This is a genomic window from Streptomyces sp. NPDC029138, from assembly GCF_055564375.1.
This window is the reverse complement of sequence record NZ_JBVHWM010000082.1, coordinates 1-40,458: the sequence shown is the minus strand read 5'-3', so window position 1 is coordinate 40,458 and position 40,458 is coordinate 1. Positions and strand designations below refer to the sequence as shown.

General features: G+C 72.8%; 24 protein-coding genes and 1 pseudogene. 16 read left to right on the top strand and 9 right to left on the bottom strand.

What is annotated here, in order from left to right:
• Positions 1-215, bottom strand: a pseudogene (locus tag ACZ4WH_RS38820) (chitinase); the annotation flags it as partial.
• Between the two features lie 219 nt (positions 216-434).
• On the opposite strand from ACZ4WH_RS38820, the gene ACZ4WH_RS38815 reads away from it, so the two are divergent.
• Entirely contained in the window at positions 435-1,271 is an 837-nt protein-coding gene (locus tag ACZ4WH_RS38815; protein ID WP_468189863.1) for an SDR family NAD(P)-dependent oxidoreductase, read from the top strand.
• Between the two features lie 49 nt (positions 1,272-1,320).
• Here the strand turns inward: ACZ4WH_RS38815 and ACZ4WH_RS38810 are convergent, their stop codons facing one another.
• The 3 genes from ACZ4WH_RS38810 to ACZ4WH_RS38800 all read right to left on the bottom strand — a co-directional run bounded on the left by ACZ4WH_RS38810 (position 1,321) and on the right by ACZ4WH_RS38800 (position 4,103).
• Entirely contained in the window at positions 1,321-2,484 is a 1,164-nt protein-coding gene (locus tag ACZ4WH_RS38810; protein ID WP_468189861.1) for an MAB_1171c family putative transporter, read from the bottom strand.
• Positions 2,471-2,992: a regulator component gene (locus ACZ4WH_RS38805; protein WP_468189859.1), complete on the bottom strand. Its 522-nt coding sequence runs from the start codon at positions 2,990-2,992 to the stop codon at positions 2,471-2,473. The genes ACZ4WH_RS38810 and ACZ4WH_RS38805 overlap by 14 nt, the downstream gene beginning before the upstream one ends.
• Positions 2,993-3,236: 244 nt before the next feature.
• Positions 3,237-4,103, bottom strand: a complete 867-nt coding sequence (locus ACZ4WH_RS38800) for an oxidoreductase (RefSeq protein WP_468189857.1) — start codon at positions 4,101-4,103, stop codon at positions 3,237-3,239.
• A 107-nt stretch (positions 4,104-4,210) separates the two neighbouring features.
• Between ACZ4WH_RS38800 and ACZ4WH_RS38795 the strand changes: the two genes are divergently transcribed.
• Positions 4,211-5,122, top strand: coding sequence for a LysR family transcriptional regulator (locus tag ACZ4WH_RS38795; RefSeq protein WP_468189856.1), 912 nt, complete (start codon positions 4,211-4,213; stop codon positions 5,120-5,122).
• Between the two features lie 78 nt (positions 5,123-5,200).
• Here ACZ4WH_RS38795 and ACZ4WH_RS38790 read toward each other — a convergent pair whose 3' ends face one another.
• Entirely contained in the window at positions 5,201-6,172 is a 972-nt protein-coding gene (locus tag ACZ4WH_RS38790; RefSeq protein ID WP_468189854.1) for a hypothetical protein, read from the bottom strand.
• A gap of 7 nt (positions 6,173-6,179) precedes the next feature.
• Positions 6,180-6,551 carry a hypothetical protein gene (locus tag ACZ4WH_RS38785; protein WP_468189852.1) on the bottom strand — a complete coding sequence of 124 codons (372 nt, stop codon included), beginning with the start codon at positions 6,549-6,551 and terminating at the stop codon, positions 6,180-6,182.
• 382 nt (positions 6,552-6,933) lie between these two features.
• Between ACZ4WH_RS38785 and ACZ4WH_RS38780 the strand changes: the two genes are divergently transcribed.
• From ACZ4WH_RS38780 to ACZ4WH_RS38765, 4 genes are all read left to right on the top strand, one after another.
• A complete protein-coding gene (locus ACZ4WH_RS38780; RefSeq protein ID WP_468189851.1) occupies positions 6,934-9,423 on the top strand; it encodes a CHAT domain-containing protein in 2,490 nt (829 codons plus the stop codon).
• A gap of 8 nt (positions 9,424-9,431) precedes the next feature.
• Positions 9,432-18,719 (top strand): hypothetical protein, encoded by a 9,288-nt coding sequence (locus ACZ4WH_RS38775; RefSeq protein WP_468189849.1) that lies wholly within the window; start codon positions 9,432-9,434, stop codon positions 18,717-18,719.
• 134 nt (positions 18,720-18,853) lie between these two features.
• Positions 18,854-20,383, top strand: a complete 1,530-nt coding sequence (miaB, locus tag ACZ4WH_RS38770) for a tRNA (N6-isopentenyl adenosine(37)-C2)-methylthiotransferase MiaB (protein ID WP_468189847.1) — start codon at positions 18,854-18,856, stop codon at positions 20,381-20,383.
• Positions 20,384-20,519: 136 nt separating this feature from the next.
• Positions 20,520-21,233: a class III extradiol dioxygenase subunit B-like domain-containing protein gene (locus tag ACZ4WH_RS38765; protein WP_468189845.1), complete on the top strand. Its 714-nt coding sequence runs from the start codon at positions 20,520-20,522 to the stop codon at positions 21,231-21,233.
• A 180-nt stretch (positions 21,234-21,413) separates the two neighbouring features.
• On the opposite strand, the gene ACZ4WH_RS38760 is transcribed toward ACZ4WH_RS38765, so the two are convergent.
• Together ACZ4WH_RS38760 and ACZ4WH_RS38755 are read right to left on the bottom strand one after the other, a co-directional pair.
• Positions 21,414-21,701 carry an antitoxin gene (locus tag ACZ4WH_RS38760; protein ID WP_468189843.1) on the bottom strand — a complete coding sequence of 96 codons (288 nt, stop codon included), beginning with the start codon at positions 21,699-21,701 and terminating at the stop codon, positions 21,414-21,416.
• A 24-nt stretch (positions 21,702-21,725) separates the two neighbouring features.
• The gene (locus tag ACZ4WH_RS38755; protein WP_468189841.1) at positions 21,726-22,019 is read right to left on the bottom strand and encodes a hypothetical protein; all 294 of its coding nucleotides are present in this window, start codon (positions 22,017-22,019) and stop codon (positions 21,726-21,728) included.
• A 182-nt stretch (positions 22,020-22,201) separates the two neighbouring features.
• Here ACZ4WH_RS38755 and miaA point away from each other — a divergent pair, with 182 nt between their 5' ends.
• From miaA to hflX, 6 genes are all read left to right on the top strand, one after another.
• The gene (gene miaA, locus ACZ4WH_RS38750; RefSeq protein ID WP_468189839.1) at positions 22,202-23,140 is read left to right on the top strand and encodes a tRNA (adenosine(37)-N6)-dimethylallyltransferase MiaA; all 939 of its coding nucleotides are present in this window, start codon (positions 22,202-22,204) and stop codon (positions 23,138-23,140) included.
• 776 nt (positions 23,141-23,916) lie between these two features.
• Positions 23,917-24,381 carry a hypothetical protein gene (locus ACZ4WH_RS38745; protein ID WP_468189865.1) on the top strand — a complete coding sequence of 155 codons (465 nt, stop codon included), beginning with the start codon at positions 23,917-23,919 and terminating at the stop codon, positions 24,379-24,381.
• Positions 24,382-24,428: 47 nt separating this feature from the next.
• Entirely contained in the window at positions 24,429-25,298 is an 870-nt protein-coding gene (gene dapF / locus ACZ4WH_RS38740) for a diaminopimelate epimerase (RefSeq protein WP_468189837.1), read from the top strand.
• Between the two features lie 186 nt (positions 25,299-25,484).
• Entirely contained in the window at positions 25,485-27,980 is a 2,496-nt protein-coding gene (locus ACZ4WH_RS38735) for a RelA/SpoT family protein (RefSeq protein ID WP_468189835.1), read from the top strand.
• 198 nt (positions 27,981-28,178) lie between these two features.
• Complete coding sequence (locus ACZ4WH_RS38730; protein ID WP_468189833.1) at positions 28,179-29,702, top strand: M1 family metallopeptidase; 1,524 nt, start codon at positions 28,179-28,181, stop codon at positions 29,700-29,702.
• Between the two features lie 209 nt (positions 29,703-29,911).
• A complete protein-coding gene (hflX, locus tag ACZ4WH_RS38725) occupies positions 29,912-31,402 on the top strand; it encodes a GTPase HflX (RefSeq protein ID WP_468189831.1) in 1,491 nt (496 codons plus the stop codon).
• Between the two features lie 66 nt (positions 31,403-31,468).
• Here hflX and ACZ4WH_RS38720 read toward each other — a convergent pair whose 3' ends face one another.
• Positions 31,469-32,686 carry a trypsin-like serine peptidase gene (locus ACZ4WH_RS38720; protein WP_468189829.1) on the bottom strand — a complete coding sequence of 406 codons (1,218 nt, stop codon included), beginning with the start codon at positions 32,684-32,686 and terminating at the stop codon, positions 31,469-31,471.
• Between the two features lie 502 nt (positions 32,687-33,188).
• On the opposite strand from ACZ4WH_RS38720, the gene ACZ4WH_RS38715 reads away from it, so the two are divergent.
• The 4 genes from ACZ4WH_RS38715 (at position 33,189) to ACZ4WH_RS38700 (ending at position 40,341) form a co-directional block, all read left to right on the top strand.
• On the top strand, positions 33,189-34,715 hold the full coding sequence (locus tag ACZ4WH_RS38715; RefSeq protein WP_468189827.1) for a diaminobutyrate--2-oxoglutarate transaminase family protein: 1,527 nt from the start codon (positions 33,189-33,191) through the stop codon (positions 34,713-34,715).
• A 221-nt stretch (positions 34,716-34,936) separates the two neighbouring features.
• Positions 34,937-36,988, top strand: coding sequence for an IucA/IucC family protein (locus tag ACZ4WH_RS38710; protein WP_468189825.1), 2,052 nt, complete (start codon positions 34,937-34,939; stop codon positions 36,986-36,988).
• 110 nt (positions 36,989-37,098) lie between these two features.
• The gene (locus tag ACZ4WH_RS38705; RefSeq protein WP_468189823.1) at positions 37,099-37,869 is read left to right on the top strand and encodes a GNAT family N-acetyltransferase; all 771 of its coding nucleotides are present in this window, start codon (positions 37,099-37,101) and stop codon (positions 37,867-37,869) included.
• Between the two features lie 480 nt (positions 37,870-38,349).
• The gene (locus ACZ4WH_RS38700) at positions 38,350-40,341 is read left to right on the top strand and encodes an ATP-dependent DNA helicase (protein WP_468189821.1); all 1,992 of its coding nucleotides are present in this window, start codon (positions 38,350-38,352) and stop codon (positions 40,339-40,341) included.
• Positions 40,342-40,458 lie beyond the last annotated feature (117 nt).

Here is a 40,458-nt window from a genome sequence, read left to right as displayed (position 1 = left end):
TGCTGGGCGCTCGTGCCGTTGCAGTCGTAGAGCTGTACGGCGGTGCCGTCGGCGGAGCTGGCCCCGGCGACGTCGAGGCACTTGCCGGCGAGGCCGGTGATGGCACCCGTGGCGGCCTGCGCGGGAGAGGCGGTGAACAGCCCCGTGGACAGGGTGAGAGCGGCGACCGCCAGCGCGGCGGACGCGGACGGGGGGAACGATCTGGCTCTGGGCATGGTGGAGGCACCCTTTCGTGGGGTGGGGTGGTCGCCCGGCGAAACTAGAGGTACAGACCACTTAGGTCAAGGTGTGAAGTAAGAAGTGAGGTAAGGCGGTTGGCGTGCCGGTACCCGGCGGGAACGCTGGCCGGAAGTCGTCACCCCTGGCAGCGACGGGTTCTAAGCTCGGTCGCGCTCGGCGATCTCGGTGATCTCGGTGAAGGAGCCTGAACTGCGATGGAGGACAAGCGCGTTGTCGTCGTGACCGGCGGGGGCTCGGGCATCGGGCGGGCCACGGCCCGGCTGCTGACGGAGGCGGGTCACCATGTGGTCGTCTCCGGCCGGCGGGCCGAACCCCTGGAGAACCTCGCGCGGGAGACGGGCGCGCTGGCGCATCCGTCCGACGTCGGGGACCCCGACGCGGCCGAGGGGCTGGTCCAGGCGGCCCTGGCCGCGTACGGGCGGCTCGACGGACTGGTGCTGAACGCGGGCATCGGGCGCGGCGGGGCCGTGGGCGACATGTCGCTGCGGGACTGGGACGAGGTGATGCGCACCAACGTGACCGGTCCGCTCCTCCTGCTGCGCGCCGCGATCCCGCACCTGCTGGAGTCCCGGGGAGCGGTGGTCGCCGTCGCTTCGGTGTCCGCACTGCGCAACGGCACGAGCAACGCCCCGTACGCCACCTCCAAGGCGGCCCTGCTCCAGCTGTGCCGTTCCGTCGCCGTCGACTACGGGCGTCAGGGGGTGCAGGCCAACATCGTGTGTCCCGGCTGGGTGCGCACCGAGATGGCCGACCGGCGCATGGCGCGTTTCGCCGCGGAGGCGGAGCTGCCGGGCGGCGGGGTGGAGGCCGCCTACGCTGAGGCGACCAGGCTGCTGCCGCAGGGGCGCCCGGGGGAGCCGCGCGAGGTGGCGGAGGCGATCGGCTGGCTGCTGTCCCCGGCGGCGTCGTACGTCAATGGCGCGGTGCTCACCGTGGACGGCGGCGCGACGGCCCTCGACCCCGGGACACTCGCCTTCGACCACCGGATCGCGCCCCGCGGCGGAGAGGGCCCCTCCACCGCCCCCCGCTGACCAGGCTTCGACGCGGCTGGGCCGGCGTTCCGTGTTGCCGGGCCGGTCCTCAGCGCGGCCGGGCCGGCGAGGTCCGGTCCGGGCAGGTGAGTACGCCGGTCATGGCGGGCCACATCCGGGCGATTCCGAGCAGTGTCTCGGGGCTGCCGTGCGTCACGCCGGGCAGGGGCTGCGGGTCGGACGGTGGCACGCCGCTCAGGACGGCCCGCCGGGCCTGGCCCACGGCACCGGCGAGCGCGGCGGACGCCAGACGGTCCTCGCGCACCCCCGCCCGACGGGCGTACCGGTGCGCCCTCTCGTAGGCGTCCGGCCGCACGTACTGCTGGAGCGTCAGCAGGGCGTCGTACGTCTCGATGGTCTGTCGGTGTGCCTGCAACGCCCATGGATGGCGCGGCCACAGCACCTCCTGGAGCCGGGACCGCCGGGGTCCGGCGAGGGCCACATGGGGCACCGCCGTCACCAGGTCGCGCCACAGCGGCCACAGCCGCCAGATGGTCCGCAGCGCGCCGACCGACCGGGCGAGGGCGCTCGCGCTGGGGACCAGCAGGGACGCCGCCCGCAGAAGGCCGTGCACACCCATGATCATGGTCAGGTAGGGGAGCAGGCGCGGGTCACGGTCGTAGAGGTGCCAGAGGTAACCGGACCAGAAGACGAGGGCGAGAACGCTGCCCGCCGCGAACAGGCGCAGCGACCGTACGAGATCGCGTTCCGTCGTCCGCAGGCTGTACCGCCAGCAGACCACGACGGCGACGGCGTCACCGGCGAGATGGGCGGCGATGAGGATCAGCCAGTAGGCGGACGCGGCGGACGCGGGTCCCTGGGCCGACGCCGTTCCCGCGCCGCCGGGGCCGACGTGCAGCAGATCCAGGACGAACAACGCGACCAGGGCCGCCGTCATCCCCACCGCCACGCAGCGGCGCAGGAGGGGAGAGCCGCTCGAGTCGACCACGAAGAGCAGGACCAGTCCCGCGCTGAGCACGCCGATCAGATTGCGGGCGAGTGACACCGTGTGGAGATCGAGGCCGGCCGAGGTGAGCGGGCCGACGATGCCGGGCTGGAAGAGGGTGATCGCGATGGTCGCCGCCAGCACGGTGAGCCACAGTCCCCGCTGCTGGGACTGGCGCAGAGCCGGCCGGGCCCGCCAGACGAGGGCGAACCACAGGGCGAAGACGCCGGCGAGTCCGACGTGGGCCGCCGGCTCACTCACCGGCATCGGGCGTCACCCCGAGGAACGCGCCGAGCCGTCCCAGGGGTCCGGCCACCCGGCCGGTGGTCCCGGCGCTCTGGATCAGGGTGGCGATCATCTCGGCTTCTTGTTCCTCGGTGTTCGTGTAGCTGGTCCTGGCCATCAGCCGTGCGACGAGATGGGGCTGGAGGCCGACCAGGAGGTCACCGGCGGGCTGCTCGCCGTCGTCCGTGAGGCTGCGGTGGTGGTCGCACAGCACGTGGCCGATCTCGTGGAGGATGATGTGCTCCCGGTGCAGCGGGGCGGTCCGGGCCTCGTAGAAGATGTAGTCGGCGTTGTCGGTGCCCAGCCAGAGGCCGCAGGCACCGGTGGCCGCCGCCTCCTCGGGCAGCTCCCTCAGCACGAGCGGACGGCCTCTGAGTTCCTCCACCCGCTCCCGGACCGCTTCCAGGGACAGCGACCGGCGCACCCCGAGATCACGCAGGATCGCCGTGCATCGGCGCCGTAGCGCGGCGTACTCGCCCGTTCTCCTCACCTGCCGTGTCACCCCGTTCGGGCGAGAAAGCACTTCTCGTCCCCAGCGGACAAACCGTGGGTCACACCTAAGCAGGTCGCCCGCCCCCTTGCACACGCCTGCCCGGCCTTTCGGTCGCCCTTTGGCGAAAATCCTCTCCTGTACGCGCCCGGCTCACGATCACGTCGTGGGCCGGGCGCCATGAGACCGGGACAGCCCTCCGACACCCCGCCGTCAGTGGGTCGGGGGCGCCGGCCGGGTGGGATCAGGCGTCGAACTCGACGTCACGGCTGACCGGCTCCCACGCCAGCAGCTCGTCCCGGACGCTGTCCAGGTGGCCCTTGAGCGCGTCCACGGAATCGTTGCCCAGCGGCAGGCGCAGCGGCGTCCTGTCGCTGTCGAGGGCGCCGAGAATGGCCGCGGCGGCCTTGGCGGGATCGCCGGGCTGCTTGCCGTCCGCGTCCCCGATGCCCGCGCGGGTGGGGCCGACGGTCGCCTCGTAGGCGGGTAGGGACGCCGACTCGTTCAGGGCGCCGCCGAAGAAGCCGGTGCGGAAGGCCCCGGGCTCGACGATCAGCACCTTGATGCCCAGCGGGGCCACTTCCTGGGCGAGCGCCTCGGACAGTCCCTCAAGAGCGCACTTGGTCGCCGAGTAGGCGCCGAAGCCCGCGACGGACAACTGCCCGCCGAAGCTGCTCATCTGCACGATGGCGCCCGACTTCCGCCTCCGCATGTGCGGCAGCACGGCCCGGACCAGCGCGGTGGGACCGAAGAAGTGCACATCCATCAGGTCCCGCAGCTCGCGGTCGGTGGTTTCCTCGACCGCGCCCACCTGACCGCGGCCCGCGTTGTTGACCAGCACATCGATCCTCCCGTACCAGAGGATGGCCTCGGCGACCACATCGGCGATACGGGTGGTGTCGGTGACGTCCAGCTGGACCGCGACCGCGCGGTCCGGGTGGGCGGTGACCAGGTCGTCCAGCGTCTCCGTCCGGCGGGCCGTGGCGATGACGGTGTCTCCCGCGGCCAGCGCCGCCTCCGCGATGGCCTGTCCGAAGCCGGACGACGCACCGGTGATCAGCCAGACGCGGCCCTGGGCGCTGCGGGTGGGCGAAGGGGTCTCGGTGGTCACTGTGTCCTCCAAGTCGATGTCTACGCCTCCCAGTTGTGTCAGCTGCCGGGGCGCCCTGTCCAAGACATAAGATCACTTGCTCGATAGAGACGCTTTATGATCGCAAGGTGGACCTACGCCAGCTGCGCTATCTCGTGGCGATCGCGGAGGAGGGAAACCTGAGGCGGGCGGCCGAGTCGCTGTACGTGACCCAGCCCTCCCTCTCGTACGCCCTCAGGTCCTTGGAGTCCGAGCTGGGCGTACGGCTCTTCGACCGGCACGCCGGCGGGGTGACGGCGACCGCGGCCGGGCGGGACATCGTGGCGGAGGCCCGCCGTACGCTGCGCCAGGCCGATCGCGTCCGGGTCGTCGCGGAGCGCCACCGGCAGTCGGGCGCCCAGGTGCTACAGGTGGGCTTCGAGGCCAGCGGTGCCGGTGAACTCACCGCCCTCGCCCGCGGCGAGTTCGCGCGTCGTCGGCCCGGCGTCCGGGTCGAACCGAGACGCTTCGACTGGGGCGAGGAGGCGGCGGCGCTGCGCGACGGCCGGGTGGACGTCGCCTTCGTCTGGCTGCCGGCCGACCTCACCGACCTGCACACCGAGGTGATCCGCTCCGAGCCCAGGGTCGTCGGCTTCCCCAGGGGACACCGGCTGGCCGCACGCGACGCGGTGACCCTCGCCGACGTCAAGGACGAACCCCTCACCTGGACGGAACGGGCGCCCCGCCCCTGGGTGGACTGGTGGGCGGTGAACCCGAGACCCGACGGTTCGGCACCGCGCTGGGGACCGACCAACGACAACGTCGAGGAAATGCTGGAGCAGGTCGCGTCCGGGGAGGCCATCTGCTTCGCCCCGGCCGGCATGGCCCGGTACTACGCCCGGCCCGACCTCGCCTGGGTCCCGCTGCTGGGCGTCGAGCCCATGCGCGTCGCGATGGCCTGGGTGCGGGGCACGGAGACCGATCTGATCCGGGGGTTCGCGGACACCGTACGGGGACTCGTCGCGGACACCCCGCCGGAAGGCGCGGGAGGCCGCCCCTGAGGCCGCCGACCGGCAGGACAGCGGTCGCCCCCTTCGGCGGAAGCGGGTCACCCCCGCCGTCGGTCGGTACACGCTGGGTCACACAACTGGTGGCCAGTCGTAGGGCCCGGACGGCGGCGCGGCCTCGCCCCGGAAGGACCGCAAGGTCTGGGTGAGTACCTCGCCCGCCGCCTTCTCGGTGTCCGGACGGCTGGGAAGCGACAGCCCGCACGCCCGGTACAGCTCGGCACGGTGGGCCACCACCGCCGTGTGCACCTGCTCCGCGAACGCCTCGGTCTCCCGTACGAGCCCGTGCCGGAATGCCAGCAGCGCCAGTCCGCAGCCCACGGCCCACCAGATCCCGTACCGGCACGGGAACACCGGGGTCAGCACCAGGCCCACGAGCGCGACCAGGATCTGCTGGCAGCGGTCGAGCACTGCCTGCCCCGCGGCGGCGAGCGACGTCCGGCTGGATTCCGGCAGCGCGGCGACCAGTGGCTGCCACACCACCGTCAGATCGAGCCCCATGTGCGCATACAGCCGCTCCGAGGCCGCGGCGAGGACGTTGCCGCACACTGTGGGCTTCATCCAGTCGTCGGCCATCGGGTAGCGGCGGACCAGCCGTGCGTCGAGTGCCGCGCCGCGCAGCGCGGCGCGCGCCGGCCCGGGGCCGGTGGGCTGGGCCGCCGCGGCGGCGACGCTCAGCTTGTCCCGGCGCCCGATCTGCCACCGTACGGACGCTTCGCCCAGCCGGCGCACCGGGCCGGACCGGGCGAGCCAGTCGTCGGTGGTGAGCGCTGTGTAGAGCCCGGGCGCGACACCCGCGGCGAGGAAGGCCGTCGCCACGACGGCGCCGACGGCCGCGAGCAGGAGCAGCGCCGGGCCGATCGGCCCCGACTCGGCGACGCGGCACACCGGGCTGGACCCGCCCGGGCACCGGCCGACCTTGGGCGAGGCGAATACGCGAAGCAGCACCACGGCGAGCCAGAGCGCCAGGGACGTGCCGAGCGCCGTGGTGCGCCAGCGCGCCGCGAGCGGTTCGATGACGGCCTTCGTCAGTCCCTCGATCACGACGGCGTCAGGGCAACTTGGCCAGCAGCGTGCCGGTGTGCACGGCGCAGTCGGGCCGACCGGTCGGACGCGTCTGGTCGCCCTTCACGAGGGTCTTGCAACCGGCCACGGGGCACCCCCAGTTGGGGCGTGCCTGGGACCTGCCCGCCACACCGGGTACGCCCAGGACCCTGGAGTCCTCCTCGCGGCCCACGGTGTCCAGGAGCATGTCCAGCCGGAAGTCCCGGGTCCGCAGCAGGCGGGCTTCCTCGTCGAAGCGCCGCAGGATCTCGGCGTGGACGGGGTCGGGTGCGGCGAGCAGCGCCGCCGTCTCGCGGTAGAGGGCCGCGACGGCCTGGCGGGTCGGCTCGTCGACGGTCTGCCAGGCCTCGCTCGCCATGGCCTGGCGTAGCCGCCAGTCGGCCCTGCCCAGTTCCGGCAGGGAGTCGATCAGCGCGTACAGGTCGTGTTCCGGTTGAACGTCGATGAGGGGCTCCGGCAGGTGATCAGCTGATGGGGCGGCGAACTGACCAGGACCCCAGGGGAGATGCTCGCTGGTGAACAGTCCTGAGGCGGGGCTACTCTACGCCTCAACAGCCCTCTCACACACAGCAGTTCACCAAAACCACGGAATGCGGTCATCTGCCGCTCACATCCGCTTACGGTACCCCGTTCGGCCGCTAGAGTGACTTCCTCCTCAGGGTTACCGGGCGGCGTCAGGCCGGCCCGACGCCTGCCTTCGGTGAAGCCCCCGTGGGCTGACACGCTGCCTGGAGTGCCCCATGGACGGCCGTCGCTATTCCTTCGTGGATTTCGTCCTGCGCGTGGAACGCGACGACTCCGCCACCGCACAGGAGGGCCACGTCCCGATCCGCGTCCAGGCCGTCGGCCCCGATCGAACGGTGTGGGAGGGCGCGGGAAAACCGGTCTGCGTCGAGGAGAAGTTCCGCGCCACCGGAACGCTGTGGCATGTGCGGGACGGCGAGGCCCTTCTTCCCGAGGGACCGGTACGCCAGGCCTTCCACGCTTCCGTCCACGCGGCCGAGGCATCGGGCCGGCTGCTGCGGGTCTGCCTGGACGTGTCCGACCCCGAACTCGCCGACCTCCCCTGGGAGTGGGCGGAAGTGCCCGCGGGAAAGGACGGCCCTCGTCTCGCCGGTCCCCTCACCCTGGCCCGCTACCGCGGCATCCTGCTGGTCCGCCGCGTGCCCGGGGCGTCGGCCCGGCGCGACGGCGCCCATCCCCAGGATCTCACCGGGACCCTGTTGCTGGGCAGCGCGCTCAAGGTGCGGGGCGAACTGGTCTGCCCGGACGGGCGGACGGAAGTCATCGAGCCCCTCAACGGAGCGGACGCGGACGCGCAAGTCGCCGGGCACTCGATCGCGACCAGGACTTCGCACGTCGTCCACGCGCTCGACCATCCGCTGACCGTTCCGGCGCTGCGCGCGGCGCTGCGGGCGCCCGTCTGGTGCTTCGCCTTCCAGGGGCACGGACTGCGCGACGGCCTGGTGCTGGCCGGACCCGACGGCCTCAGTCCGGACATCATCGGCGCCGATGAACTGGCCGAATCCCTCGCCGGGGCCGGCGCCGCGGTCGTCCTGCTCGTCGCCTGCGAGACCGGGGCCCCCGGGCGCGGCTCCCTGGACCCGAACCTCGCCGAGACCCTGGTGCGGGCCGGAGTTCCGTACGTCATCGGCATGCGGACGCCGATCAAGAACATCGACGCCGACCGCATGGCGAACGCATTCTTCGACGAACTCTCCCTGAGCGGCTCGGTCGACCGGGCCGTGATCAGAATCCGGGAGTACGCGGCCGACGAGGAGCGGCTGCCGGCCGTCTACACGGCCGTGGACGCGCCCCGGCACTTTCCCCTCCAGGCCCCGCCGCTGGACGAACGGGAGTTGCAGGGCCTGGCGGCCTATCACGTCCCCCCGGACTGGCAGTCGGACACACCGCGTCCGCTGGCCGGCGACGCCCACCCCGCACGCATGGACGTGCTGTGGGGCCTGGACCGCGGGCCGTTGCGCGGAGTCCTGGTCGAGCCGCGGCAGGAAGCCGACGTCTCGCTGGTCCGCCTGCTCCGGCATGTCGACGAGTACGTCCTGCGGGACGGGCCGGAGCACGTGCTCGAGGGCGTGCTGCCGACGCGCCGCTGGTTCCGCGTGGCGCCCGGCTGGACGGACCCGCCCGACGACGCACGGGACCTGATGAACCTGCTCAGCGACCCTCGGGAACTCTCGTGGTTCCTGGAGGAGTCACCGGCCGCGCCGGGCGTGGGCAGCCCAGGATTCGGCCGGCGGGTCGGCCTGGTCCTGCCGTATGTGCCGCGGAGCGGGCCGGGACCGAGGGATGTCCTCGCGTTCTCCGAGCGGCTGGCCGTCGCCTTTCCGGGGGCCGCGCTCATCGTGTGGGTCCGTGGCACGCTGGACTCCTGTCCGGACGACATCAGAACGCTGGTCGACGGACTGGCCGGGACCTGGCCGTCGCTCGCCTGTCTCAGCAGGACCGTGCCGGGCCGGCTGCCCGCGGGCGCCCCGGCCCGGTACGGCCACGGGGAGCCGGGCGACTTCGCGCGGGGGGACTGGCGCGAGAGCGCGAAGGACCTCATGCGGCAGGCGGCCGCGCTGTCCCCCGACGACTTCGCGAAGCTACTGGCCGGGGCCGCGCGCGACGAGGACCCCGCGGTCCGCGTCGCCGCACTGGTCGTCGCTTCGTCCCGGTACGCCGACCTGGACGTGCTCCGCCATGCCTGGGCACCCGGCGAATGGCCGCCCGATCCCGCCCGCCTCGGCCTGCGTGAACACGGGGACGCGATCGTGCCCGGACTCCTGCACGGCTGCCACAGGCCCGCGGACGCGGCTGCGGTCCTGCGCACCTGGGAACGCTGGGTGTCCGACGAGGTCGCCAGGGCGGCGGCCCACATCGCGGCGACGGCCCCCCCGGACCGCACTGCCGCGGACCTCGCCTACCTCGCGACCTGCCGCACGGAGGCCGCTGCCACAGCCGCGCTCCGCGCCGGCATCGGTACGAAGCTCTCCCTGCGGAAACTCCTCGACCCGCCGGCGGACCTGCCGCCGCGGGCACCGGTGGTCTGGGCCCTGCTCGCCCGTTCCCGGCTCTCGCGGGAGACGGCAGGGCTGCTCCGCACATGGCCCCCCGCGCTGCGGCGGGTCCTCGGCTTCGCCCCCGACCCGGAGACCGACCCCGAGGTCAGGGAGCGCGTCGAACCCCTCCACCGCATCCTGCATCCCCGCATTCCGTCGACGTACTGAGGAGTTCCGTGCTCGCAGACTGGTACTTCAGCTCCGCCCTCAAACTCACCATCCATCAGGCCAGGGAGCACCTGGACCTCATGGAGATCCTGCGCTCCCCGCACAGCGACAGCGGTCAGCTCGAAGTGGCACTCGACCAGCTGTCCGAACAGGAGACCCCGGTACGGCTGCAAGCCCTGCCGGCGGTCCTCGCCCTGGCGGACCGCACGGCCGGGGACGAGTCGCTGGCGCAGCGCGCGTCCCTGGTCTGGTCCATGCTGCTGTTCGAGGGAGCCGGGCAGAACCCAGAAGCCCCGGACGCGCCCGAGTTCGCACGCGAGCTGCACGAGCTGCTGTACGAGGCCCTGTACGGCAAGACGGACGATTTCGCCGACCGGGTCTGTCGGGCGGTCGAACGGGTGCCGGTCCCGGAGGTGGCCGCCGCGGACGACACCGGGGTGCGGTGGTCCCCGGCGCCGTACCACGATCTGCACGAGTACGCGGTGCCCGCCGTCGCGCTCGCCCTGCTGGAGCACGCCGCGGCCCACCGCCCCTCCGCTGTCGCCGCCGTCTGCCTGGGCGACCGGCGTCCGCCGCTCGTGCAGCGGGCTGTCGACGGCGAACTGGGCAGGCTGCCGCTCCTGCTGGCCGCGGGCATCCTCACCCGTGCGGACCGCCGGCTGTCCGGCGAGGAGGTCCGAGCGCGGCTCGCCGAGGCGGGCCGGGGCGCCGCCGACCTCGAACCGGATCTGCTCGCGGCCGCCGCCCGCTCCTGGTTCGGACACCCCGGCGAGGAGGACGGCCCCGAACTCGACCTGCTCGAGGCCGAGATCGCCCGGGGCACCCGGCACCGCCAGTGGCGGCCCGGACGCCAAGAGGCCAGGGAACAACGGGACGCGGTCAAGGCACGGATCGGCGTTCTCGACAACCGCTTCGACGGCGGCCTCGTCAGCGTCCTGTGGCAGCTCACCCTCTGGGAACTCGCCGCCGCGCACGATCCCTTGGAGACCGCTTCGCGCACCGCCCACTGGTGGGGGCCGCCCGCCGAACTCCGGCTCGCCGAGGCCGACAACCGCGGCATCGACCCGCGCTGGGCCTCTCGCGACGACCCGGACGGGCTGACATGGCTGACGCTCACCGCGAAGATCCACGGAAGCGTGCCCGAGCTCACCGCCGCCGACGCCGGTCCCGGACGGGCACCGCACGAGGCGTGCTCCCCCTGGGCGGAACGCATGAACGACACGTTCCTGCCGGGTGGCGAGCGGCGGTTCTACCGCACCACCGACCGGCCCGCCGTGCTGATCCAGATCGCCGCGGTCTCCTCGCTGGCCATCGGGCTGCTCCGGGACCTCGGCGTGCGGGACGCCACCGGCTCGTGCCGGCTCCCCGATCATCTGCTCGCGCTGCTGTTCCACGCCGAGGACGTGTTGCGGGACGGTCGGCTCGGCCCCTTCCTCGGCGAACTGCGCAACGGCGACCAGCGGCCCTCCAAAGCCCCGGTGACCTCCGCGCTCGCGGCCCTGGTATGGCATGTACAGCAGGCCGTGGAACGCGCGGGCACCGGCCGCCACCCGCAGCTCGGCCCGGCGGCGCTGGCCGACTTCCTGATCGACGGCGCGGGGGCCGTCGAGGCGGGACGGGACCACGCCCACGGACGCCAGTGGTCGTTGCTGTTCCGGCGGCCCGCCCTGCACGGGGCGCGCCGCTGGATCCGGGAGGCGGCGGCCGGCTCCCGGCACGGCGCGGGCGCGGCACGGAACACCCTCGGCTGGTACGGCGGCGACCAGCCGCCCGCACAGCGCGTGCTGAGCGAGGCGGCACGGCGGATGCAGGACCTCGACGCCCTCCGCGGCAGCGGCGCGAGCGACGACATGTTCGTCAGCGCGCTGGTGCAGGAGTTCGACGGCCACTTCACCGAGCGTCCCGACTGGCTCGGACCCCTGAAGGACGTGTTCGCCGCCGGCGGCAAGCCGCGCCCCGTTCCCTACGAGCAGGTGCTGGCCGCCACGCCGTACCCCCTGGAGAGCTGGCGGGACCACAGCGTCGACATCCCGCAGGCCATGAAGGGCGTCGCCGGCCGCGACGCGATGCGGACCGTCCGGCTGCGCGCGCTGATGACCTCGCCGGACCCCGTCGCCGGAGGCGGACTGGAGCAGCTGAGCACGGCAGGGCTGCACTCCTGGGTGCACGAATGGTTCGACACCATGGCGGCCCTGAGCGTGCCACGGGACTGGCCCCGGGCCACCCGGGCCGCCGCGATCAACTTCCTCGCGCCGCTCCCGGACGGCGTGCGCCCGGCCGACCCGGAGCGCCAGGCCCTGCTGCGGCAGATCTACCAGACGGTCATCGACAGCGTCGTCGAGTTCAGCGTCGCCGCACCTCGCTACTACGAGCTGATGTTCGACCGGCTGCGCGGCACGGACGGACCGCTGTCCGACGAGAACATGAACCGGCTGCGCAACCGCGCCATCCGGGCCGTCCGGCAACGCCGCGACGCCGAAAGCAGCCTGACGGCGCTGCGCGGTCCCTGGGACGTGCTGGAGGGCCATGTCGCCCAGGCGGCCGTCCAGGCGGGGCTGCGGGCGTTCGTCAGTGCCGTCTCCACCATCTCCCTCGCCTGGGACGACCGAAGGCTGCTGGGCGAGATCGTCGACGAGGGCTGGCGGGAGCTGACCCACAGCCACAGGACGACGCTCCACCTGGCCCCGGTGGACGCACCACGCCACCAGATCGCCGACCCGCGCCTGCTGACCGCGCGTGTCGTGGACCGCTTCCACGGCCGCCAGCAGTCCCTGCTGCTCCGGCACGACCTCGGTTCCAGGGACGCCAAGGACTTCCCGAAGGCCCCGGCCGACGTACACGGGATGAACGGCGCCCACCGGGCCCAGGTGCTCGACCGATGGCGCCGAGAACACGGGCACCACTGGGTCACGGGCCTGGTCTGCGGCTACGGCCGGGACGAGGCGGCCGACGGTTCCGGACAGGGCGCCGACGGCCCGGCGGCACCGAACACGGTCCTGGTCAACTGGGGCGCGGAAGAACCGCTCGTCGCCCTGAAGGACGAGACGGACTGGCAGATCGGCGACCTCTGTCGAGTGGCGGTGCTGTGGGACCACGCGGAACGGCGCTGGGTGCAAGCGCCCGATTCACGGATGCTGCGCCCGGACCGCCCGGCACCGACGCACGGTGAGGTCCGGCCGGCCACGGTCGTGAGCATCCCCGGATACTCCCCGGAGATCCAGGTCAACGGCGTCGACGTCTCCAAACCGGCCCTGGAGGGGGCATCGGACCGCTGGGCCCCGGACCTGTCGGCACGCGGCACGAAGCGTGCCCCCGACGACTCGCCCCGCCGACCCCTCGCCACCGCCGCCGTCTGGGACGACGAACTCGCCTGCTGGCTGCCCGCCGACCGGGGAGCCATCGAACTCATCGCGGACGACCTGCCCTACGAGGGTCCCGGCGGCTGCCGGGCCACGGTGCTCGTCGCCACCGGGTCCCAGGAACCCGGAAGCGCCCAGCGGCCGGGCGGACACCGCTTCGTCACCGAACCGGGGCGCTCCTACCTGCTGCGGCCGCTGGACTGGGTGGACGCCCCGGAGGCACTGGAGAAGGTGCTCGCCGAGGGCCCCGGCACCCTCGTCTACGCCGGACTGGCCGACGACGGCCGGCTGTTCCTTCTCGACCAGCCCCCGAAGGGCGCCGAGGAACGCTGGGAAGACCTCGGCGCGGGCGGCCACGACACCCGCAATCCCGACTGGCGGGCCCTCTTCGCCCGTGGTGAGGACGAGTACTGGGAGGCCGAGCCGCGGCCTGACGGCAGTTGGTACGTCGCCCTGGGCGAGCGCGCCGTACCGGGGTTCCCGGACGAGGTGACCGTCCACCTCGGCGGAGCCAAGGGGGACAGCTGTGCCTTCCGGCCGGAGCGGTGGTTCCCGGACACCGCCACGGTCAAGGGCTGGCGCGCCGAGTACGAGGTGCCGGACCACGACCGGCCGACGCCGGGCCGCTTCGAGCGAATGGCGAACGTCCGGACGGGCGACATCCTGGACGTCAAGCGCTGCCTGGACCTGAACCCGGCCAGTCTGGTGCGCGCGGTGACCACCGACGGGCTGACGGTGGGTCTCAACGGCAGCACCTTCGCGTGGGACGTGCCGGCGGCCGTCACCGAGGTCGTCGTCACCCACGTGGCGTACCCCCCTGGGGCGGACGCAGGCGCCGAGGCGCCGCTCGACGACGACCGCTTCCTGGAACTGCTCGGCCCCGACTGGCCCGAGCCGCCCCACCCGCTGCTGATCAGCGGTGTCGTCGTGGTCATGCCGCAGAACCGCCGGGCGAAGGACTTCGACTACACGGTGTGGCTGAAGATCGGGGACCGGCTCGTCCGCACGAAGCTGCCCGTCGGCGCGTTCAGCGGACCCGTCCACCACACCGGAGCCGCCTTCACCGCACGGCGCCGACCGGAGGACCACCGCTGGGAGTTCCGGCCCACCCCACGGCGCTTCTACGGCAGCCCGCTCTACCGGTGTACCGAGCAGGACCGGCCGCCGGGCGAGCCGTACCGCCTGCTGGGCCGCACGGACGGACGTGCCTACTACGGCCGGCCCGGCAGCACGGAACTCGTCTCGGCGCCGACGTCCACGGCTGACGGCAACCCGCTCGGCCTGCGCGGGGTCGTCCACACCCAGCTCTCCTCGGCCGCCTGGTACGGGCCGGCCCAGTGGCAGCGGCTGCTGGTGCGGGTCGGCAAGGACGAGCTGATCGTCGGTGACACCTCACCCGACCGTCCCGGCAGCGGAGAGGTGTACGAAGTCCGCCTGCGCGTGCAGCGGTCCGCCCGTGCGGGCCTCGTCTCCCTGTGGCGGGAACTCGCCGTCCGGCCCCTGAAGCGCCGTGCCCGCCCCGGTGCCGCTCCGGCGCAGCGTCCGCCCGTCGAGGAGTGGCGCGAACGGTTGGCCCAGGGGGTGCCCGTACCGGTGACGGGCCGGCTGCGCGGCGACGTCCTGGAGTGCCGGGGCGCCCGCATCCCGCTCGTGGCGGACGACGGCCCGTTCGTGGGCGCCGTCAAGTACTCCGACCAGGCGAGAGCCGTACTCAGCGAAGACGAGGGCGAGTTGCGGGCCTCCACCCGCGCGGCACGCCCCTTCACCGCCGCCGAGTTCGCCGCCGAGGCTGCCGGTGTCGCCGAAGGCATGGCGGCCGACCGCTGCGTTCTCCAGCGTGACGTCTACTACGTCGGCCGTGAGACCGACGAGGCCGGCCGGGACGTCCGGCGCTTCGAGTGGGGTCACGGCTACACCGTCCTGCTCGCGGACAGTGAACTCACCGTCGGCGACGACCCGGTCGGGGACGAGCACGCCTTCCCGCTGCACCACGGCGACCGGCTCACGCGTATGGACGTACGCCTCGACACCGCCGGCCGCACGATGGTCAACATCAACCCCGAGGAGGACATCGAGATCGGGGTCGGCCGCCGCACGTACATCGAGGCGGGGTTGAAGGTGCTCCACCGAGTGACCCTGTCCGTCGAGCCGGCCACCGGACGGATCGCGGTGCGGGCGGTACGGCTGCGGCGCCGCACCCGCAGCCAGGACCTCGACCAGTCGCAGCAGTACCCGATCGCGGCCCGGCTCCACCCGGACAGCCGCGACCGCCTGCTCGCGGCACTCGCCCGCGATCCGCGCCGTACCGAGGGACAGGTGGACGTGGAGATCCTCGCGCGGTTCGACACGGACACCTACGCGGCGGACAACCGGGTCCGTCAGTTCGCCTACGTGGACACGGGAGTCGGTCCCGGTGGCATCGCCGACCGCGAGCACGTGTTCATGGTGGCGGGCGGCATCCGCCGCGAGGGCAACGAGACCACCATCGAGTTCCGGCTCCCGGAAGACGTACTGCGCGAACCCGACACCGCTCCGCTCGTCGTCCAGATCCCGCGGCGCCGGTTCTCCGCCCGTGAGCACCTGCTGCCCCGCCTCCTCGACGAAGGACGTCAGGACCACTACCGGGACAAGGGCGTCATGCTGGTGCGTCTGCACCGGGACGCGGACGACCCCGGGCGCATCATCGGCGACACCCTCGAACCGCCGGCGCGGGACGGGCTGGACAGCGCCGTGGCCCACGCGGGCGGCACCCTGCTGGCCGCCGTCGCCGGACCCCACACCGTGGAACTGCGCCCGGGCGTCGTGCACAGGACCCCGAAGGCGGTGCAGCACACCCGGGGCGCGCTCGTGCGGCTCCAGGTGAGCAAGGGCGAGCTTCAGATCGTCCTGGCACAGGACGCCGACGTGGAGTACATCCCCGGCCACCAGGACCGGCCCGCCGTCGTGCTGCCGAAGAACAGCCTGCTGACCAAGGGATGGAGCCCCGACAGTCCGAGAGGGTTCACCGTCGCGGGCCTGCGCGGTGCCTTCGGTACCGCCGACAAGGCGCTGGGCCGACGGCTGCTCGAGACCCCTCACCCCAAGATCGCGCTGCTGCGCCGCGGCGAGGGCGGGGTACGGCTGCGCCCGGCCGGCGGCCCCGCCGGAGGTGAACCGCGCGCGGCCACCGTCGGCCTGCACGACGCCGAGCCGCGGATCAGGGTCGCCGGGGCGCGGGCCGGTACCGAAGTGCCGGCCGTGCCGTGGGCCAGGCTGTCCTTCCGGGACGCCTCCGCCGAGGAGGTGCGCGGGCTGTGCACGACCTCCTGGAACTACCACGACACCGCCACCTCCTTCCTGGTCAACGGCAGGGCCAGGAAACCGTGGAAGGACATCACCCGGCGGGTGATGTCGGAAGAGCCGGTCTTCTTCGACGAGGAGGACGGTCACTGGACCCTGCGGTATCGGCCGGAGGCCATCCGCTGGTTCGGCGCGCCGGCGACGGCCCTGACCGAGGAGCCGCGAGACGACCGGACGCTGTACAGCTCCATCAGCTACACGGTGGCCGCGCCGGCGCGCCATCCCAAGGACGGCAAGCCGCGCGGCCTGTGGCTGGAACTCAGCCCCGGACGGGTCGTCGAGGTCGGCACCGGGCTGCTGCTCGGCCCGGGCACGTACACCCTCGACCGGATGGACTGGAGCCTGTTCGGCCCCGGCGACCAGGTAGCGCTCGAGGTGGTACGCGGCGATGTGACCGACCCGAGGCGACTGCGGCTCACGGCGTGGAAGCCCGGCCCGCGCAGCGCCCTCCTGCCCGGCACGGCCGGCGCCGTGCGCACCCCGTGCCGCACCGTGCTGCCGGTCACCGCGGTGGACGTCGGGCGCGGCGGGCTGCGGCTCGGTGCCGGGGACTACGCCCTCACCTACCCCGCCGGACCGGCGACGCCGGATCACACGGTCGGCGACACCGTGGTCCTGGACCACACCAACCACCTGCGTCCGCTCGACGAGGCGGGCCCGGTGGCACCGGGCGACACCGCACTGCTCGGCACGCGCGGGCCGGAGGACGGCTCCCTGTGCCTCCTGGGACTCGCCGACACGCCCGTACGCCTGTCCGCCGACACCCAGCACTGGCCCGGCGCCGGCTGGCTGCGCGACCTCCTCGACGGGCCGCGCCGGGGCGAGGTGCTCTCGGCCGTGGGCGGAGCGCTGCCCGTCACGATCCAGGAGGTACGAGCCGACGGCACCCTCGTGGTCGGGCGTGGCAAGCAGCCGAGCGGAGCCCTGAACCGGCCGGGTCTGCTCCTGTGCCAAGCGGTCGCCGCCCTCGGTGACCGGCTCGTGCTGCGCGCGGGCCCCGCGCTGTACGCGCTGCCGCTCTCCGACGTCGTACAGGGTGTTCCGGCGCAGCACGCCGAGGCGGCCGCGCGGGCCCTCGCGGAGGGGCGGGAGCCGGTCTGGCTCAACCTGGTGCACGACCGCAAGTCCAAGACGCTGGTGGCGTACACCCGGCTGCGGCCGGCCGTGCAGACCCTGTCCGACGAGTTCGACACGCGTCCGCGCACCCTGGTCACCGCCTCCGACATCCCCGTCGGCCTGCTGTTGTACGCGCCGCACGACGAGGGCTACCGCTGGCTGCCGGCGGCGAAGCTGTCCTGGGCCGGCCGGCTCACCCCGGACGAGATCACCGAGTACGTGATCCGCCCGGACCGGTCCGGCGCGTCGCCGCTGCGCGTGCGGGACCTCGGCAGCGCGGGTGTGTCGGTCGTCGACGTACGGCAGGTGGGCCAGGCCCTGCGGCGCTTCGCGCTGGGCTCGATCCTGCGCGTCGAGCCGCTGGCCGAGGTGTCCCGCGCCCACACCGTGCTCGCCCGGTCCCAGCCGCACGGCACCCTGGTACGCCTACAGCCGTCCAAGACGCACGACGGCCACAACGCCGGTGAGCCACTGCTGGCCGAGATCTCCGGGCTGGTCGACAAGGGGGACGAACTCCTGGTCGAGGTCGTTCCGCACGGGAGCCGGGCCGTCGAGCTGGATCTGCCGGAGCGCGTCGTCTGGAAGCCGGCCAAAGCAGGCAAGGCGCAGGAGGACCGGCTGCGGCTGTTCCGCGGCTGGGTCGACGCACCGGACACCGAGGCGACCCACCCGGAGATGGCGGTGCTCCAGGCCTACGGCAGGCTGGGCCGGCAGCCGGTGTCCGAGGAGGAGGCGGACCCGCTCCTCGTGGAGCTGGGCGCCGTTGCGGAGCCGGGAGGCGCCGATGACCTCAGGACATGGGAGGCGCTGGAGTTCTGGCTGGCCAAGCGGGGCAGGGCCGGGTTCCATCTGGACGGGGGCTCCGACATGGAACTGTTCCCGCTCCTCGCGGCCTGCCTGACCATGGCCGAACTCGGCCGTGGGGACGAGGAACTGGCGCGGGGCGCGGTCCTGCTCGCCCGTTGCACGGGCATGCGGGCGGTCCGCTCCCTCCACGTGGAGCACATCGTCCGCACGTGGCTGCCGCTCGCGTCCGGCACCGGGCACGCGGCGAGCGGAACGGCCATGACCGCCCGCCTCAAGGCAATCCAGCTCCGGTCGGAGGTACCCACCGAGACGCTGCGCCAACTGCTCTGGTTCGGCAACGGAGTCCTCGGACGCATCGACGATCACGGCGCCCATCCCCGTGGGACGGCCCGGGCGGTGCTCGCGTCGGTGGGCCGGATCGGGCCGGAGATGGACATGGCCGAAGGCGCGGAGATCCTCGCTCCGCTGGCCGCTCTGGGCCGGGCCCTGGCCCCGCCGGCCGACGCGGCCGTGGCCCAGCCCAGGCTGCTGAAGAGCCAGCTCGCGCGCCTCGAATGGGCCGCAGGCCGGTGCTATGAAAAGGGCTCCCTGCCCCTGCTGGCCGACCCGAACGGGCCGACGTACAAGGAGCGGGAGCTGGCGGAACAGATCCTGCGGAGGGCGGACCCGGCGTAGGGCGGAGGGCGGACCCGGCGTAGGTACGCCGTATGGCTTCGGCCGCCGAGGGGCGGCCGAGGCCGTGGCCGGGGCTCCGGGGGGGGCAGGAAATCCCGGGATGAGCTGCTCCTCGGACCGCCTACCCTTGAGCCATGACCAGCAGCAGCGACCGGAGCCCGGCAGTGGACGTTCAGACACCCAAGAGCTACGAGATCCGCACCTACGGGTGCCAGATGAACGTCCACGATTCCGAGCGATTGGCCGGGCTGCTCGAAGAGGCCGGGTACGTGCGGGCCCCCGAGGGGGCGGACGGCGACGCCGACGTCGTCGTCTTCAACACCTGCGCGGTCCGGGAGAACGCCGACAACCGGCTGTACGGCAACCTCGGCCGGCTCGCGCCGAGGAAGGCCTCGCGCCCCGGGATGCAGATCGCGGTCGGCGGCTGCCTCGCGCAGAAGGACCGGGACACCATCGTGAAGAAGGCGCCCTGGGTGGACGTCGTCTTCGGCACGCACAACATCGGCAAGCTGCCCGTCCTGCTGGAGCGCGCCCGCGTCCAGGAGGAGGCGCAGGTCGAGATCGCCGAGTCCCTGGAGGCCTTCCCCTCCACGCTGCCGACCCGCCGCGAGAGCGCCTACGCGGCCTGGGTGTCGATCTCCGTCGGCTGCAACAACACCTGCACCTTCTGCATCGTCCCGGCCCTGCGCGGCAAGGAGAAGGACCGCCGCCCCGGCGACATCCTCGCCGAGATCGAGGCCCTGGTCGGCGAGGGCGTCTCCGAGATCACCCTGCTCGGCCAGAACGTCAACGCCTACGGTTCCGACATCGGCGACCGCGAGGCCTTCAGCAAGCTGCTGCGCGCCTGCGGCACCGTCGAGGGCCTGGAGCGGGTCCGCTTCACCTCCCCGCACCCGCGCGACTTCACCGACGACGTCATCGCCGCCATGGCCGAGACGCCGAACGTGATGCCGCAGCTGCACATGCCGCTCCAGTCCGGCTCGGACACGGTCCTGAAGGCGATGCGCCGCTCGTACCGCCAGGAGCGCTACCTGGGGATCATCGAGAAGGTGCGGGCCGCCATCCCGCACGCCGCGATCACCACCGACATCATCGTGGGCTTCCCCGGCGAGACCGAGGAGGACTTCGAGCAGACGCTGCACGTCGTCCGCGAGGCCCGCTTCGCGCAGGCCTTCACCTTCCAGTACTCCAAGCGTCCCGGCACCCCCGCCGCGACCATGGAGAACCAGATCCCCAAGGAGGTCGTCCAGGAGCGCTACGAGCGGCTGGTCGCCCTCCAGGAGGAGATCTCCTGGGAGGAGAACAAGAAGCAGGTCGGCCGCACGCTGGAGCTGATGGTCGCCGAGGGCGAGGGCCGCAAGGACGGCGCCACCCACCGTCTCTCCGGCCGCGCCCCCGACAACCGCCTCGTCCACTTCACCAAGCCGGACCAGGAGGTGCGCCCCGGCGATGTCGTCACCGTCGAGGTCACGTACGCCGCCCCGCACCACCTCCTCGCCGAGGGCCCCGTCCTCGGCGTGCGCCGCACGCGCGCGGGGGACGCCTGGGAGAAGCGCACCGCCGCGGCGGCCGCCAAGCCGGCGGGCGTCATGCTCGGCCTGCCGAAGATCGGCGTCCCGGCGCCGGTGCCGGCGGCGACGGGAAGCGCCTGCGGCTGCGACTGAGGTCCAGGCACACCGCGGGACGGGAGGGAGCACCACGTGTTGCCGTACGGCGTCGACAAGCTCGTGGTGCTCGTCCTGACGGACGTGCTGATCGAGGAGTGACACGTGCCCCGCTCGCGGGGTTACCCTGCCGATCATGCTTGTCGCCGCCGCAGTCTGCCCCTGCCCACCGCTGCTCGTGCCCGAGGTCGCCGCGGGTGCCGCACCAGAACTGGACGCCGCCCGCGCCGCCTGCACGGACGCGCTCGGCGTGCTCGCCGCCGCCCGCCCCGACCTGCTGGTGGTCGTCGGCACCGCCGAGGAGAGCGGGCGCGGCGCGTTCCCGCAGGGCGCCCCGGGCACCTTCCGTGGATTCGGGGTCGACCTGGACGTACGTCTGGGGCCGGCCGGTCACCCCGCCCCGGAGCGTCAGCTGCCGACCTCGCTGGCCGTCGGCGCCTGGCTGCTGGAGCGGACCGGCTGGTCCGATGCCCCGATCGAGGGACTCGGCGTCGCGGACACGCTGGAGTCGGAGCGGTGCGCCGAGACCGGACGGGAGCTGGCCGGCCGGGCCGAGCGGGCGGCGCTGCTGGTGATGGGAGACGGCAGCGCCTGCCGCACCCTCAAGGCTCCGGGCTACCTGGACGAACGGGCGGCACCCTTCGACGCGGAGGCCGCCCGGGCACTCGGCGCGGCGGACCTGGCCGCCCTGCGGGCACTGGACCCCGCACTGGCCCACGAACTGAAGGCCGCCGGCCGCGCGCCCTGGCAGATCCTGGCCGGCGCGGCTGAGCACGCGAACCTCGGCGGGGGACTGCTGTATGAGGACGCGCCGTACGGCGTCGGGTACATGGTCGCGACCTGGTCCTGAGCTGGGGCCGAGCGGGCTGGGCGGCCGTACGCCGTACGCACGCGCGCGTGCGTACGGCCCCGCCGCCGTGCGTGCGGGTACAGGCACCCCGGCTCTCGACAGACACCGCGCGCCGCCGGGGCGCCCCGCAGGCTGCGGGGCGCCCCGCGCGCGTGGTCACCAGGAACGACCGTCGGCTCCTCACGAAGCCGGTGGCGGGCCTTCCGGGTGGGTCGGAGGGGTCGGGGTCATCGGGTCGTGGGGCGCCGCCTCCGGGCCGCTCTTGTGCGCGAGGCGGTCCATCGCCTCCTTGGCCTTGCCCGTGCCCGCCTGGATCTTGTCGCTGTACTTTCCCTTGGTCCGCTCGTCGACGGCCTTCGCGGCCTTGTCGATCCCGTGCTGGACCTTGTCCCCGTGCTGCCGCGCGAGGTCCGACACCTTGTCCTTGGCCGGGCCCAGCTTGGCCTTCATGTTGTCCATCAGACCCATGGTCCACCTTCCCTCGCGGGACAGTTATCTGCGGGCGCCCTCGCCGGCCTCGCTGTCGGTGGCCTCGCCTGCGGACTGCTGCCGGGGGATTCCGGCACCCTCGGACGCGTCGTCCGTACCGGAGTCCGACCGCACGGGCACGTCCTCGTGCCCGTCCCCGGACGCATCCTTCGCCTCCGCCGACCCGGCTGCCCTCGCCTCCGCCGACTCCGTCCGCTCCGCCTCGGCTCCGTCCGGCTCCGTGCCGGCGCTCACCGCCGTGGCCGATGTCTCCGAAGTCGCCTTCGACCGGCCGAGAAGCCGTGCAAACACGCCCATATCCACTCCATACGGTACTCGTGCGGGCGAATTCCCGCGTCACCCGGTGCGTAAGGTTGCACCGCCCGGGTCACCGCCCCCGGCAGCCCGGCGGGCGGTACCTCGCACGGGCAACGACCCCGAACGCGCACCGTCACGTAACTCGTTCGAGACCTCGCCAGGAGGTTTGCGAGACTGGTGCGGTGAGCAGCGCACCCCCCGCCCCCCGCGTCATCGCCGTCGTCGGACCCACCGCGGCCGGAAAGTCCGATCTCGGCGTCTTCCTGGCCCAGCAGCTCGGCGGCGAGGTCGTCAACGCCGACTCCATGCAGTTGTACCGAGGGATGGACATCGGTACCGCCAAGCTGACGCCCGAGGAGCGCGGCGGCGTCCCGCACCACCTGCTGGACATCTGGGACGTGACGGTCACCGCGTCGGTCGCCGAGTACCAGAGGCTTGCCCGCGCGCGGATCGACGCACTGCTCGCCGAGGGCCGCTGGCCGGTCCTGGTCGGCGGCTCCGGCCTGTACGTGCGCGGCGCCGTCGACAACCTGGAGTTCCCCGGCACCGACCCGGAGGTCCGGGCCCGCCTGGAGGAGGAGCTGGCGCTGCGCGGCTCGGGCGCGCTGCACGCCCGGCTGGCCGCCGCCGACCCCGACGCGGCCCGCGCGATCCTGCCGGGCAACGGCCGCCGTATCGTCCGGGCCCTGGAAGTGATCGAGATCACCGGCCAGCCCTTCACGGCCAACCTGCCCGGTCACGACTCCGTCTACGACACGGTCCAGATCGGCGTCGACGTGGCTCGTCCGGAATTGGACGACCGCATCGCGCGGCGGGTCGACCGCATGTGGGAGGCGGGCCTCGTTGAGGAGGTGCGCGCACTGGAGGCGCAAGGCCTGCGCGAGGGGCGCACGGCGTCGCGCGCGCTCGGCTACCAGCAGGTGCTCGCCGCACTCGCCGGGGAGTGCACGGAAGCGGAAGCGCGGGCCGAGACCGTCCGTGCCACCAAGCGCTTCGCGCGCCGCCAGGATTCATGGTTCAGGCGCGATCCCCGCGTGCACTGGTTGAGTGGGGCCGCGGTGGATCGCCGGGAACTTCCGCAGCAGGCCCTGGCGTTGGTCGAACGACCGGTTACAGCCTGATCACGTCATGGCATCGGGATGCGCCGCCGGTCATCGCGGCCTCGGGCGCCGTGCCATCATCGAGCTTCGATCGACCAAGTGGAGCCTAGTTGGGAGGGCGCGTGGCGATGGAGGCCGGCCCTCGCGACACCGCACGAAGTGCCGAGCACGTCACCACAGAGGGTGACGATCCGGGCCCAAGCGGCCCGCGTCCCGGCGGGGAGCGCCCCCGGGTGAACGGACGCGCCGACAGCCGTTCGCACGAGAACGGCCTGATCGACGCGGCGGTGACCGACGATCGCCTCTGCGCCGACCGTCGGCCCGAGACCGACTTGCCCGACGACGGCCTCTCCGGCGACCGGCTCGCCGACGACGGCCTCTCCGCCGACCGGCTCTCCGACGACGGCCTCTCCGGCGACCGGCTCGCCGGGGACCGTGGCGTCGAGGACCGCCTGTCCGAGACGGGCCACTATGACGACCGTCGGTCCAAGACCGGCCTGCCCGGCGACCACTTGTCCGGCGACCGCCTCTCTGGCGACCGCCTTTCCGGGGACCGTCGTACCGAGGAGCGCCCGCCCGAGACCAGCCTCTCCGAGGACCGTCTGTCCGAGACCGGCCTCTCCGAGGACCGTCTGTCCGAGACCGGCCTCTCCGAGGGCCGTCTGTCCGAGGCAGGCCTGTCTGACGACCGTCTGTCCGAGACCGGCCTCTCCGAGGACCGTCTGTCCGAGACCGGCCTCTCCGAGGACCATCTGTCCGAAGCGGACTTGTCCGAGGACCGTCTGTCCGAGGCGGACTTGTCCGAGGCAGGCCTGTCCGGCGACCGTCTCCCCGAGGACCCCCTGGCCGACGACGGCCCCGACGACACCGCCGGTGGTGTGACCGCCGACGGACCGGCGCCCGAGGAGATGTACCCGGGCGGGCCGGAGGTCGAGGTCGAGCTGCGCCCGCAGCGGCGGCTGCGCATCTGGCAGCTCGCTCCCATCGTGGGCCTCGCCGCCGTCGGCTCCCTGATGTTCGCCTTCCCGCTCGCCTTCGACTTCGGCGACAGCGGCGCGGTGATCGCCATGCTCGGCCTGCTGATCTGCTCCTGCGCGGCGGGCTGGGGCATGATGGCCGCCCGCCGGGTGGGCTACACCTGGCCCGGCCTGCCCCCGCGCGGCTCCGGCCGCCGCCCCGACTGGCGGGTCGTGCTCGGGTACGTGCTCCTGGTGGTCGTGGTGGTCGTGCTCGCGGTGTGGCGCGTCGCGCGCCTGCGCTAGACACCACGGGGACGGGCATTGTCGTACCCACCCCTTACGATCGAGGAATGAGCACACGGATCGCCTTCCTCAAGGGTCACGGCACCGAGAACGATTTCGTGATCGTCCCGGACCCCGAGAACGCCCTCGACCTGTCCCCGGCCGCCGTCGCCGCCCTGTGCGACCGCCGGGCGGGCATCGGAGGCGACGGCGTGCTGCACGTCGTGCGGTCCGCGGCACACCCGGAAGCGCAGGAGATGGCCGCCGAGGCCGAGTGGTTCATGGACTACCGCAACGGCGACGGCTCGGTCGCCGAGATGTGCGGCAACGGCGTCCGTGTGTTCGCGCGCTACCTCCAGCACGCCGGACATGTGGCCGAAGGCGACCTGACGATCGCCACGCGCGCGGGCGTGAAGACCGTCCACATCGCGAAGGACGGTGACATCACCGTCGGCATGGGCCGCGCCCGCCTCCCCGAGGGAGACGTCACGGTCACCGTCGGTGAGCGCAGCTGGCCCGCGCGCAATGTGAACATGGGCAACCCGCACGCGGTGGCCTTCGTGGCCGACCTGGCGCACGCCGGCGACCTGTACACCGCGCCGCCGGTCAGCCCGTCGGCCACCTACCCGGACGGCGTGAACGTCGAGTTCGTGGCCGACCGCGGCCCCCGCCACGTCGCCATGCGCGTGCACGAGCGCGGCTCCGGCGAGACCCGCTCGTGCGGCACGGGCGCGTGCGCCGTCGCCGTGGCCACCGCCCGGCGGGACGGCACCGACCCGGCCGTCACCGGCACCCCGGCGACGTACGCCGTAGATGTGCCCGGCGGCCGTCTGGTCATCACCGAGCGGCCCGACGGCGAGATCGAGATGACCGGTCCCGCCGTGATCGTCGCCGAGGGTGAGATCGACGCCGAGTGGCTGGCTCACGCGTTCGGCTGACCCACGACCCTAAACCTCTTTTCCGTCGCTCGAATGGGTGATCCGTTTCACGCTCGGCGAGAGGCGGTCTGTCGCACGTGGTGGGCTCGGTAGCATCAAGCACCGGCACGGACGGGGGAACGTCGCCTTCCCTGAGCCGCGTATGCCATGGGGCCCCGTCCGCCGGTCCACGAGCCGGAGGTGCCCATGAGTGCGGAGGCCACGAATCCTGCGACCGCTGGCCCGGTAGCGCCCACAGCGCCACAAGCGCTCACAGCGTCCGTGGCGCCCGTGGCGGCGCGCAGAAAGTCCCGGCCCCGGATCGATCTGCGCCGACTGGGCCGGGCCGCGCTGCTCGGCTCCGCCGTCCGCGGCAAGCTGCCCGACGCGATCAGCCATGTCGTGGAGGCGCACCGGGCCCATCATCCCGACGCCGACCTCGAACCCCTGCGCCGCGCCTATGTGCTGGCGGAGTCCTCGCACCGCGGCCAGATGCGCAAGAGCGGTGAGCCGTACATCACGCACCCGCTCGCCGTGACCCTGATCCTCGCCGAACTCGGCGCGGAGACCACGACGTTGACGGCCTCTCTGCTGCACGACACCGTCGAGGACACCGAGGTGACGTTGGATCAGGTGCGGGAACAGTTCGGCGAGGAGGTTCGTTATCTGGTCGACGGCGTCACGAAACTGGAGAAGGTCGACTACGGAGCCGCCGCCGAGCCGGAGACCTTCCGCAAAATGCTCGTCGCCACCGGCAACGACGTGCGGGTGATGTCGATCAAACTCGCCGACCGCCTGCACAACATGCGCACCCTCGGCGTGATGCGCCCCGAGAAACAGGAGCGGATCGCCAAGGTCACCCGCGACGTCCTCATCCCGCTCGCCGAACGCCTCGGCGTGCAGGCCCTGAAGACCGAGCTGGAGGACCTGGTCTTCGCCATCCTCCACCCCGAGGAGTACGAGCACACCAGAGAACTCATCGCGGAGAACGCCGCCCGCCCCGGGGACCCCCTCGCCGAGGTCGCCGACGAGGTGCGCGGGGTGCTGCGCGAGTCCGGCATCCCGGCGGAAGTCCTCATCCGCCCCCGGCACTTCGTCTCCGTCCACCGCGTGGCCCGCAAACGCGGACAGCTGCGCGGCGCCGACTTCGGCCGCCTGCTGGTGCTGGTGAACGAGGACGCGGACTGTTACGGCGTCCTCGGCGAACTGCACACGTGCATGACACCGGTGGTCTCGGAGTTCAAGGACTTCATCGCCGTACCGAAGTTCAACCTCTACCAGTCCCTGCACACAGCCGTCGCCCGCCCCGACGGCCAGGTGGTCGAAGTCCTCATCCGCACCCACCAGATGCACAAGGTCGCCGAGGCAGGTGTCGTGGCCCTCGGCAACCCGTACGCACCCGCCGCCGACACGCCCGCGTCCGACACCGCCACGGCCGGCGTGACCGGCGCGTCGACGGGCAACGCTTCCACGGCCGACACCGCCGCCTCCGCCGCCCCGGCCGACGGTGAGCGCGTCGACCCCACCCGCCCCGGCTGGCTCTCCCGCCTCCTCGAATGGCAGCAGGCCGCCCCCGACCCCGACACCTTCTGGTCCACCCTGCGCGAGGACCTCGCCCAGGACCGCGAGATCACCGTCTTCCGCCCCGACGGCGGCGCGCTCGGCCTGCCCGAGGGCGCCACCTGTGTGGACGCCGCCTACGCGCAGTACGGCGAGGACGCGCACGCCTGCATCGGCGCCCGCGTCAACGGCCGGCTGGCCACCCTCAGCACGGTCCTGCGCGACGGCGACACGGTCCAGCTCCTGATGGGCCAGGACCCGGCCTCCGAGCCCTCCCGCGAGTGGCTGGAGCACGCGCACACCCCGGCCGCCCGCATCGCCATCCAGCGCTGGCTGGCGACCCACCCCGCCGGCGGCACCGACCCGGCCGAGCCGGGCGACACCCGAGCCGAGGCCGTCCGGGCCGCCGCCGGGCCGACCGAGGCGACCGCCGATCCCCGCACGGCTTCGGCACGGGAGGGGAGGGCTCTCTCGGCCGGCCCGCCCGTAGCAACCGGCACCGGCCCCGCGGCCACCACCGCCGGTTCCGCAGAACCATCCGCCGCCCGTCCCGCAGGCCCGTCCGCCACCCTCCCCGCAGACCCCTCCGCCCCTCGCCAACCAGGCTCATTCGCGCTCCGCCCCCCAGCCGCCCCGGACGCTTCACCGACGCGGCGCCCTGCCGACGGCGCCCCCGCCCTCCGCCCCCGGCGCGCCGACGTCCTCGTGGACCGGCCCGGTGCCGCAGTGCGGCTCGCCGGGTGCTGCACTCCCGTGCCGCCGGACGAGATCACCGGGTTCTCGGTGCGCGGGGGAGTGGTGACCGTGCACCGCGTGGAGTGCGCCACGGTGGCGCACATGAAGAGCAGGGGGCGCGCGGAGATCGGCGTGTGCTGGGGGGACACCGCCGAGTGCCGGGTCACCCTGGTCGCTGAATCGTTCGGCCGCCCGCATCTCCTCGCCGACCTCACCGAGGCGATCGCCGCGCAGGGCGCCGAGATCGTCTCCGCCACCGTCGAACCGCCCAGCCAGCAGCGGGTGCGCCACACCTACACCCTCCAGCTGCCCGACGCGGCCCACCTCCCGGCGCTGATGCGCGCCATGCGGGACGTACCGGGGGTGTACGACGTGAGCAGGGCGCAGCACCAGCCACGGGCGTCCTGACGACGGCGTCCGAGGCGACCTGACGACGGCCCGAGGCGTCCTGGCCACGGCGCCCGAGGCGACCTGACGACGGCTCCCCAGGGGCACCCTGACTACGGCGTCCACGGGCGTCCTGACGACGGCGTCCGGCTTACCCGTTCGGGTGGGCCGGTCGCGCGTCGCCGTCGTGGAGCGGGCAGCCACTGGTAGCGGTGGTCCATGCTGCTCACCCCCCGCTCCCGGCCCCGGACCGCCGGCCCCCGGACCACGCCCAAGGTGTCCCGGCACCGGAAGGCGGCCCTGCTCGCCTCCGCCGTCTCCGTCTGCCTCGTCGCCGCGGCGGCGCCGCCCGAACCGCTCGGCGTCGGCGACCGGCTCTTCCCGTACCTGGGCAACCCGGGCTACGACGTCGCCTCGTACGACCTGTCCCTCACCTACCCCGGCACCAACGACAAGCCGCTCCAGGCCGTCACCACCATCGACGCCTGGACCACCGCCGACCTGGAGCGCCTCAACCTCGACTTCGCCCACGGCACCGTGCGGTCGGTCGAGATCGACGGACGTCCGGCGGACTTCACCAGCGCAGGCGAGGACCTGGTCGTCACCCCGGAGCAGCCCCTGGACGAGGGCAGCTGGACCCGGATCACCGTGCGCCACACCAGCGACCCCGTGTACGGCAAGGACCAGCAGGGCGGCTGGGTGCGTACCACCGACGGCCTCGCCATGGCGAACCAGGCCGACGCCGCCCACCTGGCGTTCCCGTGCAACGACCACCCGTCCGACAAGGCGATGTTCACCTTCCGGATCACCGCGCCGAACGACTACACGGCTGTCGCCAACGGCCTGCCCGCCGGCACCGACCGGGTCGGCTCCACCACCACCTGGACCTACCGCACCCAGCACCCCATGGCCACCGAACTCGCCCAGGTGTCCATCGGCCGCTCGGCCGTGCTGCGCCGCGAGGGACCGCACGGACTGCCCCTGCGTGACGTCGTACCCGCGGACGACCGCAAGGCCCTCGAACCGTGGCTCGCGAAGACGCCCGACCAGATCGCCTGGATGGAGAGCAAGGTCGGCCGGTACCCGTTCGAGACCTACGGCCTGCTCATGGCACAGGCCTCCACGGGCTTCGAACTGGAGACACAGACCCTCTCGCTCTTCGAGAAGGACCTGTTCACCGAGCCCGCCTACCCCCAGTGGTACATCGAGTCGATCATGGTGCACGAGCTGTCCCACCAGTGGTTCGGGGACAGCGTCACCCCCCGCAGCTGGTCCGACGTCTGGCTGAACGAGGGCCACGCCACCTGGTACGAGGCGCTGTACGCCGAGGAGACGGCGCAGCGGCCGATGGAGGAGCGGATGAAGGCCGCCTACGGCGCCTCCGACCGCTGGCGCGAGGCCGGCGGCCCGCCCGCCCGGCCCGAGCCGCCCGTCCCCGGCCAGAAGATCAGCATTTTCCGGCCCGGCATCTACGACGGCGCCGCCCTCGTGCTCTACGCCCTGCGGCAGGAGATCGGCCGGCCGGCCTTCGAGCGGCTGGAGCGGATCTGGGTCCGGGAACACCAGGACGCCACCGCCACCACCGCCGACTTCGTCCGGCTGGCCTCGGCCATCGCCGGCCGCGACCTGAGCGGCTTCTTCAAGGCCTGGCTGTACGGCGAGAAGACCCCGCCGATGCCCGGCCACCCGGACTGGAAGCCGGCGGCATCGGCCCAGCCCGCCCCACCCCGCGCCCGGCGATGACCCGGTGACACCTGGCGATAACCCGGTGACGAGACGTGCCGTACCGTGCGACCATCTAGGGGTGGACGCGCACGGGACACGGGAATCTCCCGGGGTACTCGTGCGTTGGACATCATGAGCGGTGCGGGCGACCGCCCGCCGTGCCGAGGCCGTGACGCCGACGGCGTGACGGCACTCGCATCGACGAATCTCATCGACGTAAGGATCCAATGACCTCCTCTTCTTCCCCTTCCCAGGACACCAAGCGCCTCGCGCACGCCTATCCCGAGGGTCTTCGGGCCGATGCCCTGATGGAAGAGGACGTCGCCTGGAGCTACGAGATCGACGGCGAGCGGGACGGCGACCAGTTCGACCGCTCCGAGCGCGCGGCCCTGCGCCGCGTGGTGGGCCTGTCCACCGAGCTGGAGGACGTCACCGAGGTCGAGTACCGCCAGCTCCGCCTGGAGCGGGTCGTGCTCGTCGGCGTGTGGACCACCGGCACCGCGCAGGACGCCGACAACTCCCTCGCGGAGCTGGCCGCCCTCGCGGAGACCGCGGGCGCGGTCGTGCTCGACGGCGTGATCCAGCGCCGCGACAAGCCCGACGCGGCCACCTACATCGGCTCCGGCAAGGCCGTCGAGCTGCGCGACATCGTCATCGAGACGGGCGCGGACACCGTCATCTGCGACGGTGAGCTGAGCCCGGGCCAGCTGATCCAGCTGGAGGACGTCGTCAAGGTCAAGGTCATCGACCGTACGGCCCTGATCCTGGACATCTTCGCCCAGCACGCCAAGTCCCGAGAGGGCAAGGCGCAGGTCGCGCTCGCGCAGATGCAGTACATGCTGCCGCGGCTGCGCGGCTGGGGTCAGTCGCTGTCCCGGCAGATGGGTGGCGGTCGCGGCGGCCTCGCCACGCGTGGCCCCGGTGAGACCAAGATCGAGACGGACCGGCGCCGGATCCGCGAGAAGATGGCCAAGATGCGCCGGGAGATCGCGGAGATGAAGACCGGCCGCGAGATCAAGCGCCAGGAGCGCCGGCGCAACAAGGTGCCGTCCGTCGCCATCGCCGGCTACACCAACGCCGGCAAGTCCTCCCTGCTCAACCGCCTCACGGGCGCCGGCGTCCTGGTCGAGAACGCGCTGTTCGCGACCCTGGACCCGACCGTCCGCCGGGCGGAGACCCCGAGCGGCCGGCTGTACACGCTGACGGACACCGTCGGCTTCGTCCGGCACCTGCCGCACCACCTGGTCGAGGCGTTCCGCTCCACCATGGAGGAGGTCGGCGACTCCGACCTGATCCTGCACGTGGTGGACGGCTCCCACCCGAACCCGGAGGAGCAGCTCGCCGCCGTACGCGAGGTGATCCGGGACGTCGGCGCCACCGACGTGCCCGAGATCGTCGTGATCAACAAGGCGGACGCGGCCGACCCGCTGGTCCTCCAGCGGTTGCTGCGGGTCGAGAAGCGCTCGATCGCCGTGTCGGCACGCACCGGGCGGGGCATCGAGGAGCTGCTCGGCCTGATCGACAACGAGCTGCCCCGTCCCTCGGTCGAGATCGAGGCGCTCGTGCCGTACACCCACGGCAAGCTGGTCGCCCGCGCCCACACCGAGGGCGAGGTGATCTCCGAGGAGCACACCGCGGAGGGCACCCTGCTCAAGGTCCGGGTGCACGAGGAGCTGGCGGCGGACCTCGCGCCGTACGTACCGGTTTCCGCGGCCTGAGCCACTCCGTCACGAGGGCCCGCCACCCCGCTCGGGTGACGGGCCCTCGTCATGCCCACCGCCAGGTCACCGCCCGGCGAACTGCTTGCTCACCGACTCGTAGAGGCTCTTGGCCACCTCACCCAGCCGGGGACCGGCCAGCCAGCCGGAACGCACCGGGCCGATGGACGTGTTCGACACCAGCGCGGGCTTGCCGTCCGCGCCCGTCTCCACCCAGCCGCCGCCGGAGGAACCACCGGTCATCGTGCAGCCGATCCGGTACATCGTCGGGTCGGACTGCTCGATGGAGAGCCGGCCCGGTTTGTCCTGGCACTGGTACAGCAGCTGACCGTCGTACGGCGCCGCTGCCGGGTAGCCGGACGCCGTGATGCTCTTCACCTGCGGCACGGCCGGCGCGTCGAAGTTCACCGGCAGCGCCCCGCCGACGGTCTCCTCCAGCGACTTGCCGCCGCTGCCCTGCTCCGGCGTCACATGGATGACGGCGAAGTCGTACGACGCGCCGTCGCCGCCCGTCTCGCCCCCCTTGCTGATCCACTGCTGCGAGGTCTTCGCCGCGTCGGCCCACCACACCCCGTACGGCGCGATCTCGGACCGGCTGGCGTTCTCCAGCTCGGCCGCCGACTTGCCCTGGTCGTTGTACGACGGCACGAAGGCGATGTTGCGGTACCAGCCGCCCTTCTTGCCGGCGTGCACACAGTGACCCGCCGTCCAGACGAGGTTGGACTTGCCCGGGTGCGCCGGGTCCGTCACCACCGTCGCCGAGCAGACCATGGTGCCCTCGGGAGCGTCGAAGAGCAGCTTGCCCGAGGTGGCCGCAGCGGCGTGGTACGGCGGTGTGACCGCCCGCGCCTGCACCGGCTGCGGCGTCGGGTCCGTCACGCCCTGGTCACCGGAGATGTCGTTGTCGTCGACACCCTGGTCCGGGTCGTCGGCGTCCCGCATCCGGTCCGGGTCCCACAGGCCCTTGATGACCGGGTTGATGAAGTCGTTGGCCTCGCGCAGCCAGTCGTCCCGGTTCCAGTTCTTCCAGGCGCCGTTCTTCCACTTGTCGATGTCGATCCCGTGCTCCTTGAGCCTCTGCTTCAGGTCACCCGGGATCGTGATCTTTCCGTCGCCGGTGCTCACCGCGGACGGCTTGCCGTCGGCATTGTCGTCACCGTCGCCGTTGCAGGCGGTGGCGGTCAGCGCCAGCACCGACACGAGGGCGACCGCCGTCAGCGAGGTGGGGGTGCGGCGACCACCCCTTGCTCGCCGAGCGGTGAACGACGGCCGTATGGATCGCATGTTCTTGACTCCCCCTGCTGTGAAAGGAACTCGGCGCTTCGGCCCCGACACCGGCGGCGAACTCATGGAAGGTTCATGCCGGTCTCACGACCTTCTGGGAACGGCATCACACACTATGCCGTCGCTGTGGGGGAGTTCTGCCGGGAGGGCAACGGTTCCGTCACAGGGTGCCTGAACAGGGCACGAGCGTTGGCCGGTCCGAGGCCAGCCTTCTTGGGCGCCGGTGATCCGTGTCGGTTGATGCTCCGTCACCCACCGCTGTACGGGGGCGGGGCGCCGGGACGCGCTGTTCGGTGCGGGCCGGGGCTCGTCCCCGCGCTGTTCGGTGAGGGCCGGGGGCTTGTCCCCGCGCCGTCCGGCCAAGGATCTCCAGGTGAGCCCGTAACCGCCCGAACGGTCCGCTGTTGTAGCCGGTGGGGCCTGCTGCCAGTGTCCGGTCCCCGAGGATCAACTCGCCTTTGAGCAGCGGGGAGGACAGCGCGCCGTGGCCGTTACGGAGTCGATGGCTGGAGGCACGTCCGGGGAAGCGCGGGCCGTGCACGAGGGAATCCTCAGACGCCAGTCGGCGCGGGAGTCCTCGGCACGTACCTATGCCCGCGCCCTGCCCATCGTGCCCGTCCGGGCGCGAGGACTCACCATCGAAGGCGCCGACGGCCGCCGTTACCTGGACTGCCTCTCCGGTGCCGGTACTCTCGCCCTCGGCCACAACCACCCGGTCGTGCTGGAAGCCATCCGCCGGGTCCTCGACTCCGGCGCCCCCCTCTCCGTCCTCGACCTCGCGACCCCCGTCAAGGACGCCTTCGTCACCGAGCTGTTCCGCACACTTCCGTCCGGCCTGGCCGACCGCGCCCGCGTCCAGTTCTGCGGACCGGCCGGCACCGACGCGGTCGAGGCCGCCCTCAAACTGGTGAGGACCGCGACCGGCCGCACCGGCATCCTCGCCTTCACCGGCGCCTACCACGGCATGACCGCCGGCGCCCTGGCCGCCTCCGGCAGTGCCCGCGACGTCCAGGTCGCCCGCCTGCCCTACCCGCAGGACTACCGCTGCCCCTTCGGCGTCGGCGGCCCGTACGGCGCCGAACTCGCCGCCCGCTGGACCGAGTCCCTCCTCGACGACCCCAAATCCGGCGTACCACTGCCGGCCGGGATGATCCTCGAACCCGTGCAGGGCGAAGGCGGAGTGATCCCCGCGCCGGACGACTGGCTGCGCCGCATGCGCCGGCTCACGACGGACCGGTCCATCCCGTTGATCGCCGACGAGATCCAGACTGGAGTCGGCCGCACGGGCGCCTTCTGGGCCGTAGACCACAGCGGCGTCACCCCCGACGTCATGGTCCTGTCCAAGGCCATCGGCGGCAGCCTTCCGCTGGCCGTGATCGTCTACCGCGAAGACCTCGACGTCTGGCAACCCGGCGCCCACGCCGGCACCTTCCGCGGCAACCAGCTCGCCATGGCCGCGGGCACCGCCACCCTCGCCTACGTCCGCGAGAACGCCCTCGCCGAACGCGCCGCCGCCCTGGGCTCCCGCATGCTCGGCCAACTCGCCGAACTCAAGCACGAGTTCCGTTGCGTGGGAGACGTCCGAGGGCGCGGACTGATGATCGGGGTGGAGCTGGTTGACCCGGACGCCGACCACGCCGCTTCTCGCCAGGCAGCCCTTGCCGGTGACGTCGGTGACGTCGGTGGCATGGGTGACCTCGCTGAGGTTGGTGAGGTCGGTGACTTGGGTGACGCCGGTGGCACCAGTGGCGCGGCGGCCTGGCCGGAGCCCACCCGCACGCCGTTCCCGGCCGCCCCCGAACTCGCCGCCGCAGTGCAGCGGGAGTGCCTTCAGCGCGGACTGATCGTCGAACTCGGCGGCCGGCACGCGTCCGTGGTCCGGCTGCTCCCGCCCCTCACGATCAGCGACGAACAGGCGACGGCCGTACTCGACCGACTGACCGACGCGGTGGCAGCGGCCGCCCGCCACCACGAGTCCCACCGCCCACACCAGCAATGCCACCCCGGCTCGGCCCAGCACGCGGGCTGAACACCACCCGCGCCCTACCCGGCCCGCGACACCAGCCTCTGAGCGAGCACCGCCTTCCATCCCCACTCCGCCCCCCTTTCCGGGCATCCAGGCCGACGTCGACCGCCGGCGACAACTTCACAGCCACCCCGCGCCACCACCCGCCGACCACGAAGGAACGGCGCCCGAGCGGACGACGGAACGAGCCCCCACCACCTCACTCCAGCCCCAGAGGAGCCGTCATGAACGCCACCCCCGCCCCCGACGACCAGGTAGGCTCCGGCGCCCCGTCCTCTGCCGCACCGCTCACGGAATCGGTCCCGCGGCAGAAGAAGCGGGAGACGGATCCCCGCCGGCGCGCAGCCCCCCGCGCCGACCCGCTGGAGAACCCCGATCCCCGCGCCGCGGCCCAGGCCGCCGCCGTCGAGAACCTTCTGCGGTGCTGGGTCCGCGAGACCGGCCTCGCCGCTCCCACGACCGGCAGCCTCCGTATCCCGCTGCCCGCCAGCGGCACCGCCCTGATCGCACCGGTCCACCACTGGTCCCCGACGGGCTGGCACCGCTTCGGCCTCCCGCGCCTCGCCGACGCGCCCGACACGGCACCACCCATCGACGCCGTCACCCTCGCGGCCCTCCTCACCAGGGAATCCGCCACCGAGCCGGCCGACACCACCGCCCCCTCGGCGCGCATCTCCGCAGCATCCGACGACGGCACCGGCCTCGACGGCGGCGGCTCGCGTGCGGGCACCGACCCCCGTGCGGGCACCGGCGTCGGTAATCCGGGCGACGCCGCCGACCTCGTAGCCAGAGTCGCCGACTCCGTCCGCCGTACCGCGGCCTTCATCCAGCACCGGCGCGCACACCCCGCCGACACCCCCGACCTTTTCCTCAGCGCCGAACAGGCCCTCGTCCTCGGACACCCGCTGCATCCGACCCCGAAGAGCCGGGAAGGCCTGACCGAAGCCGAAGCCGAGCGGTACTCACCGGAGTCGCGCGGCTCCTTCCCTGTGTACTGGCTGGCCGTCGCCCCCTCTCTTCTCGCGACCGACTCGGCCTGGACCGAGCGTGGCCGTCCCGTTCCCGCAGGGCACCTCATCCGCCGCCTCGCCGGAACCGGACTGCCGCTGCCCGACGGTTACACCGCCCTGCCACTGCACCCCTGGCAGGCCCGCGAGGTCCGGCACCGTGCACCCGTCGCCGCGCTGCTCGAATCCGGACTCCTCCGCGACCTCGGTCCCCATGGCACTCCCTGGCATCCCACCTCCTCCGTACGCACCGTGCACCGATCAGGCGCTCCCGCGATGCTCAAGCTCTCGCTGGCCCTGCGCATCACCAACTCCCGCCGCGAGAACCTCCGCAAGGAACTCCATCGCGGAGTAGAGGTGCACCGGCTGCTGCGCACCGGTCTCGCCCGCCATTGGCAGACGGCGCACCCCGGCTTCGACATCGTCCGCGACCCGGCCTGGCTCGCCGTCGACGACCCGGACGGCCGGCCCGTGCCGGGACTCGACGTGGTGATCCGGCACAACCCGTTCACCCCGGCCGACGACGTCGGCTGCGTCGCCGGACTCGTCGCCCCTCGCCCACTCGCCGAGCCACCCGTCGGACTCGCCGCCCCACGCCCGCTCCCGGAGCCGCCCGCCACCACCGCTGCGCACCAGTCCAGTTGGCCGATGCGGTCCCGCCTGGCCCAACTCGTCGCACGCCTCGCCGCACGCACCGGCCGGCCCGTCGGCACCGTCGCCGTCGAGTGGTTCCTGCGCTACCTGGAGCGGGTCGTCCGGCCGGTCCTCTGGCTGGACAGCGAGGCCGGCATCGCCCTCGAAGCCCACCAGCAGAACACGCTGGTCCTGCTGGACGGCGACGGCTGGCCCGCCGGCGGCCGTTACCGCGACAACCAGGGGTACTACTTCCGCGAGTCCCGGCGAGCCGAACTGGCCTCCCGGCTGCCCGGCATCGGCGAGCGCAGCGACACCTTCGTCTCCGATGAGGTCACCGACGAACGCTTCGCCTACTACCTCGCGGTCAACAACGTGCTCGGCCTGATCGGTGCCTTCGGCTCCCAGCGCCTGGCCGACGAGCGGCTGCTGCTCGCGGCCTTCCGCCGTTTCCTCACCGGCCTCGTCTCGGGGCCCGCCCCGCTGCGCACCTCCCTGCCCGGCCGCCTGCTCGACTCGCCCGTCCTGCGCTGCAAGGCCAACCTGCTGACCCGGCTGCGCGGTCTGGACGAACTCGTCGGCCCGGTCGACACCCAGTCCGTCTACGTCACCATCGCCAACCCCCTTCATTCCTGAGGAAGTACCTCTGCGCACCACCTGAGCGGACCGCACCCACGGCGAGCCGCACACCGTCTCCCGCACATCCGAGGAACATGACCCACCTCGTCTCCTGAGAGGAGCGCACCGTGCCTCCCACCGACGCGAGCGCCGAAACCGGCCCCGTCCCCGCCCACCCGGACAGCGCCGGCCCCCGAGCGGGCATTGCGGGGCCCCGGAACTCTCCATTCGGCCGGTTCACCGTCGAGGACGACGACCCGGACAGCGAGGACACACTGGACCTGTGCCTGCCCGCCGAGTTCATCGCCCTCCGCACCGGGGCGACCACCGGCCTCCTCGGCCGACTCGCCACGTGGGGCCCGGTCGCGACCCCCGTCGGCTCCTTCCATCTGATGCCCGTACGCCTCGATCAGGACGTGCCACTCGTCCACCGCTGGATGAACGACCCCGCCGTCGCCGAGTTCTGGGACCTCGCCGGGCCCCGGAACCGGACCCAGGACCACCTGCGGGCGCAACTGAGCGGCGACGGGCGCAGCGTGCCGTGTCTCGGCGTACTCGACGGCACCCCGATGAGCTACTGGGAGATCTACCGCGCGGACCTCGATCCCCTGGCCCGTCACTACCCGGTCCGTCCGCACGACACCGGGATCCACCTGCTCGTCGGTGACGCCGCCGACCGGGGCCTAGGGCTGGGATCCGCCCTGCTCCGAGCCGTGGCCGACCTGATCCTCGACCGGCGTCCCATGTGCGCACGTATCGTGGCGGAACCCGATCTTCGCAACACCCCCTCCATCGCCGCGTTCCTGAGCGCAGGCTTCCGGTTCGCGGCGGAGGTCGACCTGCCCGGCAAGCGGGCCGCCCTCATGATCCGGGACCGAGTCCTGCGCGATGTGTTGTAGCGCCGCGTGATCGTGCGCTCACAAGGAGATACGAGTGGCGGATTCGCGGAGTTCCCGAGTCGAGGAAAAAAGTTCGCGGGCGACCGCGCCGCCCATACGCCCGGTGTGCCGCCGTCCATCCCCCGGGGCCGCCGCGCGACCCATCCGCCCGGGCCGCCGCGCGACCCATCCGCCTGGGCCGCTGCGGCCTCAACTCGCGGATCTCCGCCGCCCCAACTCCCAGATCACTGCGGCCCCAACTCGCGGATCTCCGCCGCCCCCAACTCCCGGATCGCTGCGACCCCAACTCCCGGATCGCCGCGACCCGAACGCCCGGCCCGGCGCAGCCTGGCGCCACACCACCAGCCCCACCTGCCCCAGTCCCGACGCAGCAACCCGAACCCCAGCCCCACCCCACCCTGGAGCCCCGCTAGTGATCCCTCCCCCTGCCCCCGCCACGACCCCCCGTTTGTCAGTGCAGGGTCGTAGGGTGGTCAGGCTATGACGAAGCCCTCCCTCCCCGAACTCCTGCATGCCGCTGTCGCCGCCGTCGGCGGTACGGAGCGCCCCGGCCAGGTGACCATGGCCGAAGCGGTCGCCGAGGCGATCGACGACGGAGCCCACCTGCTCGTCCAGGCCGGCACCGGCACCGGAAAGTCGCTCGGCTATCTCGTGCCCGCGCTCGCGCACGGAGAACGGGTGGTCGTCGCGACGGCCACGCTCGCCCTCCAGCGCCAGCTCGTCGAGCGGGACCTGCCGCGCACGGTCGACGCCCTGCACCCGCTGCTGCGCCACCGCCCGGAGTTCGCGATGCTCAAGGGCCGGTCGAACTACCTGTGCCTGCACCGCCTGCACGAGGGCATGCCGCAGGACGAGGAAGAAGGGCTCTTCGACCAGTTCGAGGCCGCCGCGCCCACCAGCAAGCTGGGCCAGGACCTGCTGAGGCTGCGGGACTGGGCGGACGAGACGGAGAGCGGCGACCGGGACGATCTCACCCCGGGCGTCTCGGACCGCGCCTGGGCTCAGATCTCGGTGTCCTCGCGGGAGTGCCTGGGCGCGTCGAAGTGCGCGTACGGCGCGGAGTGCTTCGCGGAGATGGCCCGTGAGCGGGCCAAGCTCGCCGAGGTCGTGGTCACCAACCACGCACTGCTGGCCATCGACGCCATCGAGGGCGCCCCGGTGCTGCCCCAGCACGAGGTGTTGATCGTGGACGAGGCCCATGAACTGGTCTCCCGCGTCACCGGCGTCGCCACCGGCGAACTCACGCCCGGCCAGGTCAACCGCGCGGTGCGCCGTGCGGCCAAGCTGGTCAACGAGAAGGCCGCTGATCAGCTCCAGACCGCCGCCGAGGGCTTCGAGAGGCTCATGGAACTCGCGCTGCCGGGCCGCCTGGAGGAGATCCCGGAAGACCTCGGCTATGCCCTGATGGCGCTGCGGGACGCCGCCCGCACGGTGATCTCCGCGATCGGCGCGACGCGCGACAAGTCCGTCCAGGACGAGGACGCGGTCCGCAAGCAGGCGCTGGCCTCGGTAGAGACGGTGCACGACGTGGCGGAGCGGGTCGTGAACGGCTCGGAGTGGGACGTCGTCTGGTACGAGCGGCACGACCGCTTCGGCGCGTCGCTTCGGGTAGCCCCGATGTCGGTCTCCGGTCTGCTGCGGGAGAAGCTGTTCGCCGACCGGACCGTGGTCCTCACCTCGGCGACGCTCAAGCTGGGCGGCGACTTCAACGGTGTCGGCGCCTCCCTGGGGCTCGGGCCGGAGGGGGCGGAGGGCGAGGACCTGCCGAAGTGGAAGGGCGTCGACGTCGGCTCGCCCTTCGACTACCGCAGGCAGGGCATCCTGTACGTCGCCAAGCACCTGGCACGCCCCGCGCGTGACGGCGAGCGCTCCGACATGCTGGACGAGCTGACCGAGCTGATCCAGGCGGCCGGCGGGCGCACCCTCGGCCTGTTCTCGTCCATGCGGGCCGCCCAGCTCGCCGCGGAGGAGCTGCGTTCCCGGATCCCCGAGTTCCCGATCCTGCTCCAGGGCGAGGAGACGCTCGGCGAACTGATCAAGAACTTCGCGGCCGACCCGAAGACCTGTCTCTTCGGCACGCTGTCGCTGTGGCAGGGCGTCGACGTCCCGGGCCCCAGCTGCCAGCTGGTCGTCATGGACAAGATCCCGTTCCCGCGGCCCGACGACCCGCTGATGAGCGCGCGCCAGAAGGCGGTGGAGGACGCGGGCGGCAACGGCTTCATGGCGGTGGCCGCCACCCACGCGGCCCTGCTCATGGCGCAGGGCGCCGGCCGTCTCGTCCGGGCGTCCGGCGATCGGGGCGTGGTCGCCGTACTGGACCAGCGGCTGGCCACCGCGCGCTACGGCGGTTATCTCAAGGCGTCACTGCCGGACTTCTGGTACACCACGGACCGTAACCAGGTCCGCAAGTCGCTCGCGGCGATCGACGCGGCGGCGAAGCAGGCGGAGGCGCAGCCGGCGACGGCCGAGTGATCGCGGGGGGGGGGGGGGGGGGGGGGGGGGGGGCACCCCCACGAAGAAAGGACCCCACAAAAAACCCCCCCCACCGCTTCTCCCCCGCAAGAAAACACGCAACGGCACCAGAAGAGA

What these genes read in the sequence shown, in the direction of transcription:
- ACZ4WH_RS38815 (WP_468189863.1), top strand. Translation starts at nt 435, where the DNA reads ATGGAGGACAAGCGCGTTGTCGTCGTGACCGGCGGGGGCTCGGGCATC.
- ACZ4WH_RS38810 (WP_468189861.1), bottom strand. Translation starts at nt 2,484, where the DNA reads ATGCCGGTGAGTGAGCCGGCGGCCCACGTCGGACTCGCCGGCGTCTTC.
- ACZ4WH_RS38785 (WP_468189852.1), bottom strand. Translation starts at nt 6,551, where the DNA reads ATGGCGAGCGAGGCCTGGCAGACCGTCGACGAGCCGACCCGCCAGGCC.
- ACZ4WH_RS38780 (WP_468189851.1), top strand. Translation starts at nt 6,934, where the DNA reads ATGGACGGCCGTCGCTATTCCTTCGTGGATTTCGTCCTGCGCGTGGAA.
- miaB (WP_468189847.1), top strand. Translation starts at nt 18,854, where the DNA reads ATGACCAGCAGCAGCGACCGGAGCCCGGCAGTGGACGTTCAGACACCC.
- ACZ4WH_RS38765 (WP_468189845.1), top strand. Translation starts at nt 20,520, where the DNA reads ATGCTTGTCGCCGCCGCAGTCTGCCCCTGCCCACCGCTGCTCGTGCCC.
- ACZ4WH_RS38760 (WP_468189843.1), bottom strand. Translation starts at nt 21,701, where the DNA reads ATGGGTCTGATGGACAACATGAAGGCCAAGCTGGGCCCGGCCAAGGAC.
- ACZ4WH_RS38755 (WP_468189841.1), bottom strand. Translation starts at nt 22,019, where the DNA reads ATGGGCGTGTTTGCACGGCTTCTCGGCCGGTCGAAGGCGACTTCGGAG.
- dapF (WP_468189837.1), top strand. Translation starts at nt 24,429, where the DNA reads ATGAGCACACGGATCGCCTTCCTCAAGGGTCACGGCACCGAGAACGAT.
- ACZ4WH_RS38735 (WP_468189835.1), top strand. Translation starts at nt 25,485, where the DNA reads ATGAGTGCGGAGGCCACGAATCCTGCGACCGCTGGCCCGGTAGCGCCC.
- ACZ4WH_RS38730 (WP_468189833.1), top strand. Translation starts at nt 28,179, where the DNA reads ATGCTGCTCACCCCCCGCTCCCGGCCCCGGACCGCCGGCCCCCGGACC.
- hflX (WP_468189831.1), top strand. Translation starts at nt 29,912, where the DNA reads ATGACCTCCTCTTCTTCCCCTTCCCAGGACACCAAGCGCCTCGCGCAC.
- ACZ4WH_RS38720 (WP_468189829.1), bottom strand. Translation starts at nt 32,686, where the DNA reads ATGCGATCCATACGGCCGTCGTTCACCGCTCGGCGAGCAAGGGGTGGT.
- ACZ4WH_RS38715 (WP_468189827.1), top strand. Translation starts at nt 33,189, where the DNA reads ATGGCTGGAGGCACGTCCGGGGAAGCGCGGGCCGTGCACGAGGGAATC.
- ACZ4WH_RS38710 (WP_468189825.1), top strand. Translation starts at nt 34,937, where the DNA reads ATGAACGCCACCCCCGCCCCCGACGACCAGGTAGGCTCCGGCGCCCCG.
- ACZ4WH_RS38700 (WP_468189821.1), top strand. Translation starts at nt 38,350, where the DNA reads ATGACGAAGCCCTCCCTCCCCGAACTCCTGCATGCCGCTGTCGCCGCC.